This is a genomic window from Bacillus sp. 5w2, from assembly GCF_054353775.1.
On record NZ_JBTIWT010000010.1, the window covers coordinates 1 to 57,671 of the forward strand.

At 34.3% G+C, this 57,671-nt stretch carries 49 protein-coding genes, 1 pseudogene and 1 riboswitch (1 of these 51 running past the window's edge); of the genes and pseudogenes, 7 read left to right on the plus strand and 43 right to left on the minus strand.

Features of this window, described 5'->3' with window-relative positions; translation table 11 throughout:
• Positions 1 to 83: 83 nt before the first annotated feature.
• The 13 genes from ACXY7N_RS17070 to ACXY7N_RS17130 form a co-directional block, all read right to left on the minus strand.
• Entirely contained in the window at positions 84 to 794 is a 711-nt protein-coding gene (locus ACXY7N_RS17070) for an alpha/beta hydrolase (protein WP_016087268.1), read from the minus strand.
• A 103-nt stretch (positions 795 to 897) separates the two neighbouring features.
• The gene (locus ACXY7N_RS17075; RefSeq protein WP_016087267.1) at positions 898 to 1,353 is read right to left on the minus strand and encodes a TspO/MBR family protein; all 456 of its coding nucleotides are present in this window, start codon (positions 1,351 to 1,353) and stop codon (positions 898 to 900) included.
• A 131-nt stretch (positions 1,354 to 1,484) separates the two neighbouring features.
• Positions 1,485 to 2,915, minus strand: coding sequence for a cryptochrome/photolyase family protein (locus tag ACXY7N_RS17080; RefSeq protein ID WP_016087265.1), 1,431 nt, complete (start codon positions 2,913 to 2,915; stop codon positions 1,485 to 1,487).
• A gap of 85 nt (positions 2,916 to 3,000) precedes the next feature.
• Positions 3,001 to 3,513: a carbonic anhydrase gene (locus tag ACXY7N_RS17085; RefSeq protein ID WP_016087264.1), complete on the minus strand. Its 513-nt coding sequence runs from the start codon at positions 3,511 to 3,513 to the stop codon at positions 3,001 to 3,003.
• 72 nt (positions 3,514 to 3,585) lie between these two features.
• The gene (locus ACXY7N_RS17090; RefSeq protein ID WP_016134861.1) at positions 3,586 to 6,210 is read right to left on the minus strand and encodes a DUF2309 domain-containing protein; all 2,625 of its coding nucleotides are present in this window, start codon (positions 6,208 to 6,210) and stop codon (positions 3,586 to 3,588) included.
• Positions 6,210 to 7,745, minus strand: coding sequence for an NADH dehydrogenase subunit 5 (locus ACXY7N_RS17095; protein WP_488592501.1), 1,536 nt, complete (start codon positions 7,743 to 7,745; stop codon positions 6,210 to 6,212). The genes ACXY7N_RS17090 and ACXY7N_RS17095 overlap by 1 nt, the downstream gene beginning before the upstream one ends.
• 625 nt (positions 7,746 to 8,370) lie before the next feature.
• Positions 8,371 to 8,733 carry a Na-translocating system protein MpsC family protein gene (locus ACXY7N_RS17100; RefSeq protein WP_488592502.1) on the minus strand — a complete coding sequence of 121 codons (363 nt, stop codon included), beginning with the start codon at positions 8,731 to 8,733 and terminating at the stop codon, positions 8,371 to 8,373.
• 660 nt (positions 8,734 to 9,393) lie between these two features.
• Positions 9,394 to 10,629 (minus strand): MFS transporter, encoded by a 1,236-nt coding sequence (locus ACXY7N_RS17105; RefSeq protein ID WP_016087261.1) that lies wholly within the window; start codon positions 10,627 to 10,629, stop codon positions 9,394 to 9,396.
• Positions 10,626 to 11,486 (minus strand): LpxL/LpxP family acyltransferase, encoded by an 861-nt coding sequence (locus tag ACXY7N_RS17110; RefSeq protein WP_488592503.1) that lies wholly within the window; start codon positions 11,484 to 11,486, stop codon positions 10,626 to 10,628. Before ACXY7N_RS17110 ends, ACXY7N_RS17105 begins: the two co-directional genes overlap by 4 nt.
• Positions 11,465 to 12,886 carry a radical SAM protein gene (locus ACXY7N_RS17115; protein ID WP_223261052.1) on the minus strand — a complete coding sequence of 474 codons (1,422 nt, stop codon included), beginning with the start codon at positions 12,884 to 12,886 and terminating at the stop codon, positions 11,465 to 11,467. The genes ACXY7N_RS17110 and ACXY7N_RS17115 overlap by 22 nt, the downstream gene beginning before the upstream one ends.
• 656 nt (positions 12,887 to 13,542) lie before the next feature.
• Positions 13,543 to 14,454 carry a 1,4-dihydroxy-2-naphthoate polyprenyltransferase gene (gene menA, locus ACXY7N_RS17120; protein WP_488592504.1) on the minus strand — a complete coding sequence of 304 codons (912 nt, stop codon included), beginning with the start codon at positions 14,452 to 14,454 and terminating at the stop codon, positions 13,543 to 13,545.
• A gap of 393 nt (positions 14,455 to 14,847) precedes the next feature.
• Entirely contained in the window at positions 14,848 to 15,717 is an 870-nt protein-coding gene (locus tag ACXY7N_RS17125; protein WP_016134865.1) for a PhzF family phenazine biosynthesis protein, read from the minus strand.
• Between the two features lie 30 nt (positions 15,718 to 15,747).
• Positions 15,748 to 16,794: an ornithine cyclodeaminase family protein gene (locus ACXY7N_RS17130; RefSeq protein ID WP_488592505.1), complete on the minus strand. Its 1,047-nt coding sequence runs from the start codon at positions 16,792 to 16,794 to the stop codon at positions 15,748 to 15,750.
• 140 nt (positions 16,795 to 16,934) lie between these two features.
• Between ACXY7N_RS17130 and ACXY7N_RS17135 the strand changes: the two genes are divergently transcribed.
• Positions 16,935 to 18,386 carry an aminotransferase-like domain-containing protein gene (locus ACXY7N_RS17135; RefSeq protein ID WP_488592506.1) on the plus strand — a complete coding sequence of 484 codons (1,452 nt, stop codon included), beginning with the start codon at positions 16,935 to 16,937 and terminating at the stop codon, positions 18,384 to 18,386.
• A gap of 549 nt (positions 18,387 to 18,935) precedes the next feature.
• Here ACXY7N_RS17135 and ACXY7N_RS17140 read toward each other — a convergent pair.
• The 14 genes and pseudogenes from ACXY7N_RS17140 to ACXY7N_RS17205 form a co-directional block, all read right to left on the minus strand.
• Complete coding sequence (locus ACXY7N_RS17140; RefSeq protein ID WP_016087254.1) at positions 18,936 to 19,211, minus strand: hypothetical protein; 276 nt, start codon at positions 19,209 to 19,211, stop codon at positions 18,936 to 18,938.
• Between the two features lie 243 nt (positions 19,212 to 19,454).
• Positions 19,455 to 19,889 (minus strand): annotated as a pseudogene (locus tag ACXY7N_RS17145) (alpha/beta fold hydrolase); the annotation flags it as partial.
• Positions 19,890 to 19,914: 25 nt separating this feature from the next.
• Positions 19,915 to 20,910 (minus strand): CgeB family protein, encoded by a 996-nt coding sequence (locus tag ACXY7N_RS17150; protein ID WP_016087252.1) that lies wholly within the window; start codon positions 20,908 to 20,910, stop codon positions 19,915 to 19,917.
• A gap of 287 nt (positions 20,911 to 21,197) precedes the next feature.
• On the minus strand, positions 21,198 to 21,797 hold the full coding sequence (locus ACXY7N_RS17155; protein WP_098412938.1) for a DJ-1/PfpI family protein: 600 nt from the start codon (positions 21,795 to 21,797) through the stop codon (positions 21,198 to 21,200).
• A gap of 55 nt (positions 21,798 to 21,852) precedes the next feature.
• Positions 21,853 to 22,836 (minus strand): phosphotransferase, encoded by a 984-nt coding sequence (locus ACXY7N_RS17160; RefSeq protein ID WP_016134867.1) that lies wholly within the window; start codon positions 22,834 to 22,836, stop codon positions 21,853 to 21,855.
• A 322-nt stretch (positions 22,837 to 23,158) separates the two neighbouring features.
• Positions 23,159 to 23,815 (minus strand): uridine kinase family protein, encoded by a 657-nt coding sequence (locus ACXY7N_RS17165; protein ID WP_016087249.1) that lies wholly within the window; start codon positions 23,813 to 23,815, stop codon positions 23,159 to 23,161.
• Positions 23,816 to 24,128: 313 nt separating this feature from the next.
• Complete coding sequence (gene arsC / locus ACXY7N_RS17170) at positions 24,129 to 24,533, minus strand: arsenate reductase (thioredoxin) (protein ID WP_016087248.1); 405 nt, start codon at positions 24,531 to 24,533, stop codon at positions 24,129 to 24,131.
• A 25-nt stretch (positions 24,534 to 24,558) separates the two neighbouring features.
• Positions 24,559 to 25,599 carry an ACR3 family arsenite efflux transporter gene (gene arsB / locus ACXY7N_RS17175; protein ID WP_488592507.1) on the minus strand — a complete coding sequence of 347 codons (1,041 nt, stop codon included), beginning with the start codon at positions 25,597 to 25,599 and terminating at the stop codon, positions 24,559 to 24,561.
• A gap of 18 nt (positions 25,600 to 25,617) precedes the next feature.
• Positions 25,618 to 26,055, minus strand: coding sequence for an ArsI/CadI family heavy metal resistance metalloenzyme (locus ACXY7N_RS17180; RefSeq protein WP_488592508.1), 438 nt, complete (start codon positions 26,053 to 26,055; stop codon positions 25,618 to 25,620).
• A gap of 60 nt (positions 26,056 to 26,115) precedes the next feature.
• The gene (arsR, locus tag ACXY7N_RS17185; RefSeq protein WP_000046014.1) at positions 26,116 to 26,421 is read right to left on the minus strand and encodes an arsenical resistance operon transcriptional regulator ArsR; all 306 of its coding nucleotides are present in this window, start codon (positions 26,419 to 26,421) and stop codon (positions 26,116 to 26,118) included.
• A gap of 537 nt (positions 26,422 to 26,958) precedes the next feature.
• Positions 26,959 to 27,468, minus strand: coding sequence for a DinB family protein (locus tag ACXY7N_RS17190; RefSeq protein ID WP_488592509.1), 510 nt, complete (start codon positions 27,466 to 27,468; stop codon positions 26,959 to 26,961).
• A gap of 545 nt (positions 27,469 to 28,013) precedes the next feature.
• On the minus strand, positions 28,014 to 29,870 hold the full coding sequence (locus ACXY7N_RS17195) for an alpha/beta fold hydrolase (protein WP_488592510.1): 1,857 nt from the start codon (positions 29,868 to 29,870) through the stop codon (positions 28,014 to 28,016).
• Positions 29,871 to 29,928: 58 nt separating this feature from the next.
• The gene (locus ACXY7N_RS17200) at positions 29,929 to 30,495 is read right to left on the minus strand and encodes a TetR/AcrR family transcriptional regulator (RefSeq protein ID WP_016087243.1); all 567 of its coding nucleotides are present in this window, start codon (positions 30,493 to 30,495) and stop codon (positions 29,929 to 29,931) included.
• 472 nt (positions 30,496 to 30,967) lie between these two features.
• The gene (locus ACXY7N_RS17205; RefSeq protein WP_002108101.1) at positions 30,968 to 31,111 is read right to left on the minus strand and encodes a hypothetical protein; all 144 of its coding nucleotides are present in this window, start codon (positions 31,109 to 31,111) and stop codon (positions 30,968 to 30,970) included.
• A gap of 324 nt (positions 31,112 to 31,435) precedes the next feature.
• Here ACXY7N_RS17205 and ACXY7N_RS17210 point away from each other — a divergent pair, with 324 nt between their 5' ends.
• Positions 31,436 to 32,119, plus strand: coding sequence for a GntR family transcriptional regulator (locus ACXY7N_RS17210; protein ID WP_488592511.1), 684 nt, complete (start codon positions 31,436 to 31,438; stop codon positions 32,117 to 32,119).
• Between the two features lie 21 nt (positions 32,120 to 32,140).
• Positions 32,141 to 32,773: a sterol desaturase family protein gene (locus ACXY7N_RS17215; protein ID WP_000770119.1), complete on the plus strand. Its 633-nt coding sequence runs from the start codon at positions 32,141 to 32,143 to the stop codon at positions 32,771 to 32,773.
• A 613-nt stretch (positions 32,774 to 33,386) separates the two neighbouring features.
• On the opposite strand, the gene ACXY7N_RS17220 is transcribed toward ACXY7N_RS17215, so the two are convergent.
• The 6 genes from ACXY7N_RS17220 to ACXY7N_RS17245 form a co-directional block, all read right to left on the minus strand.
• A complete protein-coding gene (locus ACXY7N_RS17220; RefSeq protein ID WP_000824428.1) occupies positions 33,387 to 34,490 on the minus strand; it encodes a Ger(x)C family spore germination protein in 1,104 nt (367 codons plus the stop codon).
• The gene (locus ACXY7N_RS17225; RefSeq protein WP_033659858.1) at positions 34,487 to 35,590 is read right to left on the minus strand and encodes a GerAB/ArcD/ProY family transporter; all 1,104 of its coding nucleotides are present in this window, start codon (positions 35,588 to 35,590) and stop codon (positions 34,487 to 34,489) included. Before ACXY7N_RS17225 ends, ACXY7N_RS17220 begins: the two co-directional genes overlap by 4 nt.
• A gap of 4 nt (positions 35,591 to 35,594) precedes the next feature.
• Positions 35,595 to 37,142 carry a spore germination protein gene (locus ACXY7N_RS17230; RefSeq protein WP_001051402.1) on the minus strand — a complete coding sequence of 516 codons (1,548 nt, stop codon included), beginning with the start codon at positions 37,140 to 37,142 and terminating at the stop codon, positions 35,595 to 35,597.
• A 223-nt stretch (positions 37,143 to 37,365) separates the two neighbouring features.
• Positions 37,366 to 38,508 carry an MFS transporter gene (locus ACXY7N_RS17235; protein WP_488592512.1) on the minus strand — a complete coding sequence of 381 codons (1,143 nt, stop codon included), beginning with the start codon at positions 38,506 to 38,508 and terminating at the stop codon, positions 37,366 to 37,368.
• 62 nt (positions 38,509 to 38,570) lie between these two features.
• A complete protein-coding gene (locus ACXY7N_RS17240; protein ID WP_001042189.1) occupies positions 38,571 to 39,167 on the minus strand; it encodes a TetR/AcrR family transcriptional regulator in 597 nt (198 codons plus the stop codon).
• Between the two features lie 281 nt (positions 39,168 to 39,448).
• A complete protein-coding gene (locus tag ACXY7N_RS17245) occupies positions 39,449 to 40,213 on the minus strand; it encodes an SDR family oxidoreductase (RefSeq protein WP_116349014.1) in 765 nt (254 codons plus the stop codon).
• Between the two features lie 226 nt (positions 40,214 to 40,439).
• On the opposite strand from ACXY7N_RS17245, the gene ACXY7N_RS17250 reads away from it, so the two are divergent.
• The gene (locus tag ACXY7N_RS17250; protein WP_016087239.1) at positions 40,440 to 40,880 is read left to right on the plus strand and encodes an Lrp/AsnC family transcriptional regulator; all 441 of its coding nucleotides are present in this window, start codon (positions 40,440 to 40,442) and stop codon (positions 40,878 to 40,880) included.
• Between the two features lie 115 nt (positions 40,881 to 40,995).
• On the opposite strand, the gene ACXY7N_RS17255 is transcribed toward ACXY7N_RS17250, so the two are convergent.
• Together ACXY7N_RS17255 and ACXY7N_RS17260 are read right to left on the minus strand one after the other, a co-directional pair.
• Complete coding sequence (locus tag ACXY7N_RS17255) at positions 40,996 to 42,201, minus strand: M20 family metallopeptidase (protein WP_016087238.1); 1,206 nt, start codon at positions 42,199 to 42,201, stop codon at positions 40,996 to 40,998.
• Positions 42,202 to 42,289: 88 nt separating this feature from the next.
• A riboswitch (SAM riboswitch) is annotated at positions 42,290 to 42,391 on the minus strand.
• A 75-nt stretch (positions 42,392 to 42,466) separates the two neighbouring features.
• Positions 42,467 to 44,776 carry an AAA domain-containing protein gene (locus tag ACXY7N_RS17260; RefSeq protein ID WP_016134878.1) on the minus strand — a complete coding sequence of 770 codons (2,310 nt, stop codon included), beginning with the start codon at positions 44,774 to 44,776 and terminating at the stop codon, positions 42,467 to 42,469.
• 111 nt (positions 44,777 to 44,887) lie between these two features.
• Here ACXY7N_RS17260 and ACXY7N_RS17265 point away from each other — a divergent pair, with 111 nt between their 5' ends.
• Both ACXY7N_RS17265 and ACXY7N_RS17270 read left to right on the plus strand, forming a co-directional pair.
• Entirely contained in the window at positions 44,888 to 45,280 is a 393-nt protein-coding gene (locus ACXY7N_RS17265; RefSeq protein ID WP_001145272.1) for a VOC family protein, read from the plus strand.
• Positions 45,281 to 45,349: 69 nt separating this feature from the next.
• Positions 45,350 to 45,706: a hypothetical protein gene (locus tag ACXY7N_RS17270; protein ID WP_016134881.1), complete on the plus strand. Its 357-nt coding sequence runs from the start codon at positions 45,350 to 45,352 to the stop codon at positions 45,704 to 45,706.
• 235 nt (positions 45,707 to 45,941) lie between these two features.
• Here the strand turns inward: ACXY7N_RS17270 and ACXY7N_RS17275 are convergent, their stop codons facing one another.
• The 8 genes from ACXY7N_RS17275 to ACXY7N_RS17310 form a co-directional block, all read right to left on the minus strand.
• Positions 45,942 to 47,864: a M56 family metallopeptidase gene (locus tag ACXY7N_RS17275; protein WP_098412943.1), complete on the minus strand. Its 1,923-nt coding sequence runs from the start codon at positions 47,862 to 47,864 to the stop codon at positions 45,942 to 45,944.
• Positions 47,864 to 48,265 (minus strand): BlaI/MecI/CopY family transcriptional regulator, encoded by a 402-nt coding sequence (locus tag ACXY7N_RS17280; protein ID WP_000661427.1) that lies wholly within the window; start codon positions 48,263 to 48,265, stop codon positions 47,864 to 47,866. Before ACXY7N_RS17280 ends, ACXY7N_RS17275 begins: the two co-directional genes overlap by 1 nt.
• A gap of 576 nt (positions 48,266 to 48,841) precedes the next feature.
• Positions 48,842 to 50,671 carry an FtsX-like permease family protein gene (locus tag ACXY7N_RS17285; protein ID WP_016087234.1) on the minus strand — a complete coding sequence of 610 codons (1,830 nt, stop codon included), beginning with the start codon at positions 50,669 to 50,671 and terminating at the stop codon, positions 48,842 to 48,844.
• 16 nt (positions 50,672 to 50,687) lie between these two features.
• On the minus strand, positions 50,688 to 51,449 hold the full coding sequence (locus ACXY7N_RS17290; RefSeq protein ID WP_016087233.1) for an ABC transporter ATP-binding protein: 762 nt from the start codon (positions 51,447 to 51,449) through the stop codon (positions 50,688 to 50,690).
• Between the two features lie 192 nt (positions 51,450 to 51,641).
• On the minus strand, positions 51,642 to 52,718 hold the full coding sequence (locus ACXY7N_RS17295) for a HAMP domain-containing sensor histidine kinase (protein WP_016134883.1): 1,077 nt from the start codon (positions 52,716 to 52,718) through the stop codon (positions 51,642 to 51,644).
• Positions 52,715 to 53,401 carry a response regulator transcription factor gene (locus ACXY7N_RS17300; protein WP_016081007.1) on the minus strand — a complete coding sequence of 229 codons (687 nt, stop codon included), beginning with the start codon at positions 53,399 to 53,401 and terminating at the stop codon, positions 52,715 to 52,717. The genes ACXY7N_RS17295 and ACXY7N_RS17300 overlap by 4 nt, the downstream gene beginning before the upstream one ends.
• A gap of 191 nt (positions 53,402 to 53,592) precedes the next feature.
• The gene (gene bla, locus ACXY7N_RS17305; protein ID WP_098412944.1) at positions 53,593 to 54,543 is read right to left on the minus strand and encodes a class A beta-lactamase; all 951 of its coding nucleotides are present in this window, start codon (positions 54,541 to 54,543) and stop codon (positions 53,593 to 53,595) included.
• Between the two features lie 308 nt (positions 54,544 to 54,851).
• Complete coding sequence (locus ACXY7N_RS17310; RefSeq protein ID WP_488592513.1) at positions 54,852 to 55,280, minus strand: DUF5412 domain-containing protein; 429 nt, start codon at positions 55,278 to 55,280, stop codon at positions 54,852 to 54,854.
• A gap of 674 nt (positions 55,281 to 55,954) precedes the next feature.
• Here ACXY7N_RS17310 and ACXY7N_RS17315 point away from each other — a divergent pair.
• Positions 55,955 to 57,671, plus strand: partial view of a TerD family protein gene (locus ACXY7N_RS17315; protein WP_033659719.1) — the 5' portion only. The gene runs 395 nt beyond the window's last position; 1,717 of the gene's 2,112 nt are visible here — the first part of the coding sequence; its start codon is at positions 55,955 to 55,957; its stop codon lies off the right edge, out of view.

The following is a 57,671-nucleotide window of genomic DNA, read 5'->3' on the forward strand; positions in this document are numbered from 1 at the left end:
AATGAGTTGGCTTTTTATTACCTCTCCCGTCTATCACTGTGTTAACTTAAGGGTGAAGCATTCTTTTGATAAATTTATCAAATTCATTGTTTTAATAACCATTCTTCAATTACTTTCACTGTTTCATCTCGTTGTGCTTTTGAAGTAATTAAACTCGCATTATCACCCTTTTGCTCACCATACATGCCAAAATTAGCATGGTTTCCCCCTTTTATCATATGCATAGTTGTATTCTTTGACATGAACTTTTTATTGTTCTCTATTTTTTCTACAGTTGCTAAAGCATCTACTTCTCCATAAATAGATAGCATCGGAATCGATTTCGTAGAGAAATCATCTGCGGGATAAGAACCTAAGAAAATGATTCCGCCTACTTTTTCTTCATGTTGAAAGGCATACTTAGAAATCATAGCTCCTCCCATTGAATGCCCAGCAACATACCATTTTTGAACTTCAGGATACTTTTCAATTACACTGTCTACCTCATCGATTCCAAGTATCGCTAAGTTTAATGGTAACTTAGGCATTACTACAAAATATCCATCTTTTGCAAGTGCTTCCCCTAAGTAACTATAAGCCTCAGCTTCTACTTTAGCTCCTTGATAAAAAATAACCCCTATTTTAGCATCTTTCTCTCCAAAAACTATATGATCTTCATCTTTTTTATCCTCCACTAACGACAAAGCCTCTTTCGTCGGTTTGTAACTAAACTGAGACCAAACAAAAAAACTAATACTTCCTATAAGTAAAATACCAAGTAAAGAGTACAGCGTAATTTTTATCCATTTCTTCACAAAGACGACCTCCCTAAGATGTATATATTCTATATTTTAGATTATCATTAATAAACATAAAAACTCGAGCATTTTTATTATGCTCAAGTTTTTATTTACTTCTTTAATTTATACTGTAAATTGTCCAAGATAAATATGTAGCAAATGCAGCCCATAAAAAATATGGGATTAGCAACCATGCCGATACTTTAGATAAATTAGAAGAAAACACAATAAGAATCAACGTAGTAATAGCGACTAGTAAACAATCTACTGTTGCTAAAAATAAATCTTTTTGACTGAATTGAAAGTAGCTGAACGCTTGATTGCACATATAATTTAAAAGGAATATAAACCAAAATGTTTTTGGCTTACATCCATATTTGTTGTAAATAATTGCAACGGATAATGCAATGAGTCCATATAATACAGCCCAAATCATTCCGATTGTCATGCCAGAAGGCGTCCAAGACGGCTTTTCTAGCGCATCGTACCAAGTGCGATCAATAGGAAATACAATACTAGAAACATAAAACAAACCATATGTTAGTAAAAATACTATAATACTAGATTTTTTCATAAACATTCTCCTTTTTAATAGAAGGTTTTAGAAACTCTATATGATTCGTATGCTCTTTCAATGAATACAACTTTAATACATAAATAGACATTATAACCTTTACATATCAAATTCATATTGACTCGTGTATTTTATATAAATTCTTTCATACTTTTATATGCACAAAGGGCTCTCTCTCGTGCTGCCTTATGATCAACAACTGGCAAAGGGTATGTATCTCCTAGCTTTATATTGGCTTTTTGTAAAATATGCTCAGGTGCTTCCCACGGTTTATGTATATATTTATTCGGTATATCTCTTAATTCTGGTACCCATTTTCTTATATACTCCCCATCTTTATCAAACTTTTCCCCTTGTGTGATTGGGTTAAAAATACGAAAGTACGGTGATGCATCTGCCCCACTTCCAGCAACCCATTGCCACCCCATTGTATTATTTGCAATATCAGCATCTAATAGTGTATCCATAAACCATTTTGCTCCTTCTTGCCACGGAATTAACAAATGCTTTACAAGAAAAGAGGCTACAGCCATTCTTGCTCGGTTATGCATAAAACCTGTTTGCCATAATTCCCTCATCCCCGCATCAATAAACGGATAACCAGTTTCACCTTTCTGCCATACTCTTAATAACTCCTCTTCATTATTCCACGGAAAATGTTCAAAGTTCTTATTAAGAGGTTTATATACTGTAAATGGATAATGATATAGCAAATAATAAGAAAACTCTCGCCAAATTAATTGACGTATAAAGCTATTCACTTGTTGTTCAAAAAGACTACATTGTTTTTCGTTACTTTTATTTATTAAGTAATGATACATTAGCTTTACTGATATTTGACCAAATGAAAGATACGGTGCCAACATCGAATGAGCATTTTGATTTGGAAAATCCCTTCCTTCACTATAAGAGACTAATTTGCTAGAGAAAAATTTCTTACATGTTTTGTATGCCCCTTCTTCTGTAGGCTCCCATATTGATTCCATATGAGATGTCCACGGTATAGTCGGCAGCAAGTGCAGCGCTGAAACAGGTAAGTTCACTGGTAAAGTGCTTATCCCCTTTATACTCTGCACTTTACTAGTAGGTTTAGGTATTACCTGCTTTTGAAATGCATTATAAAAGGGCGTAAAAACCTTATATTCAGTGTTATCTTTCTTTTTAATAATCCAAGGCTCTAATAATAAATGTGAATTAAATTCCTTACAGATCATACCTTCATCTTCTAACATCATTTTCATTTTTTGATTAGATTGTAATCTGTCCGGATCATAACAAATATTCCAATATACAGCCGTTATATTTAATTGCTCTATGAGAGAAAGTATTTCTTCCTGCGTATTTCCTTTACGAATTATTAAAGTAGAGCCAAATGCCTCAAGTTGCTTCTTTACATCTATTATTGCATGGTGTAACCACCACTTTGATGCCTCCCCCATTGAAAAAGCTTCATCTTGTACATATACTGGAAGGACCTCACCAGACTGAGCAGCCTCAAATAGAGCTGGGTTATCATATAAACGAAAATCTTTTTGAAACATAACGATAATTTTATTTTGCATGGCTACCCCTTCTGATTCTTAAAACATAATAAATTTTATTATACAACAGCAATTCATACATAAGAATTTATTTGTCCTTAATAAATTAGTTAACTTTTTCAACTATTTTATTAGTAGGAATTTTAATAACCGTTTCTTTTCCACCTGTTTTATCAATCATGAAGCCATGAACTTTAACATTAGAAGGTACTAGTGGATGATGACGAATCATATCTATACTCTTTTCAATATTTTCACTAACATTTTCTTTTCCACTTAGCCATTCCTCAAGGCTACCACTTGAAAATTCAGGCATGCAATTTTCAAAGAGATAGTCTAGTTCCCTGTTATTTTTTATGGAATCACGTTGAATTTGTAGATTAACTGCATCAGTTTCTTTATCCTCTATTCCGACAATAAAAATTTCTTCCACATTTTCTTGATAAATAGCAATAATGATAGATCTCATTATATCTCCATAAGGATGTACAATTACAGAATCGTAGCTGTGTATAGTCAACATGTTTTCTTGTTGAATGTTAGTTACTTGTTGGATAATAGGCTCTATTCCGTGTTCAATGTCTGTTAACAATAAAACCTTTTTATTCTTTGCATTCATATATAGCACTCCTTCTTCATGATTGTATTTATAAAACTTTTAAGCTAGTAACAATGATTCATTACATGATTGTTACCAGTTTTTCCAACGTCCCTCTGGATCAACACTTGCAAGTCTGACCCATCCATTTTGAACTTTTTCTCGAAATGTGAAATCATTATTTAGCAAGCGTTCTATATATTCAATAGGCGCTTGAATTACAATTAGTAAACGAAGTGGTGAGTGATACGTCTCACTATCTGACTGCATAACGGATTGCCAAGGTAAGCCTGATAACAAATCACTTGCATTTCCCTGCATAACACCGAGACCTGCCGTAACGGTTTGGGTTGTTTTGTTTCCACTACCATAATAATGAGGAGCTACAGTTGAAGCGTAATATTGTAGATTTATCCACTGCGCTACTGTTCCTGGTCCCGCTATAATGTTAGCTAATATATCACCACTTTCATCCTGTTTCCAATCATAATTATGAAGGAAAGCCCTACCTTCTAAGTCACAATCCTGAGTCAATTCACGCTGCCCGATAATAAAAGATGCATTACAAGCTAATCCCCATTCCGGACGTATTTCACTCCAATCTTCTGCAAATCGATGTGCCTCTTTACTCGCATTTTTTATTTTCGTTTTAAAATTTGGTAATTGCGTTAAACGCTCTCTATTTGCCTCTTGGCTCACATTTGGCATAATCGACTCAATACAATCAAATGCTTCTTGCGCAGCTTCCGAAAGTTCTGGGACGTAAATCCATTCCAATTCATCCACGGTTGTTTTATGTTCAGCTGCTGCAAAAATGGTGTCCTCAGGAATTTTAATTCCTTCAGCAGACAACGCCTCTCTTACTTCTGGAAGGTTACATAAAGTAGCGAAAACTCTTGCATTGAATCCTCCCGCTGCTCCCCCACACGCACCACACTCAAGTGCTGCAGCATAAGGATTGTTCGTACTTTGACTACTGTGTCCGCACATTACAACTAAAGGAGCAAATTTTTCTGTCAGTCCCACCATTTTTAAAGCTTGACGCACATAGTTCACTTTTTCTTCTTTCGTAAAACCGATAGGTATCTCACCTTTTGTGTCATGAACATGATTAAGCGAGAATGTTGTATCCGGTTTTTGTAACATCGTTTTGCGAAGGTTACGAATGAAACCACCAACTCCTCTTGGGACAAAGCTTCTTGTCACCATCTGTAGACCAAGTAAAGGACCACTTAACTCAGGTAGCGCCATACTTGTCAGTACGTTCTGTTTCATCGTTTTAAATGTATAACGCACCGAACTACCTACCCTCTTACGTTGCTCATAAGATTTAAGTTCACTTTCATTTGTGAGCTCTTTTATTTGATGTTTCGGTTTTAGTATAACTGGCAAAGAAGGGTGGCTGTTATTACTGCCTAGTTCACTAGTCGCAATTGGTAACCCAAAGAAACCAGCTATTCCAAATGTTTCAAACGGACCTAATTTTTCAAGGTGGCGACGAAACGGTTCTGAACGTACATCAATACAAAATGCTAATTGAGCTACTACACGCTTTTTATCATTAGTTGCACGTTGTTTAGAAGAAATCTTCTTCTTTAATTGCTCTGCATGCGTCTGTTCCCAAGCTTCCAGCCAAAGTTTCTTACGAATGTTTTCATCAAAACGATAAGCAAATGCTAATAATTCGCTTTGTTCAGCGGCAGACATTTGTAACCATTCCCGTGTTGAAATATCCCCCCAATAGATCCAAGAAGCTATAAGTGGGACAATCGAAACTTTTTTCTCAGCCTTTTGATTTTTTAAAGGTAAATAAGGTTTTACAATAGCCAGCTCCATTGAAATTCGAACTGCTAAATATTCTATAACGAGTGCCTGTTCCTTAATTGATTGTTGGGAGCGCCATCGTATCATTCCTGCCCACCCAGGCAAAGAAAGTAAGTGCCCTTCAAGGTAAGCTTGCCTGTTAGATTCAGGAATTCCTAGTTCAGATAATGCTTTTGTTAAAGCTCCCTGGGCATCCTGTGGCCAATCTTTTAAAACTTTACGCTCATTTTTACTGAGCGCTGGATCAAATGTAATAAGGTGGTGCCATGCACGATAAAAACCTTTCTCACGGTTTGGCATCGTCCAACTTGCCCCGGAGTCATCAAGATATAATTTACACCATTTAATGATGTGATAATTAAGAATATCAGATAAGTTGTCACCATTTTGATTCTCTATAAGTGAACTGATTGGTTGCATAGAAGAGTCTTCTATACTCCCTGTATTTACATAACTCATTTCCTTTGCGAATTTATTTAATTCTGGCGATGATAATAAACTAGAAGGTAATCTCTCTAACTTTAAAGCTTCTTGGCAAAAACGCTCCTCTCTCTCTCGCGGAATATGAAAAGATTGTGAATCAAGCCAACGAGACAAGCCAATTTGTAAAAATGTTTCCTCAATCTCACCTTTCGCCTTTGCCGAATGAATCATGGAGGCACTAGGATAAATATCTACATTACGAGCTTCTTTTAACCAATTTGCGACTTGTTCAAATGATTGCTTTTCAAGCCCCATCCAAGGGTGATGAGCCGCAAATGTAGAGATAGGCCAAAGTGGCGCAATAACTCGGCTAGCAGATGTAACTAGATCATTTATATTATTTTCTTGTATATCAATGTTTGTATCTTTCTTTTTTAAAGTTTCTTTCGTTACGATTGACTGTATGCTCATCACGAATTACCTCCCTTTGATACATAATGTTTCAGATAGCTTGGATGACTTTCTACTGACTTTTGTCTCGCTTCACCTACTCGAACGAACCAAAGATACATTACAGCAAATATTGTAGAAGATTGATTACGAGTAACGAGAGTACTAATAGCACTACCAAATAATAAGAGACTTATAACAAAAATAACGGCTGAAGCCGACGGTTGAGCATTCTGATAAATGTCAGTATGCAACCATTTATAAAGAGAGTTATGAACAGTAAAGTAAATGAGAGAAAATCCACTCAAAACTATTAAGCCGGCAATTCGTCCCATTCTTCCCTCTCCAAAAACAACAAGCTGTTTCCACGAGAAGTATAATGACCACCCTAAGATTAACGCACTAACTAATTCATACCCCTCTCCAGAAGTCGTAAACCAGAAAGCAATTGCTATAAATAATCCTAAAACACGTCCGAACATAATCCATAAATTGGACATCTTTTCATTATTAGATTGCTTCACTCCCTCAAAACGTTGTACGGAAGAACCAGCTTGTAAAAACAGTGTGGCTTTAAATAAACCGTGTAAAATTAAATGAATAACAGCTGCTAAATAAGCGCCTAATGCACATTGAATCAGCATAAATCCCATTTGTGCAATAGTGGATCCTACTAGCTGACGTTTATAATCAACTTGAACTAAACTAATTCCTGTTCCTATTAAGACAGAAATACTAGAGAAAATTAGTAAAATGATTTGTGCAATATCATCATGAAAAAGTGGCGAAAATCTAGTTAATATGATACCGCCAGCATTTACTAAACCCGCATGCATAATAGCAGAAACAGGAGTTGGAGCAACAGCTGATTCAATTAACCATCTGTGAAAAGGCCATTGTGCTGCTGGAATCATCATAGCTACTATAATCAATAAGTTAATTCCTGTTTTCTCCAATGTTCCAAATTGAGCTACATTTTCATTCGTTAAAACGGATGTTAACTGCCACTGTCCAGTTATTTGAAACAACCAAATGATAGCTGCTAGTAAGGCAATCCAACTTATTGTAAATAAATAGCCTGAGATTTTTGTTGCTTCACTAACTACTTTCCACCCTTTATTTAGCCCTATGAGTAGTACCAATCCTATAAGAGTTGCGCCCCAACAAATAATCATGAAGCGAAGATCATCACTTAACCATGCAACCGAAGATACACCTGTAGTAAATGTAAAAAGTGCAAAGTATTTTCGATATGAGCGATCCCCCATTAAGTAACGTACAGAAAAGCGCTGAATGATTAAACCAATTGTAAGAACAAAGAAAGCCATTAACCAAGCTAAAGTATCTAGATGCCAAGGCCCCACAACTCTATCTCCATTGTTATTAACAAGTGCAAGTAAAGAAACCAATGAAGGCAAAGCAGCAATACCAATATGGATATGAACAAAACGTAAAGGCATCCTTGCATGTAAAAACAACAATCCACTTAACCAAGAAGCACTAAGCGCGATAAAAAATAATGTTAACAGTGTTGATGAACTCAGCGAAATTAACATGTAAAATACTCCCTTCCAAACGAAAATAACCTATAAAAATTCCTTTTCATTACGATGATTTTTTTAATTTCAATTTTCATTCACTCTTTTTCGTACATCGTTTTTTCCATAAAAAAAACCGACAACTTCCATAATCCAATGATTTTATATCATCATTGAATTATGGAGATTGTCGGTTTCACTTCAACTAACTTCAATAAAGTTTTTTGAAGAGCTCCCATTTTATAGCGGATAATAATGTATGTATTACTCCTATTAAAAATAACAGTATATCTCTGATCTCCTAGATTATGCAATCAATATATCAATTTATGTTATGCGCTATCTTTCAATTAAGAAACCTTTTCATTTAGTCAATATTACATATTAAAAAAATGCTAAAGCCTTAATTATAGCAAACAGTTAAAATAAGCATCTATTAATTTTTAAAACAATTATAAGATAAACCATATTAAGCTGTTTGTCAATTTATTTATCCATTTTTTCAAGCGTTATTTCAATCAAAATTCATTATACGTAAATAATTTCAAGTTTTTAATTATTATCATGTTAATAAATATAAATAAAGTGCAAAACTTTTAGGTTTCTTAATTATCTCCCACTAACACTACGGTGGTTTTAATTTTTAAAACTTTTCCTCAAGATTATGAACCAATTTAAAAATCATTACTCGCTCACCTGTACGCGAACTTATATCCGTATGAAAACTTTTCACTTTTTCTCCAGTTAATTCTAGTATGATCTCTTTCAAATCGTCAATTCCAGATTCAACTAGCTCCGAACGATTTTTCTTTATCGTTAGCATACCGTCTTTCGTTTCGCAAACAGTATATTCAGCCGGTGTTAAAATACCTTGTAAATTTACGATAATCATATCTCGTAATATATCTGTCTTAACGGATATAGATCCACGTCCTAGGTAGTCCTTCTCCCAGTGCGTAATTGCTTTGCTTATCTCTGATTCAATAGAGCCTTTTGAGTTTTTCATCTATGTATCCTCCTTCAATAAAATGTAATTACATTTATAATTACAATAACAATATAATAATCTTGATTGATTCTATTTTCAATTACTAAGATGACATTCTTGAACATTTTTTATTTTGAACCTCTCCATAATGAGACGATTTGAATAACTATTTTTTTCATCTCAATTATTTTCCACTTTGCTTCTTCTAGTTAAACGAAAAATTGGCATCTTTTATAATAATAAAATTCATTTTTATTATTTTTGAATAACTTGTTCTGTTGGGTTGATAGGCATAAAATATCATCATATCGTTATCTAGCTAAACTTATGAAAAGTCAATTTTAAGTGCGATTTTTTTCTAATGGTTATATATAGGGAATGTAAAGATTCATACATATTTAATCCGCTTGCCGCAGAAAAAAATGTATATGTCATTGCGAAGAGATATGTACTAACTAAAAAAGTGTTGGGGCATGTGGAAATGAGGAAGGATATGGAATAAGAACGAACACGCTGATGATTTTATAAAAAACTTACTTAACAATTCATGTTTCCGTTTAGTAAAGATTTGCTTATTCAGTTAATAGACATGGGGAGATTTCAAAAAGGGAGTGCAGTACAGGTCAGCATACAAGCATTCCCTTCCAATCATAATGTAAAGTTATTTGATAGAACGATTTACATACTAGTTTCTCTTTTGACATGTTGGTTCATGATTCTACCTTTTTGTATATATATATGCCACCAACCAATTAGAACTGAGATTAATGAAATCCCACAAGCCATAATTAAAATAATTTCTCCACTTAATTTGAGTAAAAGAAATCCAGCTAAAATTACACCTAATGGCTGAGCCATTGTTACTCCTGAAGCAATAAATCCCATAGTACTTCCAAGATGTTGATTCGGTATTATTTGTTGAAGTTCGGTTTGATATATTATTGATACAGGAGCGGCGAATAAACTAAATAGACCAAATAATACAATGCTTATTATGATTGAGTTTGTCATAAGACCGCCTATTGCACCAAATATTGTTGAGAAAACATAGAGAACCATTGCTATGTTAAAATTTATTCTTTTTACTTTATATGTCATTGCCGCACCTAGTAAAGTTCCAATTCCCATTACTGTAAAACAAATTCCTAATGCAGCAGAACCGTTGAATTTCAATCCAGAAAAAAGATTTGGCAACAAAACATCCATAATCATAACAAATGCCATGTTGGTAAATATTGAAGATGCAATAGCACTAAATATCCACCGCTGGTGATTTAATATTTTTATAGTAGATTTGAACGCATTAATTACCCCTCTAGAATTTGATGGTGATTCCGTTAATTTAACAGTAAGGAACAGAAAAATATAACAAGCTAATGATATAATGGCCATAAAAATTGCGACGGCCATAGCTAAAGAGAATCCTCCTATCAAAAGGAAAACACCCGCTAAACTTGTTCCTATAATAGCAATACTTTGTGTGACAATACTAATAATACTATTAATAGATTTTAGTTTTTCTGGTTGAGCCAAGGACGGAATTAGTGTCCTTTCAAGAGGCGTTAATATAGCGGAAGAGATGCCCATTAAAATTACAATTACAGCATAAATCCAATATCCCATTCCTTCTGTTGAAAGATTAAGAAGACCCGCAATTAATAAAAAACAATGTGAAATTATATTACAAATACTTGCTGAAATTCCAAGAGGAATTTTTTTCATTCTATCAACTGCTATACCACTTAACATCGTAAATAAAATTCCTGGAACATAACGAAATGCCATAAGAGACCCATATATTAGTGGTGATTGAGTTATATTAGTAAAATACCATGCCATGGCTAAAAAGACTAAACTGCTTTGAAATGATTGAACTCCCATTGCAATGATAATAGAATTTATTTGTTTGTTCATTGTTTTTGTACTAAAGAGAGTTCATTTTTAATCGCCTTACTCACCATCATCTCTTCCATGAATTGCCAACCAAACCATTGGTAGGGAGTATTTTGAATAAGCTGTTCGATCCAAGAAAAAAGAGGTAAGAGAATGCTCCCTGTTTCAGTATAATTAAGAGTAGGACCAAGATGTAATTCATATTTTTCATTATATGTCATTGCTATAGGAATTACTTTACTTTTACATAAACGACCTATATGTTCAACTCCCATTGGAACATATACTTTTTCTCCCAACAATTTTAATTCAAAGAAAGTTTTATCTTCTGATGAAGAAATTTCAGGATATATTATAGGGTAATTTCCATTGTTATAGCCACGAATAAGTTTTCTTAAAATCCATATGTCTGGAATTTTCATAAATTCCACCTGAACATTTGGTAAAATATTATTAATGCTACTATTAACACTTTCTGCATCTATGTACCCTGATGCTAGTATATGTGATTCTGGTTTAATAAAATGTCCGAGAATATGAGGTACTATCATATGTAGTCCAAAATGCGGGATTACAAATATACATGGTTCTTTAATAATTTCTGAAAGATTAGGAGGAATAGATATAAAAGATTTATTTATCCCCTGTTGTTTCAGCATTCGTAAGAACCATGCCCAATGCATTGGACGATATGCTAGGAATTCTTTGTATTTTAATATCATTTGTTCATTTTCATTAACAAATGTCGAATAAATTTTAGGCGTATTCCAATCTTCTGGTTTTGAACATAGATGCAAAAAGTCCTCTTTATTTAATGTTAAAAGTTCTTCTATATTGTTACTTAATTCTGGAAAACTTAGATCTTTGATTTTCCCCATATTTCATCCCTCACTTTATAACATTCTGGCATAGCGTCGTATTTGTTTAATAAAACTCTTTGAGCATAGCATCTACAAGTTTGCATTGTACAATCTCCATGGAATTTACAACCTATGCAAGCAGTTAATTCATCTAACTCCCAGCCTCCACGATAAAAATCCCATTTTCGACTATTCCATGCAGAAAGAACACCACCTTCATCTTTTACATTAGCAATAATTTGTGATGTATCACCTATGGATTCTGTACAAGGATAAATATCTCCATTTGCTCCAATTGCTAATAAGTACATTCCTTGCGGCCCAACATTGGGTGGTAATTCGAAATCATTATCTTTATTTTTAGGGCCTGGATAATAATAAGTCTGAAATTCAATTTTAGTAGAAGGATATTCTTTTGTTATTTGTATTACTTGTTTATGAAAATAATCTAATTCAGACAAAGTAAATTGAAAATAATCAGGGTTTAAACTAGCCCTTCCAGATACAGATGCTGGGTGAAAACTTATTCCATTTGCCCCATTTTCTATACAAGCTTCTACAACTTTTCTAACTCCATCAGATTTTACACAATCCGGAACTAATACTGATTCAACAATTACATAAAATTTATCTTGTGCAAATCGCTTTAAAGTATCCATAACGCGTTTATATGAACCTTTTCCACGCATTTGATCATGATAAAATTCATCACCATCTAAGGAGAGGTGTATTTGTAGCCCTCTTTGTTTTTTTTCTTTTACTTTTAATAAAGTTTGATAAACTTTATCACTTACTCTATGACCATTAGTGAAAAATTCAAAAAAACATCTTAAGGTACCTGCATGTTCTAAAATTGTACATATATCTTTTCGGGTTGTTGTTTCTCCTCCTGAAAAAGCGAGCTCTATAACGCCTAAATTGTCTAATTCAGAAAACAATTGAATTACCTCATCAGTATTAAGTTCATCAGAAATATCTACAAATGGAGATGATTCTCTTAAACAATGTTTGCATGCAAGATTGCATCTCATAGTACTAGTTATATTAACCTTTGTAGGAAATGTCATTGGTGTATATTTAAAAGAAGCGGGTGGTGATATTTTTAAGTTTGAAAGTGGCTTAGTAACATTTTCTTTTTTACTGGTTTTTAAAATTGTATTTCCTAAAATCATTTCATTGATAAACTGATTGAATTCCTCCCGTTGAGGTAATTCATTTAGTTCCATAGCGCGCTTATGATAGAACTCCCAGGCGTCCTCTATAGTTCGTGATTTCGAAAGGTATACTAATAATTCAAAGGCTGCTGCTGAAAGGAATTCTGAATGTCTAGTTTTAGCATTATAAAAAAAACGAGCTTCTGAATTTATATAGTGATGCTCATCACGTAATATAACATCCTTAGAAAGGATTATGTACATTATTCTTTCCTCCTTACAGAATATATTTTTAATTATTTTTTAAATCCACTGGGAACTAAGTAGCCCCAGTGGATTTAAAAGTTATTATGTCTAATAATGTTTAAATTTACTATTTTTGTGGTGACGGTGGTTTTTGACAGCCACAGTTGTTAAAAGCCGGTTGTGTTCCATGAATTACACTTGTGTTCTTTTTCACACTTTTCACCCCCTTCAAATTATTACCAATAAAATAACATTTTTTATAAAAAATGTAAACTAGTAAACATAAATAAAAAATTAAAAATTCTGATTAATTAAACCAAAAACATATATTCGAATTTTTAAAATAACATTTATTGGATAATATGTTAAGATTAAAAAACATATAAATTATTGCTAAATATAAGTCTGAAAATTCTGTTTTTTATTTTATAGCGCCCTATAATTTAATAATTCCTTACGACAGCACGAAATACTTTTCGTCTATAGAACCAATACACTCTACACTAACCAAGTTTCTTGTAATTGTTAATAGACTTGTTTTATCCTCATTTCAAGGAGGAAATAACTAAGTAGTTTCTAGTTTTATAGTACGAAGCGTATTTTTAACATTAAAGAAACAAAAATAAAAACCCCCAGTTTCTCTAAATTAAAATTGAGAAACTGGGGGTTTTTATTTAAAACAAGTAACTAATTAATAATCCTGCTGATAATAAGAAGCCGAAAATTGTATTTGTCATCGCTGTTGATTTCATTGCGATGCGCATATACCCGGGATCCTTTGCCCCTTTTTGGAAACTTTGAATTGCAGAGATTGGTTTTCTAAAACCTAGGAACATAACTAATGCCCAAGGGCTTATATAACCCATTAATACAATTACCGCAATCCATAAATAAGCAACGAAAAAGGCTACAGCTAGTGTTACTACAGCTTTTTCTCTCCCAAGGAGGATTACTAATGTCTTTCTTCCACCTTTAATATCTTCTTCGATATCTCGGATGTTATTCGACATGTTGATTGCACCGACTAAAATTCCAATTGGAATGGAAATCAATACACTTTCAATCGTTATCGTATTCGTTTGAATAAAGAAAGCAATGAGTACAAAACATGTCCCCATTAACAAGCCAGAAACTAATTCTCCAAACGGAGTGTACGCAATTGGTAATGGACCGCCTGTATATAAATAGCCAACCGCCATCCCGATTAAACCGATGACGACTAACCACCAGCTACTATTCATACAAATATAAATTCCGATAAGTGCTGCTACTACATACAATAAAAGTGCAACTGTTAACACATTTTTTGGTTTCAATCCATGACGGACAATTCCGCCACCAATTCCAACAGACTCAGCTGTATCTAATCCACGTTTGAAATCATAGTACTCATTAAATAAGTTCGTTGCTATTTGCAATGCTAAACATGCAACCATCATCGCAATAAATAAAAGCCAATGAATTTCGGCAACATAAAGTGATGCCACTGTCCCTAAAATTACAGGAGAAAACGTCGCCGTTAATGTATGCGGGCGCGTCATCTTCCATATTAATTTAGCGGAACTAATTTCTTTTTCTGTCCCCATAACTCTGTTCAATCTCCCAACATTTTAAGTATAAATTACTAGCAGTATCTTTCTATCTATTTTCTGCCACGCATCCATTATATCAAAAAAAGAATTGGCGATAGAACTTTCATGCTCTTGCTTACACCATAAATTTGCATCAAAATATATTTTTTTCTAATACTGTATTTACTTTTTCGTTGAACAACCCCTATCTCTCTAGCTAATTGTTCTAAAGCATGCGGTGACATATATCGTTGTAATTCTTTAGAAAACAATTCTAGTTCATCTAAAATCGATAAATTCATACAAAAACGTTATTCTTTCTGTATATTTCTACAAAAAGAATAACGTTTTCTTTGAATTATGGATATAAATTTATCTTAGGTTGATAGTGATGTGGCGGTACCCCAATTATATTTCAACCTCTGTTTCAGATAAATTCAATGCTTTTCCGCCTACCTTTACCTCAATAATTTCTTTCCCTTGAGTGGTTAACGCTATAACTATTTCCGAAGGTTTTTTCATAGAGTAACCTTGCTCAACAGATATATTAATAACATGTTCAGGTTTGATTTTACCATATTTATATAGATAACATGAAAGGGCACCATTGGATGTACCAGTTGCAGATTCTTCGGGAACTCCATATAAAGGTGCCAAATTTCTACAGTGAGCATTTGAACCCTTTAGTGATTCAAGGGTAAAAATATGATAACCAATGGTATTATATTTACTGCTGATATTTGTTACTTTTTCAAAATCTGGCTTTATAGAATTTAATATATCTAAGTTTTTAATCGGTACAAGTATATCCCTAAGGCCAGTAGATACAATTTGCACTGATAGATCCCCCAACATTTCATCTATAGTAATATTTAAGGAATCTGCAATTTCCTCCTTGTCTATTATTTCATAATAGCTTGGAGCATTTTGCTCCATCATAATTGATAGGTCTTCCATTACTTCTACACTTAAAATTCCAGCCTTTGTTTCTTGAGAATATTTTCCTGGTTTAATATATCCTTGGCTTGAAAGTGTATAGAACGCTGCTATCGTTGCATGGCCACAAAGATCAACCTCTTCATTAGGTGTAAAGAATCTAACCTTGAAGTCAGCAAGGTCTGACTTCATGACAAAAGCAGTCTCACTAAAACCGATGATACCTGCTATTTTTTTCATTTCCTCATCTGATAGATAATCAGCGCTAAGTACCACTCCGGCAGGGTTCCCTCCCTCAATGGATTTTGCAAATGAATTTAATGTATAAACTTTTACCTTCATAATATGATCCCTCCAAATTGTATATCGATTTTATATTTGCACGATTGTCCCAACATTCATTTCTTCTGCTTTTGATACAATATAATTTGAAACTGCAAGATCCTGCAATGCTATGCCAGTACTATCAAAAATCGTAATTTCTTCATCACTTGTACGTCCTTTCGCATTTCCAAGTATGAATTGTCCGATTTCAGTCAAATTGTTTTTGCCTAATATACCAGCCCTTATAGCACTTTGTGTTTCTCCGACTGTCGATGCTTGTGTAATATCATCTACATATACAGAAGCTACCTCAAAGATCTTTTCATCTATTTCCTGTTTTCCAGTCATGTCTGCCCCCACACAGCTGAAATGTATGCCTGGCTTAATCCACTCCTTAAAAATCAGTGATTTTCGAGAAGGCGTTATCGTAATTACTGCATCGGTTTCTTCCAAAGCTTTCACTGGATTTTCTACAGCTACAAACTGAACTGACTCAATTCTTTGTTTCCAGCTCTTATTATAAGTATCGTTGATATCATTTATAATTTTTTCTAGTTCCGTCTTTATTGAATACTGGAATTTTGATGCATTTTCATATTTTATGGGGTCATATATATATACCTTGGTTATTGTCTGAACTTGAGATAGAGTGGCTGCTATTTGAAAAATCGCCTGAACTCCTGTCCCAACAATCATTAGTGTTTTTGAATCTTGTTTTGACAGGTGTTTCACGCCTATTGAACCTGCTGCTCCAGTACGCATTCCTATCAAATAACTTGCGTTGATCATTGCCTTAGGAAATCCATTCTTCAAATCAAATAACATAGTCATCCCTGTTATAGCTGGAAGTCCTTGATTTTTATTATCACCAAACCATGAAACGAGTTTTAATCCAAACACATCTTCTTCATTAAGCATCCCTGATTTAATATCCATTTCTGCCCTATCCTCAAAAATCACCTCAGATACCATGGAGAATAGTCTCGCTTGATTGTTGGCTTTAAGCGCATAGGCTTTTTCTACACATGCTACTGTATTCTTGATATCAAGAATGTTCTTAACATCATTATCACTTAGAATTCTTATTGGTACCATAGTTATCATTCTCCTTTAAAATTTTAATATCTGTTAATGTAATTGTATTTGAACAACAACAAAAAGTCTCCAACCATCCTTGGTTGTTATTTAACCAACCAAATGATATGGTAAAAGTACTATGATTTTGGAGGAATTTCATGTTAGATATCAACTGGAGACCTGATAGAAATAATCCTACTCGATTGAATATACAGATTGTTAACTTCATAAAGGACAAAATAGCAACTGGAGAATGGCCGGTTGGTTTCAAATTGCCAAGTCAGCGGACACTTTCTGAAATTTTCAGTGTAAACAGAAGTACCGTAGTATCTGCCCTTGAAGAGCTGGCAGCTGAAGGCCTTATTAACGGTAACGCTGGTGGAGGTACAAGAGTAATAAACAATACATGGACATTAATGTCCATTAATCATTCACATAATTGGCTTCCCTATATTTCTTCGGGATTACATCAAACAAATCAAAAGATAATGCAGCAGATCAATCAGGCTGAATTCCAACCTGATATCATCCGAATGGGGTCCTGCGAACCTTCCCCCGAATTAATACCTAACAAAATGATTCAGGGAGTACTAAAAAAACTCTCTAATTCTATGGGATCGCTGGGTTATGAAGAACCAAAAGGAAATATCCATCTAAGAAGAGAAGTATGCACATACCTTAAAACAATAGGAATAGAAGCTGATCCATCCTCAGTTTTGATTACCTCTGGTGTTTTGCAGGCACTACAGCTTATTTCCCTTGGCCTTTTGCAAACGAACTCAGTAGTATATGTTGAAAAGCCATCCTACCTATACTCTCTTAGAACCTTTCAATCCCTCGGAATGCAGCTTTCGGGAATTAAGCTGGATGAAGAAGGTATAGAAATAAAAGAATTGATTGATCGACATAGGCGGAGAAAAGGAGCAATGCTTTTTACAATACCTACTTTTCAAAATCCTACCGGAAGCGTCATGTCACTTGAAAGAAGAAAAACGCTTGTTGATGCGTGTGATAGGGAACGTTTGCCCATTATCGAGGATGATGTATATAGGGAGCTTTGGTTTGATGAAAAACCTCCACAGCCAATAAAGGCATTTGATAACAATGGACTTGTATTATATATTGGTGGGATATCGAAGAATTTAAGTCCTGGTCTTAGGATTGGATGGATTGTTGGATCAGAAAAAGTCATTGAAAGATTGGCAGATATAAAAATGCAAACTGATTATGGAACCAGCTCACTCTCCCAGAATGTAATCACAGAACTATTTTCTAGTGGTCTTTATTATCAGCATAACGATATAATGAGGAAAAATGTTAAGCTCCGAAGAGATGTTGCTCTTGGAGCATTAAAGAAATATTTTACCAGTATCGGTACATGGAATATTCCTAAGGGCGGATATTTCATCTGGCTTAAGTTAAATGAAGGTATATCCATGTACCAGCTTTTTACTAAAGCCTTAAGTCGGAAAATACTTGTTCACCCTGGAGATTTGTATGAGTTTCACTCTGATCAATATTTAAGAATTTCTTATTCTTATGCATCCTTAAATGAAATTGACTACGGAATTAAAACTCTTTCAGAATTGGTAGCAGAACAAATTTCTTAAGTTTTATATAGAGATTTAAATATTGCAGATAATTATAAAAATGACTATTGAATAACCACTGTATGAGATTCGAAAGCATCATCAACTCCTCTAGTTCCTGAAGTTTTGAATCATTAATCTAGTTAATTTTCTAAAAAAACAATTGTCTTACAACTCAAATAACCTATGCCCAGAACCCGAACTTTAACACAAATATCCATAGTTCTGCGTATTTGTTCGGCCCCCATGCCCATCAAGCTAATATTTTATAGTACCCCGGAACAGAATTTTGTGCTAACTTGTAACAAAAATCTCATTTTTTCGTTTTGGGGTAATTCTGAATTCTTAAGTTGATGGGCATGGGGGGTACCCCTAATACCCCATAAGAAAAAGAAGAGGTTGAATCCTTTAACGTACAGGGCGTTCCATATATCATTGTAAAAGATCATGAAAATAACATTCAAAAATTAATTCTTGGATTCAGCACTCAATCATTAGAAGAGGCTATTTTATAATAATCATCCCATAAAAAAGAAACGAACAAAAATGTTCGTTTCTTTTTTATGGTGTTTAATGCTCAAGAAAACTTATAACCGCATAAATATATAGAACGACTAGAGCAAAGGCACATATTCCCATAATTATAATCGCTAGTGCGCTTTTCTCTTGTCTAAACCCTATAATTCCAAGAATAAATGCACTCAACATTGTTACCTTAAGCATTGTAGAAAGGTTGGGAATTGAATATCCACTCAACCAGGTAGAGAAACTTACAATTACAGAAAAGGAGAACAAAGTTAGAACAATAGATAATATATTAATGTGCTTCCCATACTTCAATTGCATTTCGCTAGCCTCTTTTCTTTTCATTAGTGAATAATAGGTAGGTGACTATATTTTTATTTTATTCTAAATTTTCTTTAAAATCCATAACCAAAAGAAGAGGTTGTCCCAAAAGTCGCTAAATAGTTACTTTTAGGCAACCTCTTTTCTTTATTTTTTACTTTCCTCTAGTTTAGAGATACTAGTTTCTTTTTCAGGTAACGTATCAAGAAAATCCGTTGCTCAAATTCGAACAACGGACCTCCTTTATATGAACCAATTTAAAACATCCTCAGCAATCTCTTCTGGTCTATCCCAATGCATTAAGTGCCCTGTATCTCTATACAGCTTAGTCGTAATATCAATACGCTTCTTCAATTCCGCAATCTGCAATTCTCTTATTTTTAAATAATTATCCGGAAGATCACAATACAATAATAAAATATCATTTTTAATTTTATTAGATTTCAACGTTTTATACACCGTATATTGAAACTTAATTACACTTCTAGCGGTATCGCCAGTAGCATGCCATTTCACTTTATTATCTTCTTCTCTCATTAAATCATAAACCGCATGTTCTATTAATGGTGACCACCTGCTGTAAACCATTTTTTCTGATTGGATGAATGCTTCTTTACTGTCAAAAATATATTCATCAAAATCTTTCTCGTAATGGGTGATTTCTTCTTCTAATGACCGCTTATCATTTAAGTTAATGATTAGACTACATCTTCACGCCTATGAAATTAATATAGTTTAATAGTTGTAATATACGTTTATCATATGTGTGATGTTTCAAAGTTCTATCCAGTCCATTTCTTGCTATTTGTTTTCTTTCTTGTACATGTTCCAAATAATACTCTGCTTTTTGTATAAACTCTGGTGCACTATAAAAAGTTTCTATTTCAACACCTGGTATGTAATGTTTTGCTACATCTGGTCGTATATCAGTTAATTGAAAAGAGCCTACAGCATTAATTTCAAACGTTCTATTATTTACTGAATATGCTTGGATATTTGCTGCATTACAATTCAATTCCTGATCATTTGGTGAACGGTGTAAATTTATATTAATTTTAGTAGCTACGTAATATTGCAATGCATCCTCATACTTCGCAAGTGGCAAGAGTTGTATTTTATCCTTTAATCTTTCATAATTATTTAACTTCTCCCAACCGAACCCCACAATTTTTATATTTTTTTCTGCTAAATACTCTGAAATAGAATCAACAAAGGTAAGTCTATTTTCAAATGCTGTACCTATAAAACTAAGATCATATTTATATGTATCTTCTTCCTGAGAAGGTTTAAACACATCTTGATTTGCTGCTAACGGAAGATGAAATACATTCTTACATCCTAATCCTCTATAAAACTTGATACAATTTAAATCTTGCGTAAATATGTAATCATAGTACGGCACAAGATGTTGTGTTACATCCGTATAATACGGATCATCTGTCAGCCAAAGTCCAGTAGTAAAACCTGCACTCTTTAGTACTGGCATGACACTAATAATTCCCTCGTTTAAACCACCAAGTACCAAAATAAAATCCGGTTTCATTTTTAATGCGGTTTCTATCGCTCGTTCTGGGTTCACCATAATTGTATTACTGTTTACCTTTTGTAAACTATTCAAAATTGCTTCTTCGATCATTGGATAATAAAAAGGAATGCCTGATTGAATAAATAAAATTTTCTTAGGCGTATTGTCTTTCATGTCATCTCCCCTATTTCTACATAATCAAAGTACACAAAAATTAGCAGTCTTTATTCATTTTATGACATCTTCCTTTACATGTATAAGCAACGTTTATGTCCATTATGTTGAACTCCTCTCATTTTAGAAGCTGTCACGAAGGGAATAAAATTAGGTTATATTCAGCCAAATTATTAAACATAGAAAATGAATACATAAAAGAAAGAGCCGGCTCGTATGAGTTAGCTCTTTCTCTTTTACAATATCTAATACACTCTACAGCAAAAAAAACTATGATTACAGTCAAATCACTTCCAAACGACACCTCGCCGCTCATATTCCATTCTATATTCAACAGCAGCTGCAATTTTTGGACTTGCAAATCTTTCCGTGATCCAAAGTCCTAAATCAAGTCCTGAAGTAACTCCTCTTGCAGTAATAACATTCCCTTGATCCACAATTCTGTATGGAAGAGGCTCTGCCCCATATGTACGAATTTCACTCTGCGCCAAATGATGCATTGTTGCCTTTTTATCATTCAATATACCAGATGCAGCTAATAACATACCTCCAGTACAAACTCCAGCAACAATCGTTCCTTCGTTGTGCATCTCTCTAATTATTTTAGTTAAAGTGCCAAGCTCAGCTTGCTTTCGTGCCCCGTGCTCAGCTTTATGATTCCAGCCACCACCAGGCACAATTAACAAATCTGGACGATTATCCACCCTTAAAAAATCATGTAGTTTAACCGTAACTCCAAATGAAGTAGTAACTTCTTGTTTTGGTTCACTTGAAACGAATTCAACTGTAAATGGAGCCCCTTCTTCTATCGCTCTGTTTAATACTTCAAAAGGTGCAAAGGAGACGAGCTCTCCGAAGCCGTCAAATAATACAATTTGTATTTTCATTTTTAGAACACCTCCTATTTTTTCTTATTTGAATCCCAAATTAGGAGAATATATGTTATGTACAAATTAACAATGAAGATAGCCTTTCTCCCCTCACTCTATAAACTTCCAAATGTTCTTCTAATTCCCTCTCATCACTTATTACACTTAGCGTTTTCTTCACAAAATTCCAATTCAAGCTACCGGATAGCCACAGTAACGAAGAAAGTCTTTTGTAATCATTTGATGTTACAATATTATGAGCCTTATACCCTTCTAAAAATGCACTAGCGACACTTGAACATACTTCATGCGAATGTATTCCTTCTGTTCGAGAATACCATTTTATTAAAAAGGACAATCCTTCAATACGGTCTACATAACTAATAGATTCAAAATCTACAATTCCTTTTACCTGTTCACTTGAGTCCCATAAAACATTCAAAGGATTCAAATCTGTTTGTACGATAAATTCTAATTCACTCGTATATGCGCACTCTATATGATATTTAGCGAGATCTATATACTCTCGTAATCCTCCACATGTGCTTGCCTTACTTTCTAGCATATGAATAAACTGGGCATACCCATCCAAGTGAGATTTCTTTTGAAAAATCGAGCTTTGAAATGCGTAAGAAATATCATGAATCTTTCTTGCTGCCTTTCCGAAGGCTTTTGCGATATTTTCTGTACAATGTGTAATATGTTCTCCCTCAATCCAATTAGACAATACAAATCTGTATTGTTCATCATCCCACGCGACAAGTGTAAATGGCTCTCCTGCCCTATTCTTGTTTATCTGCATAAAAGGAATGTCATGTTCGCGTACATAATACGTAAACCGTACTTGCTCCATCAGTTGTTCGTTTGATAACGACCCAAAAGCTGGATTGATTGTTCGCTTGCTATTCATAAACCGTGCGGAATACCGCTTTCCATTCACCATAATTTTATAGTGTAGATCGGTATTCCAACTATCCTTATGTAATTCTTCCTCCACTGCTAGTGAATGAATTTCTTCAAAATAACTCATTACTGCATTTCTTATTATGTGTTTCATCCGATTCTCCCTTTATGTAAAAAATTCATTTTTGTACTTCCGAATAAAAACTTTTTAAAGTGAGGATTTTTTAAGTTACACCTAATTTATTCAAATAAAAATCATACTCTACTGTGTAGTAATAATAAGGTTATGTAATTTTGTCGCCAAAATTACAATAGCCTTCTATCTATGTAGATGAAAGAAGGCTGCTAAAATTTTTTTAAAATCTAATTATTTCATAGTGAATGTATTTTTGATTAAATAATACATTTGTTTAATACAAGTACTAAATAAGAAAAATTAACCGTCATAATGAAATTAATAGATTGAGGATTTTCATTTAAACTTTATAAAACTCAAATGTATTTTTTTCTAAACATATTGTTTCATCAGAAGTTTTGATAATGATATCAAAACGCTGACTATACGAATGCATAAATACTTCATATTGAATCCGGCGTTCTTCATGAGACTGCCTTAAATAATTTATATCAGCTCCCCTTTCAGCTATATCCCGGCTTGATCTTCTCATTAGTTCCGTTTCGCCATCTGTGTAAAAATAAATTTTCAAATCAAATAAATCAGGATTAATAAATGCAGCGCTCATTCCCTCCACAATCGTTACTTTATTTTTCGAAGAAATCAAATTACTTTTCATGTAATGCGTATCTATCGTATAAAAATCTAGCCCCGATCTAACCATCTGAATATCTCTTTCTAAAGCTGCCAAATTGTGCGCCGCTGGATGACAAGCTGTCATTTTATAACAATGATTTTCATTTTGATACGTATAGTGAATCACTGCATGCTTACGAATATCCGAACTGACAATGTAAGGATCTGTATTAATATAATTTACTTCATTTTGATTTAATAAGTTTACGAGTCTATTAGCAAACGTTGTTTTTCCAGCTGCACCATGTCCTGAAATACCAATAACAATTTGTTCATCACTCATCCTTAACCAATTTATGATTTCTTGTAACAACTTATCCATCCTTCTCCCCCTTGCGCTAATATACTACCCTTTATTTAAATATCTAAAAATCCTCTTATTTAATTATACATAAAACGAGAAAGATATTGTGATTATTCATCATACCTTCTCTAATTCTAAACAACTATATTATCTTTTAAATGACTTTATTTTTTGTGAACACCTACACGATTAAATACATTTCTAACTTTATCACTCTAACAGAATATTCTCTATTTTTCTGATAATTTTTGTAAACCAATGCAGTCATGACTATGTACAATAAAAAAAGAGCCAATCATCTATGGAATAGAAGATTGACTCTTTTCTTTATTTACTCACCAGTTTCAGAAAATCGCTTTATACGTTCACCAATTTCATCGCGAACACGTTGAAATTCAGACCACTCTTTTCCTGCTGGATCGTCGAATCCCCAATGAACACGATTTACGTGTGGAGGTGTCGAAGGACAAACAGAATCCGCATGACTACAAAGGGTAACGACTAAATCAGCGTTATTTAAAATGTATGCATCAATCATATCTGATGTTTGATTCGTTATGTCGATATTTACTTCTTTCATCGCTTTAATAGCATTTGGATTTACTCCGTGCGCTTCGATTCCTGCAGAATATACATTCCACTTATCTCCCAAATATTGTTTGCCCCATGCTTCTGCCATTTGACTTCGGCATGAATTTCCTGTGCATAAGAAATAGATTGTCTTTTTGTTTTCCATGTTGTTTTCCGCCTTTGTTTTTAAATTATACTGGTTGATTATTAAAATATTTACGCTTAAACCAAAAAGCGACGTTTACAAGGGCAATCATTACAGGTACTTCAACTAATGGCCCGATAACAGCTGCAAATGCTGCGCCCGAATGAATACCGAACACACCAACTGCTACAGCAATTGCTAACTCAAAGTTATTACTACCTGCTGTAAATGCTAACGTTGTTGTCACTGGATAGTTTGCACCAATTTTTTTTCCCATAAAGAAAGAAACAAAAAACATCACAATAAAATAGATGAATAACGGAATTGCTATTCTTACTACATCTAATGGTACGCTAACAATCATTTCCCCTTTTAAAGAGAACATAACGATGATTGTAAATAGTAATGCAAGTAATGTAAGTGGACTAATCTTCGGTATAAACACCTTTTCATACCACTTTCTTCCTTTTAACTTAACGAGTACAAAACGTGTCAACATACCTGCTATAAAAGGAATTCCCAAATAGATAAATACTGATTTCGCTACTTCTCCCATTGTAATATCGACAATAGCCCCTTCAATCCCTAACCATTCTGGAATGACTGTTACAAACACGTATGCATAAACGGAGAAGAATAACATTTGGAATACTGAGTTAAAAGCCACTAAACCTGCTGCATACTCTTTATCCCCATCTGCTAGATCGTTCCAAACAATCACCATTGCAATGCAGCGTGCTAAACCAATCATAATGAGCCCGACCATGTATTCTGGCTTATCAGGAAGAAAAATAATTGCTAAAACAAACATAAGTACAGGTCCAATAATCCAGTTTTGTACTAAAGATAAAACCAACACTTTTACGTCTTTAAATACTCGGCCCATTTCCTCGTAACGAACTTTCGCTAATGGTGGATACATCATGACAATTAAACCGACAGCGAGCGGGATAGACGTCGTTCCAACTTGTAATGTATTTAGTCCGTCTACTACATTAGGAAACACAAACCCTAAACCAATCCCAACAGCCATAGCTAGAAAAATCCATAGTGTTAAATATCGATCTAGAAAAGATAAACGTTTCATTTTATTTTCCATCTCCTATTAACAACAAGAATTTTTTTCTACTACGTTAGAAGTCGTGCAACAAGATGGCTCTTCAATTTTATGAACATCACTATCTGCTTTTGTATAAAAGAACTCCCACTCATTCCCATCAGGATCTGTTACCCAAAACTTATCTTGAACCGCATAGCAACAAGTCGTATCCATCTCATCACGCGCAAAGAAACCCTCTTTTTCTAATCTTTCTTTATGTAATGTGATTTCTTCAGCTGTATCCACTTGGAAACCAAAATGATTGACCTGATTTCCATTCACTTCATCTCGCACGTTCAGTGTAAAATTAAGTCCTGGCGTCTCTAATAAAAATTTTGCATAATCCGTTTTCACCTTAACTGGTGATACACCAAATACCTTTTCATAAAATTCAATAGACTTCTCTAAATTCGTAACGTTTATACCAACGTGAGCATATCTCATACCTTACTCCTCCTCTTTATATGTAATTAATCAAGTTTTTTTGATTAATAGTGCAAAATTTTAACAACAGCTACCTTTTCCTGTTTTTCTAAAGATACAGCACAATTCTTCTGATAATAAATTATTCACTTCCGCATCATTTAAATCATAATAACTCCACGTACCTTTTGTTTCTTTTACAATTAAACCTGCATCTAATAAAATCTTCAAATGATAGGACAACTTAGATTGCGTCATTTCAAAAATCTCTGTTAAATCACATACACAAGTCTGACCTCGCTGGCAAAGTTCATACATAATCTCTAACCGTTTCTGATCAGCCAACGCTTTAAATTTTTTCTCATAGAGCTGAAAATCTTGTGCCACTGTAGTTCACTCTCCCTTCATCAACTTTTTTTGATATTTATAGTATATACGCTGTTTAGTTCTTTATGCAACTTATTAATCAATTTTTTTTGATTAAAATAACTCAACTTCCTCTCATCATATCCATGCCACCATTAAAAAAGGTCATAGCCTTTCCAAAAATGAAAAACTACGGTTCTTTTTACAACTTAATAGTTACAATATTTCCGAGGAATGGAGTCTCTATAACTGTTTTAAATTTTAATTTGACCATTATGGAGTAGTGCCCCATCACCATCAAGCTAAGAAAAACAAATACCCCCAAATGAAAAAAATCGATATAACTCTTCGGCAAATAAAGATAACTCTTGTTTTTGGTGCATATTCATAAAAAGCACGTCACCCTTTCTCATTAACATAAGAGAATAGTAATGTGCTTTAAATTTCAAAAATGGTCTAAATCCTTAAGTTGATGGTTGTGGGGCGGGACCCCAATAAGAACGGTATCTAAGGTTGTATGAGAGGTGTTAGTTCCATTCCAAAGGCCTCAGCCTACGATTAACTCAAGTACCGATTTCGGATGACCCCCATGTGATGAAGTTCGTGTCCTGCGATGCCGTACGCGAGGGCGCGCGCCGTAATGCTTAGGTTGTTGGCTGTGCCCTTACGGGTCCACGCCTCCGCCGGTAGCCCGCGCAGCAATGTGATCGTTGATTGCCGGACGGACCGGTAGTCTTCGGCCAATTGCGCGGTTGTCCAGCTTCCGAAAGGAGGCATGAACAATTCCTGATCGAAACCAGTCAGAGGCGTCTGATCCCCTCTTGCGAACCGGAGCAGGCGGTAGGTCATGACACGTTCCGAGTCTGCAATGTGGCCCACGACTTCTTTCAGCGTCCATTTTCCTTCAGCATACCGATACGCGTACTGGCTTTCGGTCAACGATGCCAGGAGCTCGGTCATTTGCTTTTCCTGGGCGAGCAGAATATCGATGATGTTACCGTCCGGTACCAAACGGATATATTCGCCGGAGTTCCCGGCGTATTCTTCTTCTGACGGTCTTTGATTCATGCGTAGTCACCTCTTATATGTAGATATAGAAAATTATAGCACTCGTCTATGTCGAATAAATTCGCGAAATGATGGAACTTTCCTTCTAATAATTGAGGATAAGCAACTATTTAATTTGTCGGTCGCCACACTATCCTGATTCGTTAACACAATAAGCAATGTTAATCAATCATGCATAAAAATTATCTGTTATACAATATTTCGAAGTTATTAATATATAAAGGTAACACCTTCTTTTTTAATTTCAAGATGGATTTTCAATTATATTTTGAAATGAATTGGAGTAAAACACACTAGTCTAACTACTTTTTTATAAACATCGTAACATTATTTCCCCCCATATTTCCATCAATTTGAGAAATGTATTCTTCTCAAAAATGAAAATCGACCTAAGATCCTATGGACAACTATGAAAGGATGAAATTTTCGTTTTGGGGATATTTCAGAAGTATAGCTTGATAGATATGGGGTGGGACCCCATACAGTACGATTTTATTTCAAAGACACAACGATCTTACTACACACTGTTTATTTATCCCACACTCTCATCTGCTAGTATTACTATTTTTTATTACTAATGTTGCCGTTTCACTCGGATGGCTAAGAGGAAAATGATGGCCATATGGAACAAAATCAACCTTACCAAGATGCGATGGAGCAGAATAGCCTCTGTCATAATCCCCCCAAATAATGTGAAGATTATACTTTGTTACTTCATTGAAATCACCTTGATCGTTTTTCAATAGTAAACTGTTAAGCTGAACCGTAGTATTTAAAATTCTAGGAGAAGTAAAACTGTTACTTATTTTTTCGATATAATGTTCAGGGATGCTCTCCATACTTTCAAACAAACCATTACTTAATAAATAACGCCCTATCAAATTAGTAGTTGCCAATTTTAATGTCCATTTGTTCATAAATTGAGGAACATTTAGCGATTTAGCATTTTTTTTAGCAACAGGTGGCTGAAGTAAAGTGATTGCATACTTCTTATCTATGTACTCTTGTACCAATGCTTCCAGAAGAATAAACGCACCGAATGAATGGCCAATTAGATGTGCACCATTAGTAGCTTTCTCCAATAACTTTTTCACTACATTCAAATAGATATCTAGAATATTTTTCTCTCGTTTAAAAGGAGAACGTCCCAAACCTGGAAGATCCAAGATCCATACAGGTTGACCAGTTTTTTCATGAAGCTCTTGTGCTAAAGGAAATAAATCCTCTCCATCACTCAATAAACCATGTAATAAAATAAACGGTTTACCCTCTCCGTGTAATTGGTAAAGGGTAGTGTTATCGCATAATGTTCGTTTAAATAAATGATTATGCTGGCCATTTTGATACATCATTCGATAATCCAGATCAGCTACTACGGCAGGGAAAAATTTCATTACACTTGTCTTCTTAAACCAATCTCCTCCCATAATTTTTTCCGCTGAAACATTTGAAAATTTTCGTTTTGTAATAAAATTCAGTCCATCAGAAGGAATTTTTGTTATTTTACTTACTCCACTATTCATAATTGCTTTCATAAGTGGCATTGGGACAGAGATTTTTGGTGCCCTCATATTCATACTTTCCGACATAATACTTAATAATTCAGCAATGTTCTGATCGTGCTGTTTGTCTTCAACAAGTGTATATGTTTGAATAGTCGGTTGCTCCAATCTGAAAACCTGCACAATAAACTTCGCAAGCTCATCGTTTGAAATAAGTGGTAACCTATATCCCTTACCTCCAGGAATCACTGGCATGAGCCCTCTTCGCATACTCATCACAAGCAAACCTAATCCTGCTATCTGCTCTGTACTTCCTGTTTTACTACTACCGACTACAGTTGGCGGATTAATTACAGAAAGCGGATAACCTACTGCCGATGCCTGGTGACGGATATAAAGATCTGCTAAAAATTTTGTTCTCTCATATGGATTTTTCATTTTCAAATAATTGTTTCCTTCTTTAAACACATCAATTGCAATCTTGCTATTTTTATCATCAAAGGGACTCATATAACCTACAACATGAATAAATTGTTGCAAGCCCTTCAATTGATGAATACTTTTAGCTAATTCACTAATATGTTTTGCGCCATTTAAAAATACGGAAGCTGCCTCTTTACTTGTCGCTTGAATATCCATGGGGCCTCCTGCGTGAATAATCACATCCGTTTTCAATACCCTCTCCTTATCTTCAGCACTTAGACCTAAATCTATTTTCGTCAAATCACCTTCAATAAAGTGCATAACTTCCTTTTTTAAGATGCCTCTTTCTTGAAAAAGGCGTATTGCTTTACTTTTCGACCTCACTAAAAGAAGAATTTTAACATCCTCTTTGGCTAATTCTTTCACTAATTGCTTTCCAATAAAGCCTGTTCCACCAATTAAAAATACTGTTCTCATATAAGATCTCCTTTTTAGTACTAATCAGTACTAATTTAATGTAAAAAAAATGCTTCTTTTATCGAAGCAATTTTAAAAAATGATCTGCTGTTTTCGTGATTACAGTTGCATCTTTCAATGTTTCTGAAATAAATAACGCTCCTTCAAGATTTGTAATAAAAAGTGATGCAACCTCATCAATATTAATCGTATTTCTGAATTCTCCATTCTCTACCCCTTGTTTAAGTAATAGAGAAACTTTCTTTTGTAATCCTATAAAAAAAAGACCTATTTTTTCTTTTATTTGCGTGGCCTGTGTAGGACTTTGAATATAAAGAGTAATAAATGGACAGCTCCCCTTATACTCTCTCGACTGAACTCCTTGTGATAATTGCTTTAAAAACAGTTGGATACGATCTTCAACTAAAAATTGGTTCTGAGAAAGTACGTCATCAATTGCAGATTGATACATTTCAATCCAATAATCAACGACCCCTTCTAATAATACTTCCTTATTAGAAAAGTGATAATACACATTAGACTTTGAAACTTTGCTTACACGTACTAATTCATCCATACTTGTATAAGCAAACCCTTTTTCTAAAAATAATGTTGCAGCTACTTCAATCACACGTTTTTGATTCATTAATTTTACCTTTGTCATAACTAGAACTATATAGTACTAATTTAAATGTTGCAAGTATTTATATTAATTTAGAAAAAAGTTTGATTAAAAAAGTTCCACTAACATTGATTTTACTGCAAAAAAATCTTATGTTGAATAAAGTTGAACTGAACCCCGAAATTGTTCATTCACTATCGTCTAATAGGGGTCACCATACATACCCATCAACTTAAGAAAAAGAAATGCCCCAAAACGAAAAAATGAGCGGCTTCTCAAAATAGCTATCTGTAGAGAAAGAAAATTTTAATTTAGGGGGATATGAAAATATTAGCTTGATGGTGATGGGGTGCTCCCCCATCGCTATCAAGCTAATATTCTGAAGTACGCCCAAAATGGGAATTTTATATTTCTATGGTTAATTAGATCTTAGTTATTTTAGGATTCCTAAATTTCCTCAGTCCAATTTAGAAGTTCTTTTCAAAAAATAGGGTTCTTAAGATAAGTATCTTAAGAACCCTATTTTTTGATTTAGCATGGAAAGTATAATCTTTTCTAATTCAGCTTTATTTAAAACATCCTCAATAATTACAACTTGATAGGCATTGTCCTTTCCTTTTGCAGGAACAATTATTTTCATCCCCTTTATATTCCTTCCAGTTCATAATTCTCTATCTTGTCATTGTCATTAATCATAAATAAAATGGATCTTCTCCTGGTTCTATAGTGATGGTTTTTTCCTTGTTCTAAAATAGCGAATTGATAAATGAATTTTCTTAAAATTAAAGAAATTGAGCGCGAAAGCAATGAAAATAAACTATTCTTTTCATAGAAATATATAGAAAGTTCGACAATCCTAATTATAAAAATTCACTCCTTTATAATTGACGGAAAATTCATTATATAATTTTGGTATTACCAATGTCTTCAACATGTATTACCATAAAATAAAGGAGACGATGACTTGAAAGAAAAGGAACGCACCTCAGATAAAATTGTGAATGAATTAATTAAATCCATATTGGCCGGTGTTTATTCTATAGGAAGCACTTTACCGCCAGAAAGAGAGCTTGCGAAAGAATTTGGTGTTGGTCGCCCAACTATTCGTGAGGCGCTTCAACGTTTAGGAAGAAGTGGATGGATAACAGGGAGAAAAGGAATGCCAACGATTATTAATGATTATTGGAGCAATGGTAATCTAACGACACTTATTAATATTGTTGAGAATCATCATACCATTACAGATGAATTTATTATGTATTTATTAGAATTTAGAAGTTCGTTGACTCCGACTTATATTCGTAATGCTGTTACGTTTAATCAACCTAAAGTGGTTGCTCTCCTTGCTAATCTTGAGCAACTTGAAGATAGTGCAGAAAGCTATGCAGCATTTGATTGGGATTTGCAAAAAAGGTGTGCTGGGCTTGCTGCCAATCCAATCTTTCTACTCATTTTAAATAGCTTTGATTCCATTTATGTAGATATGGCAAAAAGGTATTTTTCTGTAAAAGATCATCGTGAGTTATCCTTCCACTATTATCACGATTTATTAAAAGCTGCATTAAAGGGAGATGCGATTGAAGCAGAAAGATTGTGTAAGACAACATTGGAGAAAAGCTTGGCTCTTTGGAAAGATAGAAAAAAATAAAGAAAGCTGGAGGCGTGAAAAATGAAACTAAAATATTTTAAAGAATATTTTTCCTATCCTGATATTTTGATTATGAGCTGTCTTTTCCTCACTAGCTTTGGATTTATGATTTTACATTTAACCTCTATCGGAATTTGGGGTGCTTTTATTTTGGGAATGATTATGTATTCCTTAGCTGAGTACGCTACTCACAGGTTTATTTTTCATCTAAAGCCACCAAAGAATGCATTTTTATTAAAAACGCTTAAGCGCCTACATTATGACCATCATACAAATCCGAATGAATTACATTTATTATTTTTACCCTTATGGTATAGTGTGCCAAACATTGCAATTTCAGGAGCGATTTTTTATTTTCTTTCATCCAGCTTTGTCATGACAAACGCATTTATTGCAGGTATTATGCTCTTTTTATTATTTTATGAGTGGAAGCATTATATCGCGCATCGCCCCCTTCAACCAATATCACCATGGGGGCGATGGATGAAAAAAGTTCATTTATGGCATCACTTCAAAAATGAAAATTACTGGTATGGTGTTACGAATCCAGCCTATGATTTTCTCATGGGAACCTTTAAAGACCAAAAAGATGTTGCCCAAAGTAAAACTGCTAAAGACCTAGAGAAACGTGGTGACCAGAAAATAGAATTATAAAAATAATCCATTGTCATCATCCTGGAAATGTTGAATGAATTTTGCAGATTCGACATTTCCCAGGGAGTGGCAGGCATTTTTTCCTATTGAGTAGTACGCATGGTAATAGATTGCGTAAGGATCTTTTGAAAGTTTGTTCTGATCATTTACGAATTTATGTTCTTTTTAGAGGTATTTGTTGGAATGTCTATTGATCAATGAAAGATGAATGTGAAAATAAAAAAGAACTCTTTCATCTGTTGAGGAGTTCTTTTCATATAAATTACGATTGGGGTACCGTCACATCACCATCAAGCTAAGAAATGCAAATACCCCCAAAACGAAAAATAAGCTGCCTTCTGTCAAAAATACACGAAATTTTTAGCTTGAGGTGTTATAAAATTTTTAAGTTGATAGGTAGGGGCAATACCCCATCGCCATCACCTTAAGAATTCAGAATTACCCCAAGACGAAAAAATGAGCGTTTTTGTTACAAGTTAACACAAAATTTCGTTCTGGGGGTACTATAAAATTTAAGGTTCATAGCGATGTGACGGTACTCCTATTAAAGACATTTCTCCTTCTAAAGTAGACAGTACTTGCAATCTTAGTACGAATCACAGTTGAATTCATGTTACTTAATCGTACCCATTCCGGAAATTTTAATGTTAACCTTGACGTTGACATCGCCTTTTGCTAATTCGTTATTCCATTTATTTTGGACTTTTTTCCATTCTGGATATGTGTAAGTTCTTGCATATCTCCCAAGCCCAATAGGATCAATATTGGCAGTTTGTATTTTCTTTATTAATTGTTTGAAATCAGCTTCCAGCTTAGTTTCGATCGCCTTTTGTAATTTTGCTGCATCCTTTCTTGTATTGAACGAAAAAAGCCGTTCTGTAATGCCGACCCTCATCTTTATATCTGTATTAAATATAAACTTATTATCATATCTTACCTTTGTCTTTACTTTAATATTATATGCAGTAAAACTTATCCAATCTTTATCCTGGCTATTCGACTTTAGTTTAATTGCAATTGTAAATGGAAAATCGCCTGTAGTTCTTTGTTGCAGAATGCGTAATAATTTATTTTCATCGTATTTTAGTGTTAGTTTATACCGTCCTTTTTCATCTAGCAAAGCTGTACCTGTCACAAATATTTTTTTCGTTTTTTTCATCTCAGTCATATTTGCTGTTAACCCTTTGTCTGCTATTTGTTCATGTAGTTCTTGAAGATTTGTTTTTACTGTTATATTTCTTAAAGAGGCGGTATCAACTAGTTTTGTTAAATATAGAGGAAGACGCGGCTTATCATTTGGATTATAATAGATGACGTCTGAAACAGGTCCATCTACAGCAACAACCCTTGTGGTAACTGTATTTTTGGGATCTCGGTAAAATGGATCGAGATATTTCATCCAATTTTTTTGTTTCAGTAACCGTTTTCCAACTAAAATAACCTGTGTTTTGCTTCCCGAGGTAAGTGCCATAACAGTAGCATCAAATTGGTCTCTAGATTTTCGAACCGTAGCAGATTTTACAACAGTAGTTTCTTCTTTTACTTTTGCTTCTTTATTAAAAACAGGGCTTGATATATACACTAATAAATTATCATTACGATCTAAATCAATACCAAGAACAAGAGTAAGAGAAACGTCTTCAACATTTGTTTGATCAAAGCATCCAGTCATCATGAATACCGATAACAAAATACAACACAGTACTTTTCTTTTCAATGTATCCTCCCCTGGCGAAACTTCTCATATAGACAGCAGTACAGCCATAAAATGATAGGTAATATATAGGTTAATCCTAATCCAGCATTCGATAATACCTGTTGCCAAATTTCGGCTTCATTCCAACTAGGATGAGTCCAAAATATGAATCCGATAATGAGCAATAAGAGAATTACTACATGAGAGCTATGGTCTTGTTTTCCAAGTAATTGGCTTGAACAAAATACAGCGCAATATATGGTGGGAATCCATGCTGTGGAAACAACGGGTAAGTAAAGAGCCAATAAAATCATGTCAAAACGTTCTAAAAAACGAAACTCAATTACTTTAAGTAAATTTAGTACTGGTTGGTTAAATTGCGTAATGCTATCAGGGCTAAAATAGGCAAAGCAAACAAAAGTAGCAAATAAATAAAATAACATCGTTAAAGTATTTGCAATAACCATTCCATGGACTGCATACTGTTTTTTTTGTAAAAAGGGATATAAAAAGAACGCAATATCAAATCCTAAATAAGCAAAAATAGTGGTCGGTACAGCTGTAAATATAGGTTTCCACCCATCTTTTAAGAGCGGAAAGAATGGCATCCAACTTCCGTTCTCTTTAAGAGGTATCAAGAAAAATAACGGAATCCAAAGCATCGTATAAAAAGTAAGTTCGGAGTACCGCCCTATAATACGAGGGCCGTTACGTGCGACAAGAAAGGTAGGAATCGAAAACAAAAAGATAACGAGATAGTCAGGCGTTTTTGGAAGAAGCCATCCCTTAAGATAAAGCATAGCGTTCACAAGAACTACACAAGAATAAAAAGAGAAGTACATCATGTAAATAACAACGAATGCTCTCCCTACTATTTTTCCAAACAATCGTATAAGAATGTCATAAATCGTGTCCTCGGGATATCTTGCAGCAGTTTTGACTATAAATACACCTGATATTGTGGAGAATATCCAACCAATCAATATAGCTATCCATCCATCTGTTCCGGCTTTTTCTGCAAGCACACGGGGAAGCGATAAAACGCCAGTGGCCACCTGCATTCCATTGATTAAAACAATATACTGCATAAGAGAGATTTCATTATAAGCATACTTTTTCATAATTTCACCTTTTATTACGATTCTTTCCTTGTCGAATAGATTGAATGGTTCCATTCCCCTTAGGACGCCTTCTTATTGTCCATAAAGGAAAGCGTACAAAAGCATCTTTCATATCTGCAAAACGAAAGGGTGCTAATGGTGTTCCGTAAGAAGTACCTAGCGATTTAAGACTACTTAGATGCCCAATTAAAGTCATCCACCCGATAACAAGTCCTACAATTCCAAATAAGGCAGCTGCTAGCATCATTGGAAAACGTAAAAGTCTTACTGCCGCTCCCATATCATAGTTAGGAATAACAAAAGAAGAGATGGCGGTAACAGCGACAACAATAATCATAATATTGCTTACAATTCCCGCCTGAACAGCCGCCTGACCAATGACAATACCACCTACAATTCCAACTGTCTGACCAATCGGAGTAGGTATCCGTAAAGCCCCTTCTCTCATCGTTTCCAATGTTATTTCCATAAGTAATGCTTCCATAACTGGAGAAAAGGGTACACGCGTTCTTGATTCAGCAATAGATAAATATAGCTCTACAGGAATAACTTCAAAATTAAAGGAAATAAACGCAACATAACTCGCCGGCAGAAATAAAGCAACCATAAAGGCGATAAAACGAAGCAACCGAATAGACGAAGCAACTAACCACCTTGTACCGTAATCATCAACTCCTTGAAAAAAGGAAATAAAATTTGTTGGAGTAATTAATACATTAGGTGAATGATCCATTACAGTTACAAATCTGCCCTGTAAAATGTGAGATACAGCCAAATCAGGTCTTTCAGTTAATATAAATTGCGGAAACGGCGAGTAAGGGTGATCTTCAATGAATTCTATAAGTTCGCCATTACTAGTCACAGCGTCGATTGTAATATTTTGAATTCGTGTTTCTAATTCCTTCAGCACATCTTCAGAAGCTACATCTTTCAAATATAAAATAGAAATTTTGGTTTTGCTTCGTACACCAATTACTATTTCTTTTATCGCTAATTCACGATGAGGAATATATCTTCGAATCATTGCGATATTTTGACTTCCAGTTTCTATGAATGCTTGATGTGTACCCTTTAGAGCTATTTCGTTATGTGCATCTTCAACACTTCTTTGTGGCCATCCTTTTGTATCCAATTGATGTGCTGTTGTTCGACTGTGGATTAATAAAACACTATCTCCCCCATAAATAGCATTTTCAATCTGACTCAATGTATTAATAATTTTAATTTGTCCTAATGGAATTGGAAGTTCTGTATTGGTATCAAAATCACTATTCATCAAAGGACTTAGGACATGATTCTGAATCAATTCTTTATCTGTTAATCCAGACAAATATACTAAAGCTGCTTCTAATCCATCTACTGTTATTTGAAACCGCCGAATTACTAAATCAGGCGCTTGACGAAATATATTCTGAATATCAGCTATGTTTTTGGTTAAATCAGCGTCTAAGAGGGCATCTTCAATATTTTTTTCCTGAAAATGAGTATTGTCTAGTATTGGAAATGACTTAGGATTATCTCTATATTTTAAACGCCTCAAAAATTTAGCCATGATTCTCTCACTTTCTATGTACTTTTTATAGTATGTTTAGTATGCATATATTAAGAAAAAATATCCTACTAACTAGAGAGGTAACATTAGAATTATTACTATAAATTTCCGGGTGCATATTTCATAAAAATCAAGTTCAAAAATAGTCCTTTAAGTTGATGGATGTGTGGTACTACCAAGCTAGTAATGTGTTGCTCCCCCATATAAAGAAATTTTAAACATCTTAATCTACCTTTCCTTTATGTAAATATGGGAATAACGAAATTACCCCAAGGATAGCTAAACAAGCTCCAATCCATAGCGGAGATACAAAACCATATCCTTTACTGATCCCAAGACCACCAAGTGACGAACCAATAACAATACCTAGCGTAATAAAAGAACTATGAACGGTATTTATCATTATTCCATTACTAGCTGTTTTCATCACCCTCGCAACCATAGCTGGATTCAATGCTACACCAGTTAAACCAATAAAAATCGTAGAAATAACTGCAATGTATTTATTCTCTGCACTTAAAGCAAATAAAGACAACGCTATGATTAATATAATTAATCCACCCATAAGTATTTTCGTTGTAAATTTATCAGCGAACTTGCCAATTATTATATTCCCAATTACCGTCGCACTACCATAGAGAGCAAGTAAATATGGAATACTTGCACTTGAAAAGCCTGTGACATTTGTAAAGATCGGAGTGAAATAACTAAATGCTGCAAACGTACCACCAATAATGAACATACTTGTTACGTACGCTGCCCAAAGATGAATATTCTTAAATCGCAGAAGTTCGTCTTTCCAATTTAATTGCTCTTTATTTGAAGATGATGGTAACAACCGTTGAATCATAAGCCCTGATACTAGCACAAGAACAGAAACAGCCCCAAAACTAATACGCCAGCCAAAAGATTGGGAAATAACGGTTGTTATAGGTAAACCTAATACAGTTGCGAACATTAAACCTGCAAGTACAATTGATGCAGCTTTTCCCCTTGAATCAGAGTGAACCAATGTCGCAGAAAAGGAAATCGCAACTCCAAAAGCTGAAGCTGAAGCAATACCAGTTATAATACGTGAAATCATCATAATATCATAGTTCCAAGCAATAGCTCCGAGCGATTGACCAATTAAAAATACGAACATTAAAAACAATAATGCTTGTTTGCTGCGCATTCGTAAGAGGATTGCAGTTAAAATGGGGCCTCCTATTACCATTGCTCCTGCATAAGCTGAAATTAAATACCCAATAGATGATACAGAAACCTGGAATGCAAGAGCAAGTTCATTCATCATACCTGCAACCATAAATTCTGATGTAGTCATACAAAAGATTGCTAAAGCTAATAAATAAATAATCGATGGCATAAAAACACTCCTTATTCATTATTGTAATGATTGGTACAAAAATAGTGCGAAAAAAGAGCGCACTAAGCGCCACAAATAGACTCTATTGTTCCTTTGATAACTTGTTCAGACAACACCCGATTTTGCATCGATACATTAAGAACACGGAATCCGTAATAACTGCTTAAAAGCAGACTAGCTAATTCCTCAGCTGATTGCTTCTTTGAAATTTCACCTGTTTGCAATCCTTCCTCCATCACTGTTACAATAGCTTGTTTAAGAAGTTCAACATGCTTCGAGAAAATTTCTTGTACCATTAAATCGTTTTTAGCACGTTCTATACTGGCATTAATCAATAAACATCCTTTTTGATCAACATTCTGAAAGTCTTCTTTCAATGCCCATTCAAAAAAATTACTTAATCGTTCTTTAACTGGAATTGGAGTATGTAACAATTTCCTTTGTTCCTTAATCCCAATTTCATGGTAGCGTTCTAATACTTGTTTATACAGTTCATGTTTACTACCGAAAGTATTGTACAAACTTCCTTTTCCAAGTCCTGTATCACTGCATAAATCTTGTGTAGAACACCCTTCATATCCTCTTAACCAAAATGTTTTCATTGCAACATCTACAATTGAGGAATAATCAAACTCTCGAGGTCTGCCGCGTTTATTCACCCGTATCCTCCTCTCATTTTAAAGATAACATGAATAAAATACCCTTTTTGTACCACGCGGTCAATAATTTTGTTTTATTGTTACTGTAAAATAAAATTTGACTATGTTAGATTACGAATAATTAAAAATAGCCCCCTTATTCAAGTTGTCTAGCGAAAAAATCACGTTTTAATAGGCTTCTTTAGCATGCCTACCTTTCTATAAATTACTAGCTATGAAACAAGGATCGTTTCATAACTAGTAATTTACTTGATTAGCTTGATGGGTATGGCGTAGTGCCCCTATAAACAAAATCCTCCAGAAACATCTAAAATTTGCCCTGTTACCCAGCGGCTATCAGAAGAAGCAAGGAATGCTACTACATCTGCAATATCTTCAACTTGCCCTATTCGTCCGAACACAGATGAATTCGTAGCAAAATTTCGTATTTCCGGATTATCTAGCAATTTCGCATTTATATCTGTCTTCGTATATCCAGGCATAATTGTATTCACTGTTATACCTCTTTCTCCAAGATGTTTAGCTAGAGGAAGTGTCATCGTATTTAGTGCACCTTTACTTAAACCGTATGCAATGGACCCTGTAAAACCAAGTCTTACTTCAGCTGATGAAATGTTAATAACTCGCCCCTCCGCTCGTAATAACGGTAATGTTTGCTGAATTAAGAAGAACGGTGCTTTCATATTTACAGACATAATTTCATCAAAAACTTCTTCTGTCGTATTTTCAATTGTTCCTTGTGTACCTATCCCTGCATTGTTTACTAAAATATCAATCTCTGATGTACCAACTCTTATTTGTAATTCATTCTTCAATTGTTCTACTATCTTTTTGACACCATCAATTGAATTGAAATCCGCTTCAATTAAGAATGCCTTTCCTCCATTAGATTCAATCTCACTAATTGTTTCATCTGCAGCTGCTTTATTTCGGCCGTAGTGAATCGCAACTAATGCACCGTCGTTTGCTAATCTCATCGCAATCGCACGGCCAATGCCGCGACTCGCTCCTGTTACTAACGCTACTTTCCCATCAAGATTCTTCATTTTTTCCATCCTTCCTAAATTTCCGTTTAATAAAGTGAAACTTTAATCAGCCCTCACCAATCGGGCGTTTACGGGCAGTTAATGTGAGATAAATTCTATACTTATATTTTCATGCAAAAACCAATCATTTTAAATATAGATTTATAGGTAATTTAGTTCGTTTACTTATGATATTATAGTTATAATTTGCAATTTACTTTAGAAAATATAACAAGGAGGCTACACAATGCAAAACGCAGTAAAACTGGATGAAATCGATCATAAAATTATGAACTTGTTATATGAAAATGCGAGAATTTCCGTTTCAGAAATAGGACGGATCATATCCATGACGCAGCCTGCTGTAAAAGAGCGTATTAATAAACTTGAGGATCAAGGTGTTATAGCGGCTTACCGAACGAAATTTGAGCCTTCTAAAATTAATAAGAACATTCAAGCATTCATCATGTTTAAAACGAGCCAATGCTCTGATTTTATCCAATATTGTAATGCCGCTCCTGAAGTAATAGATTTATATCGAATTAGCGGGGAGTTTAATTATATGATGAAGGTCATGAGCGATTCGATGGATTCTCTCGCTACATTTTTAGACTCTTTAATGCGATTCGGATTATCATCTCCTTTAATTGTTTTAAAAAGTGAGTTTGAGGAGAAATTGTCGTTCTGATAAAGGAATAAGAGAATTGACATCTCAATGTGAAAATGAACACTTTATTTAAATTGACAGGCACCAGCTTTCCCAAAAAAGAAAAAGGAGTGGATCATCCACTCCTTTTAATCACCTACCCCTGATTCCTCTGCGCTTCTCTAAACTCCTCCTTCACCTTCTCTAACAACCCTTCTTCTGTAATTAATCGATACGCTGTATTCGCTAATGCTTTTGCGGATGTAATTAATGCTTTGTCTCCTAGTTCTGAACGTGCTGCTTCTCTAAATTCATTCGTATGTGCAATTAAGTCGTCTGGGCCGATTTTGATGTACGGGTGAATGGTCGGTACGACTTGACTTACGTTCCCTGCGTCTGTTGAACCAATGCCAAATCTTTCTTTACGGTTTACATCTTCACCTTGTAATTCTAGTTCTTCAGCTACAACGTCATTAAATGTTTTTGTTACGAGTAGTTCATCGATTTCATTTTGGAATTGATGAATTTTTACTTTTGTGCCTGTTGCTAATGCTGCTCCCTGTGCGATATTTCTTACTTTTTCTGTTACTTCTGCACATCTTTTTCTCGTTGCTGCACGGATGAAGAACCTTGCTGCTGCGTAGTCTGGAATAATATTCGGCGCTTTTCCGCCCTCAGTAATCACGCCATGAATTTTCACATCTGACGGAAGTTGTTGGCGAAGTGCGTTAATACTGTTGTACAGCTGGATGATCGCATCTAATGCGTTAATTCCTTCTTCTGGTGAAGCTGCGGCATGAGCTGTTTTTCCGTAAAAATGAAAATCAAGTGGATCGACTGCTAGTGAAGGACTCGTTGTCGCTGTCTTTCCGCTCGGATGAATCATAAGCGCCGCATCAATGTTTTTGAATAGACCTGCCTTTACATAACTCGCTTTTGCACTACCATTTGGTCCTCCTTCTTCAGCTGGAGTACCAAACACGACAACTTCCCCGCCAATTTCTTCAAGCGTCTCTGATAATGCGATTGCTGCCGCAACACTAATTGTTCCGATTAAATTGTGACCACACGCATGACCAAGTCCTGGTAAAGCATCATACTCAGCTAAAAATGCGATGACTGGTCCTTGTTTCCCTGAACTTTTTCGCGCGATAAAACCTGTTTCATGTCCAGCAATATTGTGCTGCAACTGGAATCCTGCACTCCCTAGCAATAAACTCAACGTTCTTGATGCATAAAACTCTTGATTACCAATCTCCGGATTCGCATGAATATCGTGACTTGTTTCTATGTACTTTTCCTTATTTCTTTCTATACTCTCTTCAATTGTTTTTCTTTGTGACGTTACTCCTGTCGCTCCCATTTTTCTTCCTCCTTTTATTTTCACGTAAAAAAGCCTCTTTCTAAAAGATAGAAAGAGGCTTCTGTATATACAGTCAAAATGAGCTTCTTTCTTATCTTTCAAGTTACCTTGCTGGAATTGGCACAGTATTCATAACGAATCCGCTGCCGAGGTATCATAGGGCCAGTCCCTCCACCTCTCGTGATAAGAATTTTCATAAAATTATATTAAATTATTTTCATTCTAAGTTCATTCCAAATAAAAGTCAAGGAATTCCTATCCGAATTTACCGAATATCTAAAAATCCTTTTAATACACCGATTGTTTCTGGTGCTTGTAATCTTGCACATACGTATGGAAATTCCGTACTACCTTCAAATATCATTTGTGATGTGAGCGGTGCGCCTGCCCAAAAGATTTCATCATCGATTACGATAAACGGGAATGCTTTATTTTGCCTTTGTAACTTTACATTTTTTAATGGAACTGGTCCATCACTATACACTGTTATTTGCGCATTTGTACGCATTAACGCTTGCCATACTCGCTTATCCACTTGTTTTGTGCTTGGAAGTGAAATAATAATTTTTCGTTTTGCGGCTAAAATATCTTTCAATAGTCCTTTCGGCTCTTCAAGATTCATTTCCATAAACCAACGTAAACGTTTCGAAATTTTCCGTTCCCACAATTGTCTTGATGTCGTACGATCATACACATCTCCGTGTCGTTCTATATGAGCTGTTAATTGTGATAACGCTTGTTTTCTCGATAAGTTTTTACGCATATAATGGCAATCTGATAATTGAATGAACTTCCCTCTCGCTCTCGTTACTGCAACGTTGACGAGGCGATGGTTTTTATGGTCAAAGAATAACACGCCAGGTCGTTCTTGCGGATAACTATCAACCGTATCAAAAATCATCATATCTCTTTCAGACCCTTGAAACTTATGAACCGTCGCCGCTAAAACTGGTATGTTTTGATATTTCGTTCTCTGCAACATTTCTCTCATACACGTTGATAAAAAGCGGGATTGTGCCCTGTAAGGTGTAACAACACCAATCGATTGAACACCATCTAACAGCCCGATTAACATCATTTGCATCGCTACTAAACCAGACATAATATTAAAACGAGAACCAGAAGCAGCGTCTTTTAAAGAAAATGCTCCCATTAAGCTCGTATCAAATAAAACACTTGCCTCATTTGCGAACGGTTGCAATCGCGCAAGTTCTTTACGTTCTGAAACAGACGGATGATCGTATACTCTATTTTTATAAATAAATGAGTTTGTAAACTTCGATATATCCGCATGCATACGTCTTTGTTCCTGCAGCATAAAGAGGTTTGGATGTGCCTCTGATTTATTTACAGTATCAACAATCCCAGCATGATAAAACATATCTTCGCCGAGCCATTTTCGAACGAGTTCATGGTTTGCCATCGCAATCGGAGGTAACTGTAAAAAGTCACCACAAACGACGATGCGTTTTCCAAGTGAAGCTGCTAATGCAATTTGCGGAACATAGGCCATACTTACTTCATCTACGACAACTAAATCAAATGTACGCTCATAAATAAGTGAATCAATGGCACATTTCGATAAAGTTGCGCCGATTACTTTCGCATTTTCAATGTATTCTTTTTCTACTTCTTTAATTTTCGCTTTTTGCTTTCGAAGATCACTTTCAATCTCTTGTATACGCTTCTTATCAGCAGAAGTCGCTTTATATGATAAAATCTTTTCACGAAGATCTTGGCGTGTTTCCTCTAAATAAAGTCTTTCCTCACCCCATGATCCGTTCGTCGTTTCAACTAACTTCGACGTAAGTAATGTTTCATGATTTCGTATATGTTCATGTTGACTATAACCGTAACGAACAATTTCGCCAGGTGTCCATTTCTTTTTCTTCTCAATTTGCTTCGTTACTTCACTCATTAATACGTCCACTGCTGCATTACTATGAGCTAACACAAGTACCGACTTTCCTTTTTGATAATGAGCCGAAATAATACGTGATAAATTGTAAGACTTCCCTGTTCCAGGCGGTCCCCACACGTACGTTGTCGGATTGTAAAACGAACGATACGCCAATTCATTTTTCGGATTTTTCATCTTCTCAATATGTTTCGGACTGCTCGTCCCATCAACAAGACGCTTTATACGATTACGTTTCAGCTTATCTTTATGAGCTTCTTTTAGTCGCTCTTGTAGTTGCTCTAACAATTGCCACGGTTCACTGTATAAAACAGCTTCTCGTATTTCACCTTGTATATAATCATTTAATTTCAGTTCTATTTCTAATCCATGTACAGATAATACTTCCCCTGTCGCTTCCTCACCATCAAACTCAATTCGAATTGGTGAACCTTCAGGTAAGCTTACTTCCGAAATGAGCTGAAATACGTATACTGTACTTTCATAATCTGTATATAAAAAACGACCGTTCATGATAGAAATTTTACTACCACCTATCGTTTTCCAATGTTTAATTTCATACGCTAATGCATAATGCCACTCTTTCATCGTTGCCGATAATGAAGGAGTTTGAGTAGGTGTATTCATCGTATAATCTCCTTCCTTCTCCCCAAACATACTTTCTCACTATACCATATAACACGCTAAAATTTGTAAGGTTTTTATCTTGCTTATTTTCTTAATTTTCAATAATATATTGTATATAATTTTCAGAAAGAAGGAATCTACATGCCAGTTAGAAGAATCGAACACGTTGGACTTATGGTCGCAAACTTAGAAACATCTATCGCTTTTTATGAAGAAGTAGTCGGCTTACAGCTCATTAAACGTATGGGACACCCGAACCCAGACTTAAAACTCGCTTTTTTAGGTGTAGAAGAATCAAAAGAGACGATACTCGAATTAATTGAAGGCTACAACTCTTCCCTTCCGGCAGAAGGAAAAGTACATCACATTTGCTTTAAAGTAGATTCATTAGAAGATGAAATTGAAAGAATTCAGAAACACGGCGTAACCTTTCTACTAGGAGAAGAAATTGAAACATTACCAGATGGAACACGTTACATATTCTTCGCTGGTCCTGATGGAGAATGGATTGAGTTTTTTGAGACGGAGAGATAAAGTGAAACTTTAGTCAGCCTACAATTAGCGGGATAATAACTTTATTATCAACATAAGGAGTAGAAACTGATGAATACAGTTTTTATTATCGTTTTTTGGGTACTTATATTATTTCCACTTCTTTATATAACCCTGATAAAGAAGTGGAATATAAAAGCAGCTGCCTTATTTGTTGGAAGAATTCTATTAAGCATTGTCCATTTTATAAATGGAATGGTGTTAGGAATGCAACGAAATTGGGCAGAGCCTCCCTATGAAACAGAATGGGATTTCTTTATAAAGTCTTTATTAAACGGAAAAACTGATGCACTTATACACTTGTTACTTCTAATTATTATTGTCACATTCGACTCAATAATCTTATTTTATTATAGAAATAAAAAATTTAGGGTGTTTCCCTATTTCTTTCATCTTGGCTCATATTAATGCGTGGGAAACAACATAATTGATTATATGCCAAAACGACGACAAAAACGGACCTGTTATCAGATCTTTAATTGTTATTTTTCATATAATCTTTCTCCACCTCGATCAAGCTAACAAAAGTACATTTCATCTTACTTTCTCATTATATAGACTATACCAATTTCTCTTCTCACTTAATGGTTTCGTTTATTTTAAAAAAATAGAGCCTCAGGCACGAAATCCTGAGACTCTATTTTTATTTTAAAAAGGACAGCATAATTTTTTCTAACTCTTCTTTACTTAAACTATCTGTAAGAATTAGGACTTGATAAGCGCTATTCTTTCCTTTTGCAGGAACAATCATTTTCATTACTTTCATGTTATATTTTGTATTGTTTTCGGGACTTTCAGTTAAACTTATTTTTGTACCTTCTAATTCATAATTTGTTATCTTTCCATTATTTTCCACTCCCTCATTCAACGAATTTTTCCCTTGATCACGAACGGCTGATTGATGCACAACATACACAGAATCTTCATTTTGATATTGAGAAACAATATCCGGATATATCTTTTCCGTAGTCATCGGGGTTTGAACATCTTCTCCAGTTAGTTTATACCCTTTTACTACATAAGTTGGTGTCTTAATTGGAAAATCAAGATATTTCTGTGCTTCCTTTTTAGATAATCTAAAATGCGAATAAATTTTCTGACTAAATGGTCCAATTTCTTCAACATTTTTCTCATATTTTTTTTGTTCTTCTGCGTTTAACTTTTCAGGGTTTCCTACTAACTTTACTTTTTTACCCAAAGTATATGCGTCTGTTTCTAATTCAATAAATCGCTCAAATTCCTCTTTCGTAAACAGATTTCGTGCCACTCCAAGTTCTGTAAGTAAAGTATTATACTCCCCTTCTGAAACAATAAATTCTGCTTCTGCCTGTTCTTTTGTGCCAATCATTTTTTCTACAATTTGTTGTATAGAAATATCGGTTTGTGTTTTTAATTCTTTCCTATTATTTTTCACTTCTATTTGTTGTTTCTCAGGATTAGTTGGCATATCAGCACGGGCATTTAATAAGGATACAGATGATACAGCAATAACTGCCACAGCTCCTAGCGCAGACCAACGATACGATTTTTTTTGGAATTTTTTAATCATTAGAATTCTCCTTTTTAACATCCTTTTGTTTTTACTGAAATTTGCCAAACTTGGTACTTGATAATAACTTGAATAATGTTCCAAAAGACTAATAATAGTATGTCCATACGCAATTTGTTCCTCTGAATCTATACATGTAAGAGCTAATGCGTCACATGCTAGTTCTTGATCTTCCCGCATACATGAGTAGGCATACCAAAGAATTGGATTAAACCAATTTAAAATGAGTAAGCCATGCATAAGCCAGTTCACACCAACATCTCTTCGCTTGATGTGAGCTAATTCATGATGGAAAATATATCGTAACTGTTGCTCATCTAATATTTTCATATGTACAGTTGATAATAACAACTTTGGCCAAATAAATCCGAATACTGTTGGACTGGAAACCTTTCCAGATACAAGTAAAGGGACATCTCGTTGGACAGACATAGATTGCTTACACTTTTCAAAAATCTGGACAATCTTCTCATCTGTAATAACAGGTTGCTTTTTTATGTAAAGTAGTAAACGCCTGTTCATTATAAAAATAGCAAAGCTTAGAAGAATAACGCCTGTAAGCCAAATGTATATACAGATTGTATAGAATGGAACCGTCTCATCATCCTGCTTTTCATTATTGTGTGTTTGTGTCTTGTTTGCCTGATCATTTTGTGTTGAACTTGAGGTATAAGTATCTTCTTTTGTGGGAACCTTTGTATCGTCTATACCTTTCAATTCTTGCATGTGTTCTTTTGAAAGAAAAATAGTTACAGGGTTTCGGCTAGAAATGAATGCATCATCATTCTTGTAAGTAAGAACAGAATAGATACTATAGGAACTATCTGGGGACCAAGGTAATACAAGTCTTATTATTAATATGATCCATAGCATGTATTGCCAACGTGGAGTTAACTTATTTCCAAACAAGACCCTGATACATAAGATTAGGCCCACTAATATACTAGCCATAATAGAGGTCTCTATCAACCAATCGAAAAAATGAGGTAGATAGACATTAATAAACATTTCTATCATTATGATCTATCCTTCCTCTGATTTTCCTCAGTCTTCTCATCCAGTATACGTTTAAGTTCGTTAATGTCTTCTGAAGAAAGCTTTTCTTCTTTCAGGAAATTTACTAGCAAGGGCTTAAATGCTGCACCATAGAAACGTTTAAGCAAAGATTTTGTTTCTACTTGTAAATAACTATCTTGCGAAACCAAAGGATAATAAGCGTACATACGCCCTTTATCTTGATGGTAAGCAACTGCTTCTTTGTGAACTAATCGATTAATTAGTGTTCGAATCGTTTTGGGTTTCCAATCCATTTTCTTCTCCAACTCTTCAATCACTTCATTTGCCGTTTGTGGAGATTTTGACCACAGTACTTTCATTACTTCTAACTCAGCTTCTGAAATTTTAGGTAATTCTTTCATTAGTTTAAATTACACCCCCCTCGGATTACATTTGTAATCCGTAACTGAATATTACACTTGTAATCTCGCATTGTCAATCTTATTTTATATTTGTGAAATCCTTTCCTATGCCCATCAACATAAGGACGAAAAAAATTAACATAAGTATAAAACTTTATGTCCTCCTAATGAGACAAAAAAGTAGATGCTTCATAAATATTTTTTGTTACTAATTATAAAATTGAATTTTAATTTCACACTTAATTAGTATATTCCATTTTTTAAAAAGTACCCATTTTCTTGTTCCTATATCGAGACAAGAAAATGGGTACTAAATGCAATGTATCTGTAGATAATTCAGCATTTTACACTATAAAATAAGTTCCTACTTTCATGTCTTTTTACTCCCCTTTTTTGTTGTACAAGGACATGAAACTCCAAACTATTTAGACTAGAAATTCTAAAATAAGATTTTTAAATATAAAAGACCCAAAACATTAACAATTAGTTTTAGGTCTTTTTAAGTATTTCTGATCCAATTCTTAAATTATTAAGTCGAAAATATTGAACGATCTATAGTTAAAAATTATATACTTATTACTTCTCTTTCGGAAGTACAATTCTTTTATATAATTGAACTGTAATCAAGTAGTAAATCGAGTAAATCACTACAAAAATAACAAGTGGTAACCAAATGCGAGAGTACGGGTCGATTAAAAGAGGGCTAAACATGTTCATACCAACTAATATATGAGTAATCCCCACAATTGCTGGGAATAAGAATATGAAGAATAACTCTTTATAAATTGATTTTGTTAATAATTCTCGGCGGACACCAATTTTATGAAGCATTTGATAACGTGTTACATCTTTTGATGCTCCCGACAGAACTTTAAACATTAAGCAACTTGCCATCATTGCTAAAAATGCAATTCCAACGAAGAAACCCATAAACATTAGTCCGCTGGCAAAATCATGACTCATAATATATGTTTGATACTTACTACCCAATTCTTCCGCTTTCACATTTTTATATTTTGCTATCTGTAATTCATCAAGTTTTTTCCATTCTTTTATGTATGATCCAAAATCATCTGTTTTCCCCATAAACACAATACTTTCTTTACCCTTCAATCCATTGTATATGTTATAATCTACAATTTTCATTTCATAATCAGGATATAAATAATTGGGCTGGATCGTTCTGAAAGCCTGAATCCATTGTTTTGTGTCTGTCTCTCCTTCAGCCCGTTTTATTGAAAATGCACCAATAGGTATTTCCTCTGAAACTTTCTCTATTTTCATACCTTGCAAGAAAGGGCGATTTTTCTCTACATCTTCTTTAAGATAATAAACATACCTATCATCAACTTTGTAATGATATTCAAGTTTTTCTTGAAATAAGATACTATCCAAAATTGTCTTTTCTTCCGCTGTTGGATTATGAATGACTGAATCGTAAATTTGTATTTGATCTGTAATTTTTAGGATGTTGTTTTTAAATGCCATACCACAAGCAATTCCACCAGCACCAAGAGCCACTAAAATTGCTACTGTTGCAAGCACATTTGTTAGACTATTAATGCGGAAATTTAATTGTGCAAAAGTAAAAGCATTAAGGCCTTTTTCACTACGTTTTTTATTACTCTTTAGCTTGTTAATCATAACTGGAAGAAGTGATCCAAATATAAGGTAAGTACCAACGGTTGCTGAGATTAATCCAACGGCCATTAATCCCAAAACAATTAGCGAATTTGCATATGATATATAAATAAGTGATGCATAACCAATACCCAATAAAAGAATACCAAGGAATGCAACTACAACTGTCATTTTTCCTTTTATGGCAACACGTTCTGTTTGTTCATCAGCATGTACAAGTTGCAGTACTGAAATACGAGATAATTTAATACTATTCATAATTGCAGATAATACAAAGAGTGCAAAGAAGAAGATGCAAGTAATAGCTATAGATGGCAGATAAAATGCTTTATAACCTTCGCCAGCAAACTCGAGTTGTTTCATTAATAGCTGACCGATACCTTCTGCAAGTCCTACACCAATTGTAATTCCAATCAAAAGAGAGGTGGCACCTAATATGATTGTTTCGATAAACATAATTAATGTAACTTTATGCTTTTTTGCTCCTAACATCATATACATACCAAATTCTTTTTGACGAAGAGCTGATAAGAAAGAGTTTGCATATAAAATATAGAAAAATGTGATAATCGCTAACAAAACGGAACCAATTTTAAAGACAGCCACAATATCCCTAATAGAAGAGTTAGATTCAAGGAACGTTTTATTGGATGCTAGCGTTTGAAACATATAAAAAGTTGAAATAGAGACAATAAGACCAACAAGTAAAACAATGTAATCTTGCAACTTACTTTTTAGGCCTGACATAGAAAGCTTAAATAACATGATTGAACTTCCTTCCTTACGCTTTTTGTGTGCCCAAGTTTGCAAGCACGTCTAAAATTTCTTTATAGAATTCTTCACGGGTACCACCGCGATGAATTTCTTTATATAACTCACCATCTTGAATGAATAAAATACGCTGACAGTAACTTGCGCTGTAAGGATCATGCGTAACCATCATTATGGATACACCTTGCTCTTTATTTAGGCTTGTCATGGCATCAAGTAAACTCGTTGCATTTTTAGAATCTAGAGCTCCAGTCGGCTCGTCTCCCAAAATAATTGCTGGTTCATGAACTAACGCACGTGCAGCTGCGGAACGTTGCTTTTGTCCACCAGATACTTCAGAAGGATATTTTTGAAGTATAGCTGTAATGCCTAACATATCAGCTACTTTTTCTACTTTCTTTCCAATATTACGAGATGAAACACCTTGAAGTGAAAGTGGGAGTGCGATATTTTCATAGATAGATAAATTTTCTAATAAGTTAAAGTCTTGGAAAATGAACCCTAATTTTTGCGAACGGAAATCAGAAAGCTCACCTTGCTTCATTTTCGTAATATCCGTACCTGCAATTTCAACCATACCGCCCGTTGCTGTATCTAACGTTGAAATTACATTTAATAATGTTGTTTTACCAGAACCAGAAGGCCCCATAATACCAACAAACTCTCCCTCTTGAATAGAGAATGATACACCTTTTAACGCGTGTGATTGATTCTCACCTTTTTTACCGTACAATTTTTGAATGTTTTTTACATCTACAACTGGTTTTATCATATATATCCTCCTGCATTTTTTTATTTCATTACAATAAGCTACAATGAAATCTTTCCTTTTATCTTCTTTGCTCGCCTCATCACTTTGAATACACCCATGATAAACTATGAAAATTAGGAAACACCCCGTAAAATCCTTAAGATTTCTTAAGTTTTAAAAAAAGCTTATGGAACCTGTAGTTCCATAAGCTTTCTATCTAATTGGATGTTCAACAATAAAAGACATCCAACCATCTTTATATTCTGCATGTATATTACCATGATGAAGTTCAACAATTCTTTTTGAGATAGCAAGTCCCAGTCCATTTCCCTGGTCATCTTTTCTTGCCTTGTCCCCCCTGAAAAACCTTTCAAACAATTTATTTGGATCACTAACAGGCGGTTTCTCGACTTTATTTGACACTTTCAAAATTGCTTTGTTATCCATTAATGCAAGACATACGGATAATTCGGATGGTTTCATGCTGTACTTTATCGCATTCATAAAGAGATTTTCATATACACGTACCATTTTTTCCACATCTATGAAGATAGGTATTGTTTCTTCCGCGATAGATCTTTGAACGATTAAACTTTCCTTTTCAAATATAGGTATGTATTCTCCAACTATTTGTTCCAACAAACCTGATAAATCAACTTCATTAAGGTTTAACTTAGCATCTATACCTGATAAACGAGTATACTCAAACAGCTCATCAATTAAATATTTCAGTCTCTGTGACTTTGAATACGTGGTTTCAAGGTATTCCTGTAATTGTGTGTTACTGTTGTATTGCCCTCTTTTTAATAAATCTATATAGCCAATAATAGATGTTAACGGTGTGCGTAAATCATGAGATACATTTGTGATAAGTTCATTTTTTGTACGTTCTAATCGTCTTTCTTGTTCAAATGTATTCTCCAATTCCTTGGACATATAGTTGATATTTTGAGCAAGTTGGGTCAATTCGTCCTTCCCCTTAATCCCAATTGTTAAACCCAGTTTTCCATTGGCAATATCATTCACATTATCAGAAATGAGCTTCAAATATGCTATTTTCTTTCGAACCAATATCAAAAAGATTACTATAAAGTTTAAGATTGCGAACGTAAATAAGAACAACATTGCGAGTCTCACTTCAAACAAGCCAAAATCTTCGTGTTTTATAAAGAATGGATCTATGACGTATTGCACAATGAGGATTGTTAAACCAAATGAAATAAAAAAACTAATTGCAACAGCACCAAGAAGTTTTATAATAATCTTATTTCTGAAACTAACATTTTTCATATTTTATACCCAATTCCCCAAACAGTTTTAATATAAATGGGATGTTTAGAATCCTCTTCAATTTTGTCTCTTATTTTTGTAATATGCACCATGACGGTATTGTCTGATTTATAAAAAACCTCTTTCCAAACTGCTTCATATATTTTTGCTACACTCAGGACAATCCCTTTGTTACGGGCAAGTAATTCGAGAATAGCAAACTCTTTTGGAGTTAACCTTGTTTCTTTTCCTCTTACCCATACTTGACGTGTATCTGTATTTACGGTTAAGTCACCAATTTCTAGAATGCTTTTATTATGTTCTATGGACGTATTATATTTTTTAAACCTTCTTAATTGGGATTTTACCCTAGCGATTAATTCTAGTGGGTTAAACGGTTTTGATAAATAATCGTCTGCACCAGAGGCTAGGCCCTGAATTTTGTCTATATCCTCAGATTTTGCAGATAGCATAATGATAGGCATATTGCGATCTTCCCTAATTTTCATACATGCTTCAATGCCATCCATATTCGGCATCATAATATCTAAAATAATCAAATCAAATTCCTTTTCTTCTAACAGTTGTAAAGCTTGTATAGCATCTTCTGCCTTTTGAGTTTTTAGACCTTCATTTTCCAAATATACAGAGATTAGATTTCTAATCTCTTTATCATCATCCACAATAAGAATTTTTGACTCCATATTATTCCTCCACATTAAATGCAATAAGTATACAATAAAGCATATATTTGTTGTTACTTAATTAATAAACTTAATAGAGATGGTTTCTATCTTTTTTCTTTACTTAAGACGATTCTTTGTAAAATACATAAAAAGACCGTCACAGTATTGTGACGGAAAAACAGGAAAATTTCAATAACTAATTACTATTATTATTTATTTGTAGTTTTTAAGGCATCTAACACTATTTTGGTTGCTTCTGCAATAAGCTTATCATCGTATTTAGCATCCTCTTTATCATGATTAGAAAGTATCGCAAGAACAATTGGCTTTTTATTTGGTGGCCAAATAATTGCGATATCATTTCTAGTTCCATAAGATCCCGAGCCAGTCTTATCAGCTACTTCCCATCCTCCTGGAACTCCGGCACGAATTAAGTTGTCTCCCGTAGTATTCCTTTTCATCCAATCTATTAATAAATCCCGTTTCTCAGTTGAAAGTACATCTCCTAGCGTGAAAGCCTGAAGACTAGTAGCTAATGCCTTTGGGGTACTAGTATCATGTACGTCTCCTGGATGCACTTCGTTTAATTCTGGTTCAAAACGTTCAGGATTTGTAACGGTATCTCCTATTTCTCTCAGTGATTTTTTGAATTCACTAGGTCCACCTAATTGTTTAAGAATAAGATTCTGTGCAGTATTATCACTATATCGAAGGGAAGCATCTGCAAGCTCTTTCAGAGTCATACCCCTATCAACATACTTTTCTGTAATTGGATTGTAATTAACAAGATCTTCACGAGTATACAAAACTCTTTGATTTAGATCTTCTATTGATTTCTTTTGTAAAAGTACTCCCACAGCTAAAGCTTTGTGGGTAGATGCGTATGCAAACCGTTTATCTGATTGATACGTAACGGTTTGATTCGTATCAGTGTCCAATGCATAAATACCGAGTTTAGCATCAAATTCTTTTTCAAGTTTAGCAAAAGAATCATTACCAGTAGTTTCTTGTTTGATTTGATTTGTTTGTTTCGTTTGTTTAGGTGATTCAGATTGAGTATTACTATCGGAACAGCCTATAAGCGTTGCACATGAAAGAAATACTACAGGTACCATCTTTTTGTAATGTAAAATGTTAAAAAACTTGTTTAAGACTATCATACATTTTCAACCTCTTTCAAGAATATATGGTTTTTCTAGGTGTTATACATATCGATACAATTAAAGAGTGTATCGGATATCACTCTTCTTGCATCTCACTTTTCATAAAATGAGCGAACTATCATGAGCCCCTGTTTTATACGTATACTTAATAGACAACCTAAGCAACAAGTTTGTTCCATTTTTATCAGTAGTCGTATCTAGAAACCTAAAAAAGTCCATTTAGAAGATTTAAATGGACTTTTTCACTCATATCATACTATCTATAGTTAAACAAATAAGATTAAATACATTTAAATTTCCTTGTTTTATCTAATAAACTGTTTAGGCATTTCTTTAACGTGCTTATCATCATCACGCCAATCATAGGTTTCTTTCTGTGAAATATCTAAAGTTTGATCTCCAATTCTAACAATATTCTTATTTATCCATTCAATATATGGATCGGTATCTGGATAGTTCCAATATATATTTTTCTCTGAATCTGTATCAAGATTAACTAATTCACCCCTAACAGCATCCGCACTTAATGATCCTGCATTATGAAAATAAGTCTTGATGAGATATTTTCCATCTGGAGATTTCACTGTTTGAATTAATTCCCCTTTTGGAACACCTTGCAAACTAAAAAATTTCCAATATCCAAATCCAATTATAATTACTAACATAGTAAGTATAGTTAGTAATACATTTCTTTTTGTTTTTTTAATTTCACCTTTTGTATTTATAATACTCATTCAACTCCATTCCATAGAAAGAATACCATATTATACCATTAAGTAAATGGTATAATATATCAAAAATAAAAATCCTCCCGTAATAGTATTATAAAAAGAGCATGTGATGGTCTCTCTATTTATAAAGTGAAACTTTAATCCCCCTCACCAGTCGGGCTGCCCGTTAATACGGGATAAACATGAAAATTCCCATTTAGGAAAAATTAAAAAAATCAGACAGTATACTTGAATTGCTCTTCGCAAGAGAATATACTAATAAAGCAGGCTATGACGTTCCTTCCTTCTAACTTCTTTGGCGAAATAGGGATGTTACTTTCCTGCTAAACACATAGGCTATGACAATTCTTCCTTCTTTGTAGAAATTTCAAATTGTTTTAGAGTTGTCAATTCCCTATGAAAAATAATTAGACTATAAAACCTCTTTCTTCTTTGGTCCTGAATAAACTTTAGTTTATCAAACCATTGATGTAGAGGTTTTCTTTTCTTAATTAACAAATTACCACTTAACAACTAAATGTTATACCCCTAATTTTTCACTAAAAAATAGCTATGTACCCTCTGTGCATTTCTCTACAATTAGTGTGTTTATGCATGTAAAAATAAAAATCTACCACTGAAAGGAGGACAGTCAGACTATTCCCCTCTTTTATAAGGAGTGAATAGCTGGCGTTCTCATGAAAAATTCTATTTATATAAGAAGAAGTTTGAAAGTAATTATAAAAAGAGAAGAAAATAAACTACCGAACATTTATTTAGCCACTGTTTTAAAAAACTTGGAAAGTTTAGGATTTACTTTTTCCGAGCCTTTAATAGAAGAGTTGCAAACACTTTCGGTTGATGCATTCACATCGTTTTACAAAGAGTTGGTAAAACATTTAAAAGAAATGGTTGGAGCACATATTCAGTTTACTCCTATGTATCCAAACTTTCCGCAACAAATGATGGATTTAAGTGACGCTGATTTATACATCAATGCCATTATTCATTATGTGACGTTGCGCCTACCTGTATCAAAAATAGAAGAACGACTTCCTCTTTTAGATAGCGTTGATTTGAAAGTTATTGACTTAGGAAGTGAAGAAGATTTCAATCAAATGATTTCTCAATTGATTAGTGCAAACAGCTCTATTTCCTCAACTGATAAGACAGATGTAGAATGGGCTATTACACACACTGAAGATGTTTCCTGTTTTCTACCTAATGTAATTCCTCATAAGGAAAATATGTCTTTTATAATTGGGGTTTTATTAATAAACAGAAAAATATCAGCCGATGCTGCTGCAAAGTATTTTAAAACAGCAACTGATGTTCTTCGCCTTGCAGTTGCTTTATCTGAAGGCGATGTGAGTTTAGCATCCTCCGTTCGATTCAAGAAGTTTAACCGAGCAGAAAGACGCTTCCTTTTAGGATTGTTAGAGCAATGCGGAAACATTACCGAAGATATGCTTCGATACAAAAAACGTTGGATTCGTTTAGGTGAAATTCTTCATCCAGCAGAATATCATACTCGTTTCTCCAAAACCCACCGAGCATTTGAGATTCTTCGCAACAACATTAAAGTTGAAACATTTAATGGAAAAATAGAAGCAGCTTTGTTGAATCGTGATATCATGACAGCGAAAAATCTTTTAAAAACTCGCCCGGGGGAATTTGCCAGACGCTTGGATCATTTAATCCGTTTATGTAGTGATAAGTCAACAGATGTTTTCAATATTCTCGAAGATTTTCTAAGTATAATAGGAAACGTTTCTACTCCTGTATTACTTCAACTTACGGCTCATTTTAAGCATCGAAATGATAAAAATGAATTTCGTACCTTTTTTCCAAAGGGAAATGTAGCAAAAGCTATAGGTATTGAAAATACACTTCCATTTATCTCAGAGGCTATTTGTTTAATGATTGTAAAAATGTGTGAAGATACTTTAAAAAAGCGCTTCGCAGAACTTCCAAGTCTCGGAAAAGTATTTTTGGATGAACAGTTAAAAAATCACTTAGTCCCCTTCTCTCAACGTTCAGCCAGCAAAGCGCTTCGCACATTATCTCGAGGAAGTAAAGTAGATTTACCAGAAGGAGATACAATTCGTTTTTTCCTATGGTGGAAAGAAGGCTATGTGAATGGACAACATACAGGACGCGTTGACATTGATTTGTCTGCTGCAATGTACGACGAAGATTGGCAATACAAAGAACATGTATCCTTCACAAACTTACGTTCAAAAAATTTCAAAGCCTACCATAGCGGAGATATTACTTCTGCACCAAAGGGGGCATCTGAATTCATTGATTTCGATATTCCGTCTGTGCTGAAATACGGTGGACGCTATGTAGTCATGACTTTGCTTTCTTACACAGACCAACCATATAAAGATTTACCAGAATGCTTTACTGGTT

Bases quoted from the DNA above. Each gene is read 5' to 3' on its own strand.
- ACXY7N_RS17270 (WP_016134881.1), top strand. From the start codon at position 45,350: ATGAATACAGTTTTTATTATCGTTTTTTGGGTACTTATATTATTTCCA.
- ACXY7N_RS17090 (WP_016134861.1), bottom strand. From the start codon at position 6,210: ATGAGCATACAGTCAATCGTAACGAAAGAAACTTTAAAAAAGAAAGAT.
- ACXY7N_RS17125 (WP_016134865.1), bottom strand. From the start codon at position 15,717: ATGAAGGTAAAAGTTTATACATTAAATTCATTTGCAAAATCCATTGAG.
- ACXY7N_RS17300 (WP_016081007.1), bottom strand. From the start codon at position 53,401: ATGGAGTCAAAAATTCTTATTGTGGATGATGATAAAGAGATTAGAAAT.
- ACXY7N_RS17195 (WP_488592510.1), bottom strand. From the start codon at position 29,870: ATGAGAACAGTATTTTTAATTGGTGGAACAGGCTTTATTGGAAAGCAA.
- ACXY7N_RS17265 (WP_001145272.1), top strand. From the start codon at position 44,888: ATGCCAGTTAGAAGAATCGAACACGTTGGACTTATGGTCGCAAACTTA.
- ACXY7N_RS17140 (WP_016087254.1), bottom strand. From the start codon at position 19,211: ATGCAATTGAAGTATGGGAAGCACATTAATATATTATCTATTGTTCTA.
- ACXY7N_RS17075 (WP_016087267.1), bottom strand. From the start codon at position 1,353: ATGAAAAAATCTAGTATTATAGTATTTTTACTAACATATGGTTTGTTT.
- ACXY7N_RS17260 (WP_016134878.1), bottom strand. From the start codon at position 44,776: ATGTTTGGGGAGAAGGAAGGAGATTATACGATGAATACACCTACTCAA.
- ACXY7N_RS17275 (WP_098412943.1), bottom strand. From the start codon at position 47,864: ATGATAGAAATGTTTATTAATGTCTATCTACCTCATTTTTTCGATTGG.
- ACXY7N_RS17235 (WP_488592512.1), bottom strand. From the start codon at position 38,508: ATGCCATCGATTATTTATTTATTAGCTTTAGCAATCTTTTGTATGACT.
- ACXY7N_RS17115 (WP_223261052.1), bottom strand. From the start codon at position 12,886: ATGTACATAATCCTTTCTAAGGATGTTATATTACGTGATGAGCATCAC.
- ACXY7N_RS17280 (WP_000661427.1), bottom strand. From the start codon at position 48,265: ATGAAAGAATTACCTAAAATTTCAGAAGCTGAGTTAGAAGTAATGAAA.
- ACXY7N_RS17180 (WP_488592508.1), bottom strand. From the start codon at position 26,055: ATGAGATATGCTCACGTTGGTATAAACGTTACGAATTTAGAGAAGTCT.
- ACXY7N_RS17105 (WP_016087261.1), bottom strand. From the start codon at position 10,629: ATGAACAAACAAATAAATTCTATTATCATTGCAATGGGAGTTCAATCA.
- ACXY7N_RS17190 (WP_488592509.1), bottom strand. From the start codon at position 27,468: ATGAATCAAAGACCGTCAGAAGAAGAATACGCCGGGAACTCCGGCGAA.
- ACXY7N_RS17110 (WP_488592503.1), bottom strand. From the start codon at position 11,486: ATGGGGAAAATCAAAGATCTAAGTTTTCCAGAATTAAGTAACAATATA.
- ACXY7N_RS17085 (WP_016087264.1), bottom strand. From the start codon at position 3,513: ATGAATGCAAAGAATAAAAAGGTTTTATTGTTAACAGACATTGAACAC.
- ACXY7N_RS17230 (WP_001051402.1), bottom strand. From the start codon at position 37,142: ATGGCTAAATTTTTGAGGCGTTTAAAATATAGAGATAATCCTAAGTCA.
- ACXY7N_RS17250 (WP_016087239.1), top strand. From the start codon at position 40,440: ATGCAAAACGCAGTAAAACTGGATGAAATCGATCATAAAATTATGAAC.
- ACXY7N_RS17080 (WP_016087265.1), bottom strand. From the start codon at position 2,915: ATGCAAAATAAAATTATCGTTATGTTTCAAAAAGATTTTCGTTTATAT.
- arsC (WP_016087248.1), bottom strand. From the start codon at position 24,533: ATGGAAAACAAAAAGACAATCTATTTCTTATGCACAGGAAATTCATGC.
- ACXY7N_RS17290 (WP_016087233.1), bottom strand. From the start codon at position 51,449: ATGATAAAACCAGTTGTAGATGTAAAAAACATTCAAAAATTGTACGGT.
- menA (WP_488592504.1), bottom strand. From the start codon at position 14,454: ATGGGGACAGAAAAAGAAATTAGTTCCGCTAAATTAATATGGAAGATG.
- arsB (WP_488592507.1), bottom strand. From the start codon at position 25,599: ATGAAACGTTTATCTTTTCTAGATCGATATTTAACACTATGGATTTTT.
- ACXY7N_RS17130 (WP_488592505.1), bottom strand. From the start codon at position 16,794: ATGGTACCAATAAGAATTCTAAGTGATAATGATGTTAAGAACATTCTT.
- bla (WP_098412944.1), bottom strand. From the start codon at position 54,543: ATGATAGTCTTAAACAAGTTTTTTAACATTTTACATTACAAAAAGATG.
- ACXY7N_RS17095 (WP_488592501.1), bottom strand. From the start codon at position 7,745: ATGTTAATTTCGCTGAGTTCATCAACACTGTTAACATTATTTTTTATC.
- ACXY7N_RS17155 (WP_098412938.1), bottom strand. From the start codon at position 21,797: ATGAAAATACAAATTGTATTATTTGACGGCTTCGGAGAGCTCGTCTCC.
- ACXY7N_RS17245 (WP_116349014.1), bottom strand. From the start codon at position 40,213: ATGAAGAATCTTGATGGGAAAGTAGCGTTAGTAACAGGAGCGAGTCGC.
- ACXY7N_RS17165 (WP_016087249.1), bottom strand. From the start codon at position 23,815: ATGGATAAGTTGTTACAAGAAATCATAAATTGGTTAAGGATGAGTGAT.
- ACXY7N_RS17255 (WP_016087238.1), bottom strand. From the start codon at position 42,201: ATGGGAGCGACAGGAGTAACGTCACAAAGAAAAACAATTGAAGAGAGT.
- ACXY7N_RS17150 (WP_016087252.1), bottom strand. From the start codon at position 20,910: ATGAAAGACAATACGCCTAAGAAAATTTTATTTATTCAATCAGGCATT.
- ACXY7N_RS17160 (WP_016134867.1), bottom strand. From the start codon at position 22,836: ATGAAACACATAATAAGAAATGCAGTAATGAGTTATTTTGAAGAAATT.
- ACXY7N_RS17200 (WP_016087243.1), bottom strand. From the start codon at position 30,495: ATGAATCAAAAACGTGTGATTGAAGTAGCTGCAACATTATTTTTAGAA.
- ACXY7N_RS17225 (WP_033659858.1), bottom strand. From the start codon at position 35,590: ATGAAAAAGTATGCTTATAATGAAATCTCTCTTATGCAGTATATTGTT.
- ACXY7N_RS17205 (WP_002108101.1), bottom strand. From the start codon at position 31,111: ATGAAAATAATTGTTCCTGCAAAAGGAAAGGACAATGCCTATCAAGTT.
- ACXY7N_RS17295 (WP_016134883.1), bottom strand. From the start codon at position 52,718: ATGAAAAATGTTAGTTTCAGAAATAAGATTATTATAAAACTTCTTGGT.
- ACXY7N_RS17100 (WP_488592502.1), bottom strand. From the start codon at position 8,733: ATGAAAAACTCAAAAGGCTCTATTGAATCAGAGATAAGCAAAGCAATT.
- ACXY7N_RS17285 (WP_016087234.1), bottom strand. From the start codon at position 50,671: ATGTTATTTAAGCTTTCTATGTCAGGCCTAAAAAGTAAGTTGCAAGAT.
- ACXY7N_RS17215 (WP_000770119.1), top strand. From the start codon at position 32,141: ATGAAACTAAAATATTTTAAAGAATATTTTTCCTATCCTGATATTTTG.
- ACXY7N_RS17310 (WP_488592513.1), bottom strand. From the start codon at position 55,280: ATGAGTATTATAAATACAAAAGGTGAAATTAAAAAAACAAAAAGAAAT.
- ACXY7N_RS17135 (WP_488592506.1), top strand. From the start codon at position 16,935: ATGTTAGATATCAACTGGAGACCTGATAGAAATAATCCTACTCGATTG.